At 40.8% G+C, this 57,671-nt stretch carries 40 protein-coding genes (1 of these 40 running past the window's edge); 24 read left to right on the top strand and 16 right to left on the bottom strand.

Annotated features, from left to right (window positions below; translation table 11 throughout):
• Window positions 1-48 carry the 5' portion of a DUF937 domain-containing protein gene (locus ACED20_RS13355; protein WP_378105114.1) on the bottom strand. 1,278 nt of this gene lie to the left of the window's left edge, so only the first 48 of its 1,326 coding nucleotides appear in the window; its start codon is at window positions 46-48; its stop codon lies off the left edge, out of view.
• A gap of 176 nt (window positions 49-224) precedes the next feature.
• The gene (gene proS, locus ACED20_RS13350; protein ID WP_294203696.1) at window positions 225-1,700 is read right to left on the bottom strand and encodes a proline--tRNA ligase; all 1,476 of its coding nucleotides are present in this window, start codon (window positions 1,698-1,700) and stop codon (window positions 225-227) included.
• 147 nt (window positions 1,701-1,847) lie between these two features.
• On the opposite strand from proS, the gene ACED20_RS13345 reads away from it, so the two are divergent.
• Together ACED20_RS13345 and ACED20_RS13340 are read left to right on the top strand one after the other, a co-directional pair.
• On the top strand, window positions 1,848-2,924 hold the full coding sequence (locus ACED20_RS13345) for a prolyl-tRNA synthetase (protein ID WP_378105112.1): 1,077 nt from the start codon (window positions 1,848-1,850) through the stop codon (window positions 2,922-2,924).
• A 53-nt stretch (window positions 2,925-2,977) separates the two neighbouring features.
• Entirely contained in the window at window positions 2,978-4,357 is a 1,380-nt protein-coding gene (locus ACED20_RS13340) for an OmpP1/FadL family transporter (RefSeq protein ID WP_294203698.1), read from the top strand.
• A gap of 210 nt (window positions 4,358-4,567) precedes the next feature.
• Here ACED20_RS13340 and ACED20_RS13335 read toward each other — a convergent pair whose 3' ends face one another.
• Both ACED20_RS13335 and ACED20_RS13330 read right to left on the bottom strand, forming a co-directional pair.
• On the bottom strand, window positions 4,568-5,308 hold the full coding sequence (locus ACED20_RS13335) for a ZIP family metal transporter (protein ID WP_294294749.1): 741 nt from the start codon (window positions 5,306-5,308) through the stop codon (window positions 4,568-4,570).
• Complete coding sequence (locus ACED20_RS13330; RefSeq protein ID WP_363315609.1) at window positions 5,308-6,036, bottom strand: methyltransferase domain-containing protein; 729 nt, start codon at window positions 6,034-6,036, stop codon at window positions 5,308-5,310. The genes ACED20_RS13335 and ACED20_RS13330 overlap by 1 nt, the downstream gene beginning before the upstream one ends.
• A gap of 123 nt (window positions 6,037-6,159) precedes the next feature.
• Between ACED20_RS13330 and ACED20_RS13325 the strand changes: the two genes are divergently transcribed.
• Together ACED20_RS13325 and ACED20_RS13320 are read left to right on the top strand one after the other, a co-directional pair.
• On the top strand, window positions 6,160-7,320 hold the full coding sequence (locus ACED20_RS13325; RefSeq protein WP_294319210.1) for a class I SAM-dependent RNA methyltransferase: 1,161 nt from the start codon (window positions 6,160-6,162) through the stop codon (window positions 7,318-7,320).
• Window positions 7,321-7,378: 58 nt separating this feature from the next.
• The gene (locus ACED20_RS13320) at window positions 7,379-7,687 is read left to right on the top strand and encodes a hypothetical protein (RefSeq protein ID WP_378105108.1); all 309 of its coding nucleotides are present in this window, start codon (window positions 7,379-7,381) and stop codon (window positions 7,685-7,687) included.
• Between the two features lie 1,060 nt (window positions 7,688-8,747).
• Here ACED20_RS13320 and ACED20_RS13315 read toward each other — a convergent pair.
• Complete coding sequence (locus ACED20_RS13315; RefSeq protein WP_294294741.1) at window positions 8,748-9,044, bottom strand: GIY-YIG nuclease family protein; 297 nt, start codon at window positions 9,042-9,044, stop codon at window positions 8,748-8,750.
• A gap of 317 nt (window positions 9,045-9,361) precedes the next feature.
• Here ACED20_RS13315 and ACED20_RS13310 point away from each other — a divergent pair, with 317 nt between their 5' ends.
• Window positions 9,362-10,366, top strand: coding sequence for a glycosyltransferase family 2 protein (locus ACED20_RS13310; RefSeq protein ID WP_294223462.1), 1,005 nt, complete (start codon window positions 9,362-9,364; stop codon window positions 10,364-10,366).
• Between the two features lie 254 nt (window positions 10,367-10,620).
• Here the strand turns inward: ACED20_RS13310 and ACED20_RS13305 are convergent, their stop codons facing one another.
• The gene (locus ACED20_RS13305) at window positions 10,621-11,847 is read right to left on the bottom strand and encodes an aminotransferase class I/II-fold pyridoxal phosphate-dependent enzyme (protein WP_294223459.1); all 1,227 of its coding nucleotides are present in this window, start codon (window positions 11,845-11,847) and stop codon (window positions 10,621-10,623) included.
• 154 nt (window positions 11,848-12,001) lie between these two features.
• On the opposite strand from ACED20_RS13305, the gene ACED20_RS13300 reads away from it, so the two are divergent.
• Entirely contained in the window at window positions 12,002-12,460 is a 459-nt protein-coding gene (locus tag ACED20_RS13300; protein ID WP_294203705.1) for an Lrp/AsnC family transcriptional regulator, read from the top strand.
• Window positions 12,461-12,628: 168 nt separating this feature from the next.
• Here the strand turns inward: ACED20_RS13300 and ACED20_RS13295 are convergent, their stop codons facing one another.
• The 3 genes from ACED20_RS13295 to ACED20_RS13285 form a co-directional block, all read right to left on the bottom strand.
• Entirely contained in the window at window positions 12,629-13,660 is a 1,032-nt protein-coding gene (locus tag ACED20_RS13295) for a bestrophin family protein (RefSeq protein WP_294203707.1), read from the bottom strand.
• Between the two features lie 154 nt (window positions 13,661-13,814).
• Window positions 13,815-15,887 carry a thiamine pyrophosphate-dependent enzyme gene (locus ACED20_RS13290; RefSeq protein WP_378105104.1) on the bottom strand — a complete coding sequence of 691 codons (2,073 nt, stop codon included), beginning with the start codon at window positions 15,885-15,887 and terminating at the stop codon, window positions 13,815-13,817.
• A gap of 82 nt (window positions 15,888-15,969) precedes the next feature.
• A complete protein-coding gene (locus tag ACED20_RS13285; RefSeq protein WP_378105100.1) occupies window positions 15,970-18,081 on the bottom strand; it encodes a S8 family peptidase in 2,112 nt (703 codons plus the stop codon).
• Between the two features lie 311 nt (window positions 18,082-18,392).
• Here ACED20_RS13285 and dnaE point away from each other — a divergent pair, with 311 nt between their 5' ends.
• From dnaE to ACED20_RS13265, 4 genes are all read left to right on the top strand, one after another.
• A complete protein-coding gene (gene dnaE, locus ACED20_RS13280) occupies window positions 18,393-23,063 on the top strand; it encodes a DNA polymerase III subunit alpha (protein ID WP_378105097.1) in 4,671 nt (1,556 codons plus the stop codon).
• 436 nt (window positions 23,064-23,499) lie between these two features.
• A complete protein-coding gene (locus ACED20_RS13275) occupies window positions 23,500-26,673 on the top strand; it encodes a fibronectin type III domain-containing protein (RefSeq protein ID WP_294203715.1) in 3,174 nt (1,057 codons plus the stop codon).
• Window positions 26,674-26,979: 306 nt separating this feature from the next.
• On the top strand, window positions 26,980-29,487 hold the full coding sequence (locus ACED20_RS13270; RefSeq protein ID WP_345767602.1) for a T9SS type A sorting domain-containing protein: 2,508 nt from the start codon (window positions 26,980-26,982) through the stop codon (window positions 29,485-29,487).
• Between the two features lie 136 nt (window positions 29,488-29,623).
• Complete coding sequence (locus tag ACED20_RS13265) at window positions 29,624-31,594, top strand: T9SS type A sorting domain-containing protein (protein WP_294203718.1); 1,971 nt, start codon at window positions 29,624-29,626, stop codon at window positions 31,592-31,594.
• Window positions 31,595-31,670: 76 nt separating this feature from the next.
• Here ACED20_RS13265 and ACED20_RS13260 read toward each other — a convergent pair whose 3' ends face one another.
• Together ACED20_RS13260 and ACED20_RS13255 are read right to left on the bottom strand one after the other, a co-directional pair.
• Window positions 31,671-31,829 carry a hypothetical protein gene (locus ACED20_RS13260; RefSeq protein WP_294203719.1) on the bottom strand — a complete coding sequence of 53 codons (159 nt, stop codon included), beginning with the start codon at window positions 31,827-31,829 and terminating at the stop codon, window positions 31,671-31,673.
• Window positions 31,830-31,868: 39 nt separating this feature from the next.
• A complete protein-coding gene (locus ACED20_RS13255) occupies window positions 31,869-32,699 on the bottom strand; it encodes an ion transporter (RefSeq protein ID WP_294203720.1) in 831 nt (276 codons plus the stop codon).
• A gap of 188 nt (window positions 32,700-32,887) precedes the next feature.
• Between ACED20_RS13255 and ACED20_RS13250 the strand changes: the two genes are divergently transcribed.
• On the top strand, window positions 32,888-33,985 hold the full coding sequence (locus ACED20_RS13250) for a Nif3-like dinuclear metal center hexameric protein (RefSeq protein ID WP_378105088.1): 1,098 nt from the start codon (window positions 32,888-32,890) through the stop codon (window positions 33,983-33,985).
• A gap of 3 nt (window positions 33,986-33,988) precedes the next feature.
• Complete coding sequence (locus tag ACED20_RS13245) at window positions 33,989-34,765, top strand: zinc ribbon domain-containing protein (protein ID WP_294203723.1); 777 nt, start codon at window positions 33,989-33,991, stop codon at window positions 34,763-34,765.
• 229 nt (window positions 34,766-34,994) lie between these two features.
• On the opposite strand, the gene ACED20_RS13240 is transcribed toward ACED20_RS13245, so the two are convergent.
• Window positions 34,995-36,773, bottom strand: a complete 1,779-nt coding sequence (locus tag ACED20_RS13240; RefSeq protein WP_294330689.1) for a long-chain fatty acid--CoA ligase — start codon at window positions 36,771-36,773, stop codon at window positions 34,995-34,997.
• A gap of 242 nt (window positions 36,774-37,015) precedes the next feature.
• Between ACED20_RS13240 and ACED20_RS13235 the strand changes: the two genes are divergently transcribed.
• Window positions 37,016-38,155 carry an acyl-CoA dehydrogenase gene (locus ACED20_RS13235; RefSeq protein WP_294203726.1) on the top strand — a complete coding sequence of 380 codons (1,140 nt, stop codon included), beginning with the start codon at window positions 37,016-37,018 and terminating at the stop codon, window positions 38,153-38,155.
• Between the two features lie 287 nt (window positions 38,156-38,442).
• Here ACED20_RS13235 and ACED20_RS13230 read toward each other — a convergent pair whose 3' ends face one another.
• Window positions 38,443-39,375, bottom strand: coding sequence for a DUF4349 domain-containing protein (locus ACED20_RS13230; RefSeq protein WP_294267626.1), 933 nt, complete (start codon window positions 39,373-39,375; stop codon window positions 38,443-38,445).
• A 606-nt stretch (window positions 39,376-39,981) separates the two neighbouring features.
• Window positions 39,982-40,113, bottom strand: a complete 132-nt coding sequence (locus ACED20_RS13225) for a helix-turn-helix transcriptional regulator (RefSeq protein ID WP_363315497.1) — start codon at window positions 40,111-40,113, stop codon at window positions 39,982-39,984.
• Window positions 40,114-40,256: 143 nt separating this feature from the next.
• Between ACED20_RS13225 and ACED20_RS13220 the strand changes: the two genes are divergently transcribed.
• The 3 genes from ACED20_RS13220 to ACED20_RS13210 are packed head-to-tail and all read left to right on the top strand — an operon-like array spanning window position 40,257 to window position 41,336.
• Window positions 40,257-40,511, top strand: a complete 255-nt coding sequence (locus ACED20_RS13220) for a hypothetical protein (RefSeq protein ID WP_294234862.1) — start codon at window positions 40,257-40,259, stop codon at window positions 40,509-40,511.
• Between the two features lie 58 nt (window positions 40,512-40,569).
• Window positions 40,570-40,815, top strand: coding sequence for a hypothetical protein (locus ACED20_RS13215; RefSeq protein WP_378105082.1), 246 nt, complete (start codon window positions 40,570-40,572; stop codon window positions 40,813-40,815).
• Window positions 40,812-41,336: a GLPGLI family protein gene (locus tag ACED20_RS13210; protein WP_378105079.1), complete on the top strand. Its 525-nt coding sequence runs from the start codon at window positions 40,812-40,814 to the stop codon at window positions 41,334-41,336. The genes ACED20_RS13215 and ACED20_RS13210 overlap by 4 nt, the downstream gene beginning before the upstream one ends.
• Window positions 41,337-41,383: 47 nt before the next feature.
• On the opposite strand, the gene ACED20_RS13205 is transcribed toward ACED20_RS13210, so the two are convergent.
• Entirely contained in the window at window positions 41,384-42,979 is a 1,596-nt protein-coding gene (locus ACED20_RS13205) for a peptide chain release factor 3 (RefSeq protein ID WP_378105077.1), read from the bottom strand.
• Window positions 42,980-43,295: 316 nt separating this feature from the next.
• Complete coding sequence (locus ACED20_RS13200; protein WP_294238324.1) at window positions 43,296-44,477, bottom strand: MFS transporter; 1,182 nt, start codon at window positions 44,475-44,477, stop codon at window positions 43,296-43,298.
• Between the two features lie 157 nt (window positions 44,478-44,634).
• Between ACED20_RS13200 and ACED20_RS13195 the strand changes: the two genes are divergently transcribed.
• The 8 genes from ACED20_RS13195 to ACED20_RS13160 all read left to right on the top strand — a co-directional run bounded on the left by ACED20_RS13195 (window position 44,635) and on the right by ACED20_RS13160 (window position 57,544).
• Window positions 44,635-45,462, top strand: coding sequence for a CPBP family intramembrane glutamic endopeptidase (locus ACED20_RS13195; protein ID WP_378105074.1), 828 nt, complete (start codon window positions 44,635-44,637; stop codon window positions 45,460-45,462).
• A 115-nt stretch (window positions 45,463-45,577) separates the two neighbouring features.
• Window positions 45,578-46,153 carry an RdgB/HAM1 family non-canonical purine NTP pyrophosphatase gene (rdgB, locus tag ACED20_RS13190; protein ID WP_294238318.1) on the top strand — a complete coding sequence of 192 codons (576 nt, stop codon included), beginning with the start codon at window positions 45,578-45,580 and terminating at the stop codon, window positions 46,151-46,153.
• 103 nt (window positions 46,154-46,256) lie between these two features.
• Window positions 46,257-47,171, top strand: coding sequence for a ribonuclease Z (locus ACED20_RS13185; RefSeq protein WP_294219764.1), 915 nt, complete (start codon window positions 46,257-46,259; stop codon window positions 47,169-47,171).
• Between the two features lie 6 nt (window positions 47,172-47,177).
• A complete protein-coding gene (locus ACED20_RS13180) occupies window positions 47,178-47,948 on the top strand; it encodes a TIGR02757 family protein (protein ID WP_378105069.1) in 771 nt (256 codons plus the stop codon).
• A gap of 12 nt (window positions 47,949-47,960) precedes the next feature.
• Entirely contained in the window at window positions 47,961-48,491 is a 531-nt protein-coding gene (locus ACED20_RS13175; protein ID WP_294203738.1) for a DUF1003 domain-containing protein, read from the top strand.
• 183 nt (window positions 48,492-48,674) lie between these two features.
• Complete coding sequence (locus ACED20_RS13170; protein ID WP_294290929.1) at window positions 48,675-51,290, top strand: choice-of-anchor L domain-containing protein; 2,616 nt, start codon at window positions 48,675-48,677, stop codon at window positions 51,288-51,290.
• Between the two features lie 190 nt (window positions 51,291-51,480).
• Window positions 51,481-55,056, top strand: coding sequence for a choice-of-anchor L domain-containing protein (locus tag ACED20_RS13165; RefSeq protein WP_294267630.1), 3,576 nt, complete (start codon window positions 51,481-51,483; stop codon window positions 55,054-55,056).
• A gap of 118 nt (window positions 55,057-55,174) precedes the next feature.
• Window positions 55,175-57,544 (top strand): choice-of-anchor L domain-containing protein, encoded by a 2,370-nt coding sequence (locus ACED20_RS13160; RefSeq protein ID WP_294234082.1) that lies wholly within the window; start codon window positions 55,175-55,177, stop codon window positions 57,542-57,544.
• The last annotated feature ends 127 nt before the right edge of the window (window positions 57,545-57,671 follow it).

Raw genomic sequence — 57,671 nt, 5'->3', positions numbered from 1 at the left:
GGCTGGGCCCAACTGCCCTTTAATTAAATCAATAACGTGTAATGACATAATAAAATATTTTGAGATTAATGTTGGAATAAAAAGTAACAAAAAATAGTCCAAATACCTCCCACAAAAAAATCTGCAGAAATTTCGGGAACTTCTGCAGATTTATAATTTTAGGATAAGCAGCTAAAGAATTTAGCCTTTCATCTGTTTAATCAGATCAAATGTCAAATATTGTTCTAGTACGCTTTTGCAAATAAAACCCTTCTTTGAGAAGGTTTTCCTGAAACCATTGAAACACCTTCTTCGATATCATCATCTAAAGGAATACAACGGATCGTTGCTTTGGTTTCATCTTTAATTTGCTCTTCTTCCTCAGCAGTTCCATCCCAATGGGCATAAATGAAACCTCCTTTTTCCTCCAGCACTTTTTTGAATTCTTCGTATGTGTCAACTTTCGTGATGTTGTTCTTTCTGAATTCAAATGCTTTCGTATAGATATCTTTCTGAATGGTTTTGAGCAACTCTTCAATATAAGAATCAATACCTTCGATCGCGCGCACTTCTTTTGTTAAATTATCCCTTCTGGCAACTTCAACAGAATTGTTTTCCAGGTCTCTAGGGCCCATGGCAATTCTTACCGGAACCCCTTTTAGCTCATATTCGGCAAATTTCCAGCCCGGTTTATTCTGCGTATCGTTATCGAATTTTACGGAAATTCCTTTTGCTCTTAGTTTAGCCTGGATATCCATTGCCACTTCGCTGATCTGTGCCAACTGTTCTTCTCCTTTAAATATCGGAACAATTACGACCTGAATCGGAGCCAGTGTCGGAGGAAGCACCAGTCCGAAATCATCGGAATGGGTCATGATCAAAGCACCCATCAGACGGGTTGAAGTTCCCCATGAAGTCGCCCAGGCGTGCTCTATTTTTCCTTCTTTATTTGTGAACTTAACGTCGAAAGCCTTGGCGAAATTCTGTCCCAGGAAGTGGGAAGTTCCTGCCTGTAAAGCTTTCCCGTCCTGCATTAAAGCTTCGATACAGTAGGTTTCGTCAGCCCCCGCAAATCGTTCGGAAGGCGTCTTCAGTCCCTGGATTACCGGAATGGCCATAAAGTTTTCGGCAAAATCGGCATATACTTTATTCATTTTCTCCGCTTCTTCTACGGCTTCTTCTTTCGTAGCATGCGCCGTGTGGCCTTCCTGCCACAAGAATTCAGCTGTTCTCAGGAAAAGACGCGTCCGCATTTCCCAACGTACCACATTGGCCCACTGGTTAATTAATATTGGCAGATCCCTGTAGGATTGGATCCAGTTTTTATAGGTGTTCCAGATAATCGCTTCTGAAGTCGGGCGTACGATTAGTTCTTCTTCCAGTTTGGCATCCGGATCCACGATTAATTTAGATGGATTATTTGGATCCGTTTTTAAACGGTAATGGGTAACCACGGCACATTCTTTAGCAAAACCTTCTGCATTTTTTTCTTCAGCCTCAAACAAGCTTTTGGGCACAAACAGCGGGAAATAAGCATTTACGTGACCTGTTTCTTTGAACTTTCTGTCCATTTCATCACGCATTTTCTCCCAGATCGCATAGCCGTACGGTTTAATTACCATACATCCTCGTACTCCTGAGTTCTCAGCTAAGTCGGCTTTCACCACCAACTCATTATACCATTTGCTGTAATCTTCGCTTCTTGAGGTTAATTTTGCCATTAATTTTTTTTTAATATTTTTAACTTATTCCAATTATTGTTATCTAAAAATAAAAATCTATTTTTGATAGATTTTTGTACCGGTGCTGATGGTACATTTTTGGTACAGACTGCAAATATAATTTAAATAAAAAATTTTTACGTTATCATGAAAAAAAATATACATAAAAATTTGCTTGGCGTGCTAAAATCCAAAGGGATTCTAACCATAGCAGGCGGATTGATCTTGATGTCCTGCGGTGCCCAGATGGGTGGCTACAGCGAGACCGACGGCGTTTATTACGACCCGAATAAAGATACGCTTCCTGAAGGCGTAATTATCAATGACAGAGGAAACAGGGTAGGGGAAGATTATAATTACTATCAGGACGATTCAAACGTTGTTCAGAATGCAGAAATGAATTCCAGAGAAGGGAAATACGACTCATGGAACAATTACTCATGGAACAATACCGCAACCGATTCAGACTGGGGCAGCTATGCCGGAAGCCAGACCAATTACTACGATAATTCCTGGGGCTGGGGAGGTCCTTGGGGTTGGGGGATGTATGGCGGCTACAATCCTTACTGGGGATGGGGTGGCTATGGCGGTTACGGCTGGAGTCTCGGACTTTCATGGGGAGGCTCATGGGGCTGGGGCGGTTACGGTGGCTGGAATATGGGCTGGGGCTATCCTTATGGTGGCTGGTACGGCGCTTACAATCCATACTGGGGATGGGGTTACCCATACGGTTGGGGGTATGGCGGCGGATACTGGGGCGGCGGTTATTATGCTCCTTACAGAAGAAGTAGCGCAAACGGCAGAGGGTTTAACAGTTACAACGGCAGTTTTGGCAATAAATATGGCGTAACATCCGGAGGAATGCGAAGAAGCAACACCAATACCGGCGGATTCAGAAATTCCGATTCCAATCCGAATTACGGAGGCTTCCGGGGAACAAACGGAGGTTTCCGACAAGGAAATACCAGCGGTGGATTCAGAAGCGGCCAGAACGGGGTAAGAGCACAGGGCGGTTTCCGTAATCAGGGTCAGCCAAGACAGAACTATAACTATCAGCAACCATCGCAGCCAAGATATGATGGTGGATTTAGAAATAACGGCGGTGGATTCAATAATTCCAGCGGCGGCGGTTTCCGCTCAGGGGGCGGCGGCTTTGGCGGCGGAAGCGGCGGCGGCTTCAGATCCGGCGGCGGCGGAGGCGGAGGCTTCCGAGGTGGCAGATAATGTAAACATAATAACTATTTAAAAAAATAATGTTAAAAAAATCTTTAGCAATAATGAGTATTTCTGCTGCATTTTTTGCGCAGGCTCAAGATGTTTCCGTGATTAGAAATACCATAGACGTTTATTCTAATGCACCGAATATAGGTTCTGCTAAGTTTAATGCAATGGGAGGTTCCAACGGAGCCCTGGGAGGAGATGCGAATTCGCTGCTTACCAACCCGGCAGGTCTTGGGGTAGCTATTTCCGGAGAAATTTCAGGAACATTATCCGTTACCAATAATAAGAACACTTCATCTTATGCAGGTTCGTCTTACGGATACAGCATTAATAAGGGGGATTTAGGAAATTTAGGGGCGGTAATGACTTTTCAGCTGATGACGGAAAGTGCATGGAAGTTCATTAACATCGGAGTGAACTATTCCAACCAGTCGGTTGAAAATTATATTGAGACCCCGGGAAATAACAATCTGGTTTATGATTTCCCTGATGCAACCAGTTCATCATTCGGAAGGCATGCTTATGACCGGTACGGGTATTTATCGAAGACAAGTTTCGGAGTAGGAGCAAATTACAATAACAGCTTGTACCTTGGAGCCGGATTGAATTTCCTGAATGCATCGATTGACCAGTCGGATACGGCAATTTTTAATTCTCTGTCCAACGGAAACGCTGAATATTTCAGTAAGCAGAATACGCCATTTACTGAAAAGGCAAACGGTTTCTCCGCTTCATTAGGGGTTATCGGAAAACTGAGCCCGAACTTCAGATTAGGAGCGGCTTTGGAAACACCGACTTTCTGGAATATGGACAGAGGGTATAATTATTACAATGATCCCATTTCAGGAGACGATTTTGCTAGTGAAAACAGAAGGCTGACAACGCCAATGAAAGCTACGGTAAGTGCCGCATTTATTGCCAGTAAAAGCTTTGCTTTAAACGTTGATTATACATTGGGCATTACAAAGCCTAAGTATAAAGTATACGGAGATGCGGAAAGTGAACTGAACGACTTCTTCAAGGAAAATTATAAAAACCTGTCGGAATTAAAAATAGGTGCGGAGTACAGAATCAAGCAGTTCAGACTGAGAGGTGGATATTCTTATGCTTCAAGCCCTATTGACGCACTTACAATCAGTAAATATAATAATGACGGAAGTATTACCGATAATCAATCATACAGCAACCTGATTTTAAATAACAGAAATGCTTTATCGTTCGGTTTGGGATATGATTTCAGATCTTTCTATATCGATGCGTCGTATCAGAACATTTCTTCAAATTACAGCAATCCATTCTTATATGGTAAGGTAGACAGTAATTATGAAGCGGGATATTATTCTCCGAACCGTCTGATCTCAAGCGATGCTTACGCAGTATCGGATGTAAAGAATATCAGAAATAATTTCTTCCTTACTTTCGGATGGAAATTCTAATTTGCAGAAAATTCTGGATATATAAAAAAGGCTTTGAGTAGATTCAAAGCCTTTTTTGTACTATATCGTTAAGTAAATTAATGTGATTTGACAATGTTTATTTTATTTGAGTAAGCTAATAAATAAGAAAAGGTATTATTTTATATTACAGATCATCAAAAGTAAAATAGACAGGAAAAATTCCGGCTCCAGCTTCCTTTTTTCCAGTCTTTACAATAAATTAAGTCCGGTGTGTCCCATATGAGAATGGCCGTGAAACAGGTGCATTACCAATGCCAGGGAAATGCCTAAAATAACCAATCCGATCTTTGTCCAGTCGATGTTATGGTTTTTATTGCTTTCAAAAATAATTACGGATGAAATATGCAGGAAAATTCCTCCGACAATCGCCAGGAAATAAGGCTGCAGGTCAGGGTTAAAATAATTTCCCAACAACATTCCCATCGGTGAAGCCAGCGCAAATAAAGCAACAATCAGCAGGGAAGGATAGGATGGAGCCGATTTGGATTCTTCGGTTCTGTTAAATAAAAAAGCTCCCAGAATAAATGAGATAGGAAGATTGTGAAATACGATTCCCAAAAGGTAAGGTGAAAAATCATGCTCTTCGTTCGCTAAAGGAATCCCCTCGATGAAAGCATGAATAAAAAGCCCCACCATTAAGGCAACAGGCAAAATGTTATGCTCGCTGTGATGATGAAAATGGCCATGCTCGAAACCTTTGGTTAAAGCTTCAAGGATCATCTGTAATAAAACACCGCCAATTACAAAAATTCCGAGATTACTGCCTGTTCCGGAAGTATAAACCTCAGGGAAGACTTCATTAAGACAGATCGTGATCAGAAATCCGGCACTTAAAATGAGTAAATTTTTAGCCAGTTTTTCTTTTTTACCGAAATGCTTTCCAAGGAATACCCCTGCCATTACACTGGCGATCAGTAAAATTACCGTAATCATGATTTTTTTCTGAATAGATTAATGCACCGGGTTGAGGTTTCTTTATCAAAATCGTTGAGCTGATAATCGCCCCATATTTTTATTCTCTCAAAACCACATTCCGTTGCATAGGAATTGATGGCCTCCAGGGTGTGGAGTTTTACTTTTTCAAAAAAATGAAAAGGCTTTCCGTCCGCTTCGAATCTGATGTCTTTAACGATATGGCGTCCTTCTATTTTCTTCATGATTTTAAATTCGATATTTCCTCTCGTTACAGTGGATTCCGGGACAATATTCCTCCTTACGAATTCTTCATTCAGGTAATCGAGAACAAAATATCCGTCCGGCTTCAGCACATTGTATACCGATTGAAATACTTTCTTATCATCATTTTCATTATCGAAATACCCGAAACTGGTAAAAAGATTGAAAACCGCATCCATAGGATCGGCATCGATTGGGTTTCTCATATCATGAACGTCGAAAAGCAGGGTCTGGTTTTCAAACTGTTTGTCATATTCTATGCTTTGTCTCGAAAGATCAAGGCCCAAAACATCATAGCCGAGCTTATTGAGGAAAACAGAATGCCGTCCTTTACCACACGCCAGATCAATGATCCTGGAGTTTTTAGGAAGCTCAAGCTCTTCCGTAAGTTTTGTAATGAAGTTTTCTGCTTCCGTATAGTCTCTGTTGCTATACAGTAAATGATAATAAGGGGTATCAAACCAAGATTCAAACCATTCCATCCTGCAAAAATAGTGTTTTTTGACCGACTGTCCGCAGCGGTTACCCCATGGTTTTCAAAGGTCGCAGCGATTTCTCTTGCCGGCAGGCTGATAACCAACCACTAAAAATCGTATTTTTGCATTATGAATACAGAAAATATACAGATCCAGATAAAAACATTCTTCGGATTGGAGCAGATTCTTGCGGAAGAGATTAAAAAGCTGGGCGGACGAAAGGTTGAAGTGAAAAACCGTGCCGTAAACTGTGAAGGTGATTTAGGCTTTTTATATAAGATTAACTATTCTGCCAGAACCGCTCTGAAAATTTTGGTGCCGATCCACGAATTTAAGGCTTTCAACCAGCATCAGTTCTATGACCGGCTTTTTAAGTTTAACTGGGAAGATTTTATGGATGTGGACCAGTCGTTTGCCATTGATTCGACGGTGAATTCTGAAACCTTCAAGCACTCGCAGTTTGTGACGTTAAAAATGAAGGATGCGATCGTGGATTATTTTCAGGATAAATTCAAAAAACGTCCGAATGTGGAAACACGAAACCCGGATATTAAGTTTCACCTTCACATCGACCGTGAACTGATTACCATTTCTCTGGATTCCTCAGGCGATCCATTATTCAAAAGAGGATATCGCAGAGAGCAGGGGGAAGCACCGATCAATGAAGTATTGGCCAGCGGAATGCTTCAGCTCGCAGGCTGGGACGGAAAAGGAAATTTTCTAGACCCGATGTGCGGTTCCGGAACACTTCTTATCGAAGCCGCAATGATTGCCCTGGACCTTCCTGCACAGATTTTCAGAAGAGGCTTTGCTTTCCAGAACTGGAAAAATTATGATGCCGATCTGTTTAAAAAAATCAAGGAATTCCGGATCAACCGGGTGAAAGAATTTACCGGGAAAATTGTTGGTTACGACATCGATGCCCGTATGCTGAATGCCGCCAGAATCAATATCGAAGCTGCTGAAATGGAAGATGTGATTGAAGTGAAAAAACAGAATTTCTTCGATTCCAAAAAAGAACTTTTCCCATTGCTGATGGTGTTTAATCCGCCATATGATGAGAGAATCTCTATTAATGATGATGATTTCTATAAGAAAATAGGGGATACTTTTAAAACACATTACCCGAATACATTAGCCTGGCTGATCTCATCCGATCTGGAAGCCGTAAAGAAAATCGGTCTCCGCCCGTCAAGAAAAATCAAGCTTTTCAACGGGAAGCTCGAAACACGTTTTCTTCAGTATGAAATGTATGAGGGAACAAAAAAAGTGCATAAGCTGGAAAATTAATAGCTACAGAAACCTTTCGCATTGCGGAAGGTTTTTTATTTTTGTCAAAACGTAAATCATGAATTGGGATTTCCTTGATTTTTTTGATATACTCACAGATGTTCTGGATTTACTGGGGAATACATCAACCTCACCGGAAACAAACTACCACCAAAAGGTGCCGGTGAAAAAGAAAACAAAATACCTTACTGAAAAGATAAGTGCTGTACTCCTATTTTTTTCTTCCGTTCTGCTGTTCTTCGTTTTTAAAAATCCTCCATCTGCTGAAAATTATGTTGCATACTCTGATTGTCTGTTCACTGATCGGATTTTCCATCTCGCTGGTCTTTTTCTTTATTCTGTATTCTTTGGAGAAGTACTATTTTAAAAATGTTTTTCAGTGGATTTTCTTTAGTGTATCGGTCATCTCATTTTTTATTTCATTGGTTTTCTGTATTTATTTTAAATCCGGACTATTTATTTAAACGGAATATAATTCCGGTTAGTATTAGCGTTGTGTCATCCTGAGGTTCTCGAAGGATTTCATACGTCACAAGTATCATTAATCATGATTTCTTTATGCAGTACTTTGTCGTAAAGTGGCTTCGAGAGCCTCAGCCTGACAGTGCGTACATGCAGTTTGGTTTGAAGTAAATAACGGTAGATTTCTATGAAGCATAATTCAGGTAGTATTAGCGTTGTGTCATCCTGAGGTTCTCGAAGGATTTCATACGTCACAAGTATCATTAATCATGATTTCTTTATGCAGTACTTTGTAGTAAAGTGGCTTCGAGAGCCTCAGCCTGACAGTGCGTACATGCAGTTTGGTTTGAAGTAAATAACTGTATATTTGTATGAAACATAATTCAAGTAGTATTAGCGTTGTGTCATCCTGAGGTTCTCGAAGGAATTTCATACGTCGCCAATATTATTGATTATGATTTCTTTCTTTCAAAGGGCTTCGAGAGCCTCAGCCTGACAGTGCGTACATGCAGTTTGGTTTGAATTAAATAACTGTATATTTTTATGAAACATAATTCAGGTAGTATTAGCGTTGTGTCATCCTGAGGTTCTCGAAGGAATTTCATACGTCGCCAATATTATTGATTATGATTTCTTTATTTAAAAGGGCTTCGAGAGCCTCAGCCTGACAGTGCGTACATGCAGTTTGGTTTGAATTAAATAACTGTCTATTTTTATGAAACATAATTCAAGTAGTATTAGCGTTGTGTCATCCTGAGGTTCTCGAAGGAATTTCATACGTCGCCAATATTATTGATTATGATTTCTTTATTTAAAAGGGCTTCGAGAGCCTCAGCTTGACAGTGCGTACATGTAGTTTGGTTTGAATAGAAATGGCTGTTTATTTAAATGGAATATAATTTCGGTTAGTATTAGCGTCATGTCATCCTGAGGTTCTCGAAGGATTTTTCACACACTGCCAACTATTATGTATTTGGTTTTCTTCTTTTTGATAAGTTAGGAAGTTTTTCCCATTCATCATTAATGATCGCTTCTTTCTTTTTTCTGCTCCATCCTTTTACCTGCTTTTCAAAGGCAATGGCTTGGTTCACGTCTTTAAATTCTGTGTGAAAAACCAATTCAACAGGTCTTCTTGAATAAGTGTATGAATTAGGATTGATACCTTCTATATGGTATTGTATTCTCTTTTCAATATCATTTGTAACACCGGTATAATAGGAATTGTCAGAACATTTGAGAATGTAAACGTAGTATCTTTTCATATTGTATTTTTATTTAATTAAAGATATGAATATTTGCGGAAAGGCTTCGAGAGCCTCAGCCTGACAGTGCGTACATGCAGTTTGGTTTGAATTAAAAGGCTGTATATTTTTACGGGACATAATTCAGGTTAGTATTAGCGTTGTGTCATCCTTAGGCTCTCGAATGAATTTATACGTCGCCAGTATTATTGATTATGGTACATATATGTAGATTGTTTTGAGTTAAATTACGATCTGAAGAAATTTTCAGTTTATAAATTATCATAAATGCTTTGCGCATTCCTCCATGAATAAGTAATTTTGAAAAATTTTCAGATTTGAAGCCTACCATTTCCATTGTTGTTGCCATTTTTAACCGCCGAGACGAACTTTTTGAGCTCCTAAATTCTCTTACTGCACAGACGGACAGAGCGTTTGAGGTCATTATTGTAGATGACGGTTCCATGATCGATCTGAAACCTACCGTTGAGAATTTTACCGAATTCTTGAAGATTAAATATTTCCGTAAAGATAATTCCGGACCCGGTTTATCGAGAAATTACGGTGCCAGGAGAGCTGAAAACGAATGGCTGGTTTTTGTAGACAGCGATGTGATTGTCGAAAAGGACTATATCGAAAATATCAAAAAAAATATTCTTGAAATTCCGTGCGATGCTTTCGGAGGGGCGGATAAGGCGCATAAAGGATTCAACCTGATGCAGAAAGCCATTTCTTATTCCATGACCTCCGTTTTTACTACGGGCGGAATACGGGGAAGTAAAAAAGCGGTTTCCAAGTTTCAGCCGAGAAGCTTTAATATGGGCGTGAAAAAAGAAGTTTTTGAAAGAGTAGGAGGCTTTTCCGAAATGCGGATCGGTGAAGATCCGGACTTATCTATGACCCTTTGGGAAAACGGTTTTACAACAGCATTTTTCGATAATATTGCGGTGTATCATAAGCGCAGGGTAGACTTCGGGAAATTTTCAAGACAGGTATATCAGTTTGGTTGTGCCCGTCCGATCCTTAATCAGCGGCATCCTGATTTTGTGAAAATTTCATTTGCTTTTCCTACTTTATTTCTGATCGGCTACCTCATGGGTTTTCTGGAATATTTCATTCTCGGAAAAGGAATTATTCTGGCCTTTTACGGATTATATACTTTCATGGTGCTTTTCCACGCCCTGCTGGTTACCAAAAATATAAGCATTACCGGAATGGCTGTCATTGCCACTTATATTCAGATGTTTTCATACGGTTACGGATTCTTAAAATCCTGGGTGCTGTTGAATATTTTCAGAATGAAACCCGAAGAAGCCTTCCCGAATCATTTCCATAAAAATTAACCGGTATTTTGTGTTCATAAATCTCGATTTACAGAAGTATTCTCGATGGACTACTATTATTAAACAGTTTTATGGACTTAAAAATAGTCAGTTTCCAAAAAACTTAGATGAATTTTCGACATTAAACATCTCGGTGATCTTTTACAAGTGAAACGGTTTTGCGAAACTTAAATACAGTTAGTAGTGAAAAAACTTCGTGTTTAATATCTATCAAATAAAAAAGCTGTCGAATCAACAACAGCTTTCTACAATAATTAGGGTATGGAGATGGTTTCATGGCTGAGAACACCTGTTTTTATCATGCATTCTCTCATCTTTTCGTAGGTTCGTTCGATGTCATGATCCAGTCCTATGGAAAACCGGATCAGTCCGTCGGAAATTCCCATGGCCGCGCGTTCTTCTTCCGGGATTTCGGAGGAGGTGGAGCTTCCGGAGCATGAGAATAAAGTTTTGTAAAAGCCAAGGCTTACCGCGAGATAGCCAAGGTTTTCCTGCTGCATCAATTCCATCAGTTCATTGGCCTTTTCTGTGGTTCCGGCATCTAAAGTCAGTAAACCGCCGAATCCGTATTCTTCATGCATCATGCTTTTCATGAGTTCGTGGTTTTTGTGGGATTTCAGGCCGGGATAAACAACCCTTAATCCGTCTTCTTCAAATTTCCGGGCCAGATACATGGCGTTATGGCTATGCTGCTTTATCCGGATATGAAGCGTTCTGAGGTTTTTTAAAACACTTGCAGAACGCAGGCTATCCATGGTCGGGCCCAGCAGCATGCAGGCTCCGGTATTTACATTTTTGGTGTCGTTAATAAATTCCTGGGATCCACAATAAACACCGCCTACCGTATCGCTGCTTCCGTTTATAAACTTCGTCAGGGAGTGGATCACGATGTCTGCACCCAGTAACCGTGGAGAAATGGAAAGTGGTGAGAAGGTGTTGTCTACAATCATTTTCAGGTTATGCCTTTTGCAGATTTCAGACAACTTTTTCAGGTCGGCAACTTCCAGAAGCGGATTGCTTACACTTTCGCAATATATGATTTTGGTATTTTCGGTGATGGCATTTTCGATCGACTCAAAATTACTGATGTCTACAAAGGTTGTATTGATGTGAAAAGAGGGAAGGAAATTCTTCATAAAGGCATACGTTCCTCCGTAGATCGTCCGGCTGGAAATAATATGGTCGCCGCTCTTGCAGACCTGCATCAGTACGGAAGTGATGGCCCCCATCCCTGAAGCGGTTACGTTGGCTGCTTCGGTGTTTTCAAGTTTTGCCAATGCCTGGGAAAGATACAGGTTCATCGGGGAAGAATGACGGGAATAAAGATAGCATCCTTCTGCATTTCCTTCAAATGTATCAAACATCGTTTTAGCAGACAGGAAAGTATAGGTGGAGCTGTCTGAAATCGAAGGATTTACTCCTCCGAATTCTCCAAAATACTGTAAATCCTGAATTTCGTTGGCTGCATTAAAGTCTTTCATATCACACATTATTTTATGCGGTAAATATGATTAACTTTCCGAATTATTACAATGGAATTTTAAATTGTTAGAATATAAATCTATTATTTTTAAAATAAGAAGAAAAAAAGTTTATTATATTTGAATAAAGTAAAATTTTAACAAAAAATTGTCTATGAATTTCGATGAAACGGACCAAAAACTGCTGCTTTTTTTGCAGGAAGATTCCAAGCAGACCACCAAAGAACTCTCCCATAAGCTAGGATTATCGGTTACGGCTGTATACGAACGCATCCGGAAAATGGAAAATACAGGAGTGATCTCAAAGTATGTAGCCCTGCTGGACAGGAAAAAGATCAACAGGAATTTCATTGTGCTCTGCCATATCAAACTCGCACAGCATAAAAAGGAATATGTTCTTCAGTTTGAAAGAGAAGTCATGAACCTGCAGGAAGTCACCGAATGTTTCCATGTAAGCGGTGATTACGATTATATTTTAAAGATCGGCGTAAAGGATATGGAAGATTACCGAAACTTCATGCTTTCAAAGCTTACGACCTTACAGCATATTGCAAGTACCCACAGTTCGTTTATGATTTCTGAAGTAAAGAATACTACAGCGATTGTTATATAATTTTTAAGAGTATATTTCCCGCGGATTTGCACAGCTTTTAGCGAATATAAATAGATTGTATTTGTTTATTCCGTCGGGATCTAATTGTGTATTAGCCTATCGCCTGAAAATATTGAATTATCTTCTTACTGGTTTCTCATTTTAACTTCCAGCTAAATATTAAAAGTTTTAAATTAAAACTCCATTTTTAGAAGCAATCGGATCCGGCAGGTCTGTTTCGCCTGTCATCTGCAGCAGGTCAATTTCAATGGTCCGGCAGATGGAAAGCATTGGGATGTCAAACATCAGTCCTTCAAAAGGATTTTCGGAATAATCGCCAACCAGTTCCATAATTATATAGATCCATCCAATCGTTATACAAAACGGAATGGAAGCCCAGATTCCCCAGTCTCCCAACTTGGCAAATTCACTCACAAGCCCTAAAGGAAGCAGCATAATGAAAATAATATTAAAAACAAACGCCGTACTTGCGAACTGTCTGGGAAGCGGAAACTTTTTAATTCTTTCGGCCTGTCCCTGCAGGGCATAAAATTCATTTAAACAATCCTGCAGCTGTTTCTGATTAAAATCTGAAATGGCATTCATGTTTTTCAGTTCGTTCACATCCTTTGATTGTTGGGCAATAAGGTAGGTTGCAAAATTTTTGTAACGGGATTGTAAACTTACTTCTTCCTCAGATAAATATTTATTAAGGAAAATAGGTGTTCTGCCATAATCGGGAAATCCTGCTTTAATCAGGCGGTTTCTTTTATGGTCGATATTTTTAAACTGGTCTTCTTCTACTTTAATGTGCTCCCATTCGGTGGGAATCAGAAGCTGCTCGCGCAATTGATACAGCCATGCAATATGACGGCATACTATTTTTTTCCGGCGGTCTTCAAGATCAGATTTTTCCATCTGTTCCTGTTCGGTATGGAAGGCATAGACCATTGATCCCAACATTCTGCTTGAATTCACGATTCCGCCCCAGATTTTTCTGGCTTCCCATAATCGGTCGTACGCCTGGTTATTTTTAAAACCCACCAAAAAAGCTTCTGCGGTACCGATCAGTGCTACGGGAACCCATGGGATAATCATCCAGTCCCAGTGGAAAAAGTGAAAAAGCACCGCAATTAACGTACACCAGATGGAGATAAGAATCACATGGAATCCCGATAGATTGAAAATTTGTTTGTAATTGACGTATTTTGTTGTAATCATGCGCTTTATAAACTTAATGAAGTCAGCGAAAAAGTAAGCAAAATAAATACCATGTTTTTGTGGTAGCTGTCAGGTTACAGAGTACGGATGGATATTTTGAACAAGGCACAAAAAAAACCTCCGAATTCCGGAGGTTAATTATTTTGTATCTGAATTAATAGTTCAGCATTTCTTCGATTTTTGCACCCAGTTTTTCTGCATTCGGCAGCATTTCCTTTTCGAGGATGAGATTAATCGGAACTGCCGGAACATCCAGAGCTCCCATGGTTTCCACCGGAGCATCCAGGTACCGGAAACAGTTTTTGGAAATCCTGTGGGCAAAGGCTTCTGCAAAGGAATTGTTCAGCTGTTCTTCCGTCAGGACGATACATTTTCCATGGGCTTTCACTCTTTCGAAAACCAATTCTTCATCAAGAGGAATCAAAGTTCTCAGATCAATAACTTCAACCCTTCCGCTGAAGTTCTTTGCAGCTTCCTTAGCCCAGTATATACCCATTCCATAGGTCACAATTAATAAGGTTCTCCCTTTTTCGGTTTCGTCCTGATCTGCTTCGATAATCACTTTTCCTTTTCCGAAAGGTAGAATATAATCTTCAGCCGGCTCGATGGTTTTGGCATCTTCCGTTCCCGGAACCTTGCTCCAGTAAAGGCCTTTGTGCTCCAGCATGATTACCGGGTTCGGGTCATAATAGGCAGCCTTCAGCAAACCTTTAAAATCTGCCGCATTGCTCGGGTAAGCAATTTTAATCCCTTTGATATTGGCCAGGATACTTTCCACGCTTCCGCTGTGGTAAGGTCCGCCGCCGCCGTATGCACCGATCGGGACACGGATGATATTGCTGACCGGGAATTTTCCCTGGCTTAAATAGCTTGATTTTGAAATTTCCGTAATCAGCTGGTTGATTCCCGGATAAATATAATCGGCAAACTGTACTTCAACGATTGGTTTTAGCCCAACTGCACTCATTCCCGTCGTAGAACCGATAATATAAGCTTCCTGAATTGCAGTGTTGAATACCCTTTTACTTCCGAATTTCTTTCCTAACGTCACCGTTTCACGGAAGACCCCGCCGATTCTTTCACCCACATCCTGGCCGTATAATAAGGCTTCCGGATGCTTCCACATCAGTTCCTGGATTGCGTGAATCGCGGCATCTACCATCACAATCTTTTCTCCGCCATGAGGTTCCCGGGATCCGGTTTCTTCAATAATCGGTGTCGGTGCAAAAACATGCTGCATCACCGTTTCAGGTTTCGGATCTTCAGCGTTTTTAGCCTTCTCGAAAGCTTCTTCCGCCTCAAGACGCGCTTTTTTCGTAATGTGTTTTAATAATTCTTCGTCAACACCGGATTCCAGCAAATGGTTTCTGAGGATTTCTCCCGGATCTTTTGCCCGGTGCTTGGTCAGGTCTTCTTCATCTCTGTAAAATTCCCTTCTTACTCCGGAAGTATGATGTCCGATCAGAACAGTTTTTGCACATACGACCAAAGGTTTTCTTTCGGTACGTACAAAATCCACCGCCTTCTTCATAACCTCGAAGCTTTCAACAAAATCGGTTCCGTCTACCCTCATTCTGCTCAATCCTGTAAAGCCTGCTACAAATTCGTAGGCATCGCATGTCCTTGCTTCCTCTTTGGTTACGGAAATTCCCCATTCGTTATCCTGAACCAGGAAAATAATAGGAAGCTGGTGCAGGGCGGAAAACTGAAGCGCTTCACTCACTTCACCTTCCGTTACCGAATTGTCACCAAGGCTGCAGACAACCACCGGATTGTTCTCAAACTGCTGTAAGTTAAAATCCTGGATGTATTTGATTCCCTGCGCAACACCTGCTGTCGGAATGGTCTGCATTCCCGTAGCCGAACTCTGATGAATGATTTTCGGCTTGTCTTCATCGCGGCTGGAAGGGTGGGAATAATACGATCTCCCTCCCGAAAAAGGATCATCAGCCTTTGCTAACAGCTGCAGCATCAATTGGTAGGGTTGGAAACCGATACCTAAAAGAATGCTTTCGTCTCTGTAATAAGGAGAAACCCAGTCTTCTTTTTTCAGCTGATAAGCTGTTGCCAGCTGGATCGCTTCATGTCCTCTTGATGTACTGTGAACATATTTGGTAATATTTCGGTTTTCTTCATAAATGTCTGCCATTGCCTTGGCAAGCATCATATGGTTGTAAGCCTTTAGCAGAATATCCTGAGAAACTTTTTCGTGAAGTGTATTTTCCATAGAAGGCAAAGATAAACAAAAAAATAAAACACTAACAACTGTTAGTGTTTTATAGGTTGTAATGTAGTAAATAATTGATTTTCTATTCTTTAATTATTTTTTTTGAAATGATATTGTTACCGGTTTTAACTTCTACAATGTATATTCCTTTAATGTAGGAAGAAAGGTCAAGGCTTTGTTCGTTGCCTTGCACGGTACCTGACTGCAGTTTTTTTCCGGATAGGTCATAAACTGAAAATATGGACCGCGCAGGAGCTTTGAATACTTTTACATAATCTTTGGTAATGGTAGGAGCAATGATGATCCCGCTGTCTTTCGTTACGTCACTTGTCCCTAAAACGGATGCTTGGTTAATACCTGTTGCCATAATGGAATAATTCTGGGGCGCAGGATTGCCGGAATCGTCAACTAATGTTCCTTTATTGCTGATTTCAACCCTGTATACTCTTCCGGCTACCGGGTTATCAAGTACCACCTGCTCTACGTTGTCGACGGTGTTGTCGGCTTTTGTTGCAGGGGTCATCGGGTTATTGGCATCCAGTTTCCATGGATAATATATGGTATTGTTCGTCGTATCAATAATCCTCACATCAAGATCGTTGATCAGTTTGGAAGTTCTGTTATTATAAACATCCGATACGAACTGATAATTAGGTTCATATTCAGGGTCAATCCAGCTGACGGTCACTTTCAAAGGCTCACTTCCGGATGCGGTAATCAATTTATTGTTTTTCACACCGCTGATCAGTGTTTCATCATTAAAAATAACGGTATTGTTCGCTTTTCCGACCAATAATTCTGCTCCCTTCTTTGCATTGATGAATCCCCAGCCGAACCACGGATCCGGACCTGCATTTCCTGCCTCGGAAGCCGAATGTACGGTAAGGACTTTTGCAGACGCCGCATTAAATACTGCATTGTTAAACAGCTGCTTGTAAATCTGTGTCCACAGCCCGATGATCCCCGTTACAACCGGTGCTGAAAAGGAAGTTCCGCTGCCACCTGCCCAGGCGTTGCTTCCTGTAGCAGAAGTGGAAGCATAATATACATCAGTACCTACAGTGGAAATATCGGGTTTTATACCGCCGTCATCTCTCGGGCCTGCACTGCTGTAATCGGAATGTACTACATCGGATGCGCTGGTATATCGGTAATTGTTGGCACCGATAATGTCGGTAGCGCCCACCACGATAATATTTTTTGCCAGGGATCCGGGGCCGATGCAGTCGTACCCGAGTGAGCAGTTATTAGCAGGAACGGTATCGCTGGAACTGAATGGGGCCTGTCCGCTGGAAGTTTTGTAGTATTTGGGAACAGTGGAACCGGTTCCATTAGGGCCCATGCCGAAAGAATTTCCGGCAGATTTCACGATAACAAAAGACGGGTTGTTGTAAACCAGCGCATCATAATTGTAGTCGTTTGAATCATAAGTCCCCTGAAAATCGTAAAACGTACCTCCGCTTTTGGAACCGTTGTAGATATATGAAGAAATATTTCCGCTGCTGTCGTAATTTTCATTCCATCCGGAATTAATTCCATAGGAGTGGTTCGAAATATTGGGTTGGGACGTTTGTATTTTCTGAAACACCGTACTTGTTGAGGTATCTCCGGGCAGAGTAGTGGTGCTGAACATATAGCTGTCCATGGTGGAATTAATGGCCACTCCTTTTGCGTTTCCTACCGAAACGCCGCTGCTGTTTGTAAGCGGAGCGTTTTTTCCTCCGATAAAGCTTCCTACTCCCGTAGAATGATCGGAATAGCTCTGCGAACTGTCCTCTTTGTTCGTAACCCTTCCTGGTGCATTGTTAAAAGCCGTATGGGATCCATAGATCCTTCCGCCGTCAAAAATGGTATATTTGATATTTTCTCCGTTGAATGAACCTGAAAGTCCTGAAATATTTCCGGGCGTATTCAGCAGATCCGAGTTGGCGTTCATCAGCTGCCGGGTATCCTGTTCCTGCAGGAAGTAAGGCACACCGAAATGAAAGCCGCCCAACCGGGATTTTAAGGAATCTATTTTTTTCTGTGTCGCACTGTCCGGGCTTTTCCCGTAAATTTTTTCAGCATAAGCATCGAACTGTTTTTCATTTTCTATTTTCTGCTTTTCGAATTCTCTTTTCAGCTGATCATTGCCTTTTTGTGCATACATGGAAAGGCAGAATAAAGTCCCTGCCAGAATTAGATGTTTTTTCATGCCGTTAATGATTAAGTAAATATTTCATAACAAATGTAGACAAGATTCAGGATTATCGATAACGAATAAGCTTTCAGATAATGAATCTTAATTAAATTTTAATGAATCTTAAATATTTTAAGTTAAAATTTAAACAATGTTATGATTTTTGCCTTCAAGAAGATTTCTAATTGAGACAAACCATAAAGTTTACTGTTTTTCAATGGAGCAAGTGTCGGTAAATCATGTAAAAAGACCCTTGTTTTAACGGTAGGATAAAAAAAATGAAGTAACTTTACATTCTCTTTTTTTAATAAAAGCTGAAATAATACATGTATTTAGTTTTTGACACAGAAACCACAGGTTTACCAAAGAATTTCAACGCTCCGCTATCAGACTCAGACAACTGGCCAAGAATGGTACAGATTGCGTGGCAGTTGCATCATGATGACGGGACACTTATTGAAAATCAGGATTATATCATAAAGCCTGAAGGATACGATATCCCCTTCAACGCGGCAAGGATTCACGGGATTACCACAAAAATTGCCAATGACGAAGGGCGTGATCTCCAAGAAGTACTGCATGAGTTTTCAGAGGTATTGAACAGGGTGCGGGTGGTTTCCGGACATAATGTTGAGTTCGATTACAACATCGTAGGAGCCGAATTTTACAGGAAAAATATAAAAGACAATCTTCAGGAAAAACCCAAGGCTGATACCATGGTTCTGGGTACCGACTTCTGTCAGTTAGGCGGCGGAAAAGGCGGAAGATACAAGTCTCCGAAACTGGAAGAGCTATACGAAAAATTATACGGGCATAAATTTGACGAAGCCCACAATGCCGCGGCCGACGTAAATGCCACCGCGCAGGTTTTCTTCGAAATGATGCGGATCGGGATTATTCCGGCCGAAGTCCTGAAAATTTCTGAAGACCAGCTTACCTATTTCAAAACGCTGCATCCGGATCCGATTAAGCCTTTTAATATCGTTATCAGAAGGCAGGTCGCGGATTTCAATAACAAGAAAAAGCAGCAGGATTTCGGAAGTATTGATGAGATCGATCTCGGAAAATATTTCAATTTCGATAACCACAGTGTGTTCTCTACGCTTACTGCAACGTCAAGCATTAACGATTTAATTAAAAAAGCAACCGATAATAATTTCCCGGCCGTCGGTATGGTGGATCTCGGAAATATGATGGGAGCCTTCAAATTTGTTTCGGCGGTGGAAGGAGCCAATGGAGACCGTACGAAAAAACATAAGGAATATTTAGCCAAAAAGCAGGAAGCCGAAGAAAACGGAACGGAATTCAACGAGCCGGAGCCGGTTTCCGAACCTCTGATTCCTGTCGTGGGCTGCGAGTTCTATATTTCAGACCGATACGAACAGAAGCAGTTTACCAAGGATGATCCCGACCGCAGGACACAGGTGGTCCTGCTGGCCAAGGATTTTAACGGATATAAAAATTTAGCCAAACTTTCAAGTATCGGTTTCCTGAAAGGGTTTTATTTTGGTGTACCGAGGGTAAGCAGAGATCTTATCGCTCAATATAAAGAAGGAGTTATTGCCTTAACTTCCGGAATTTACGGGGATATTCCCGATGCGATTTTAAATACCGGGGAACAGAAAGGAGAGGAGCTTTTCAGATGGTGGAAAGATACTTTCGGAGATGATTTCTACGTTCAGCTCCAGAATCACAAGCTGCCAGAAGAAGAACATTTGAATGATGTTCTGCTGCATTTTGCCGACAAATACAATGTAAAAATTTTAGCCCAGAATGAAACATTCTACACAGATAAAGGCGATTCTAATATTCAGGATATTGTAAGCTGCATCAAAGACGGTGAAAAGCTTTCAACGCCTGTCGGAAAAGGTTTTGGTAAAAGAAGAGGACTGGCTACGGAAGAATATTATATTAAAAATTCGGAGGAAATCAAGGAGGCTTTTCTGGCTTATCCTGATGCTTTCGATGCGTATGAGGAATTTTTTGCGAAATTCAGCCCTTATACTTTAAAAAGGGATGTTCTGCTTCCGAAATTTGATATTCCACAGGAGTTCATTCATCCCGAAGATGAGGTGGACGGCGGAAAACGAGGGGAAATGGCTTATTTGACCTATCTAACTTATGAAGGTGCAAAAAAACGATATGCCGAGATTACCGATGAAATTAAAGAACGTCTCGACTTCGAACTGGAAGTTATTGCCAACACGGGATATCCCGGTTACTTCCTGATCGTACAGGATTTCTGTAATGAAGCCCGGAATATGGGCGTTTGGGTAGGGCCGGGCCGTGGTTCTGCAGCGGGTTCTGCCGTGGCCTACTGTATCGGAATTACCAATGTAGACCCGATTAAGTACGACCTCCTTTTTGAGAGGTTCCTGAATCCGGAAAGGGTTTCCATGCCCGATATCGATATCGACTTTGATGATGAAGGGCGTGATAAGATTATCAAATGGGTAATCGACAAATACGGACAGAATCAGGTGGCACAGATCATTACCTATTCGGTTCTGGGAGGTAAATCGGCGATTAAGGATGCCGGAAGGGTACTGGATCTGCCGATTCCGGATACCAATAATATTGCCAAACTGATCCCGTCCGTACCGGGGATGAATATCGCGAAAGCATTATCCAAATATGATAAATTAAGGCCGGAGGACCAGATGCTGGTTGATGAAATGAGAGCCGTGTTGGATAGTTCTTCAGATCCGCGGCACAATGTTCTTGCCAGTGCAAAAAAAATGGAAGGCTGTATCCGGAATACCGGAATCCACGCCTGCGGGGTAATTATTACGCCTGAAGATGTGAGTAACTTGGTACCGGTGACCATCGCAGCAAAAGATGCTGATATTTTGGTTTCTCAGTTTGACAACTCGGTAGCGGAAAGTGCAGGCCTTCTGAAAATGGACTTCCTGGGATTAAGGACACTGACGATTATCAAAGATGCCCTGAAACTGGTAAAAGCGAGATATGGTTTGGATATTAATCCGGATGAGATTCCGCTGGATGATGCGAAAACCTATCAGCTGTTTAAGGAAGGGCGAACCATCGGCATCTTCCAGTATGAAAGCCCCGGAATGCAAAAATACATGCGGGAGCTGAAGCCTACGGTTTTTGCCGACCTTATCGCCATGAATGCTCTGTACCGTCCGGGTCCGATCAAGTACATTCCGAATTTCATCAACCGGAAGCACGGCATTGAGGAAATTGTGTACGATTTACCGGAAACTGAAGAGTATTTAAAGGAAACCTACGGGATTACCGTATATCAGGAGCAGGTAATGCTGCTGTCCCAAAAGTTGGCCAACTTTACCAAAGGTGAGGCCGATACGCTGAGAAAAGCTATGGGTAAAAAGCAGATCGATGTTCTGAATAAAATGTACCCCAAATTCATTGAAGGCGGAAGAAAAAATAACCTTGATGAAGGAAGGCTGGAAAAAATCTGGAACGACTGGAAAGCGTTTGCGGAATATGCCTTTAACAAATCCCACTCAACCTGTTATGCGTTTGTGGCGTATCAGACCGCTTTTCTGAAAGCCAATTATCCTGCGGAATATATGGCGAGTGTGATGAGCAATAACATCAACAACACCGAATCCATCACTATGTTCATGGAAGACTGTAAAAGTATGGGTGTTGATGTATTAGGCCCGGATGTTAACGAATCGCAGTATAAATTCTCGGTAAACGAAAAAGGGCAGATCAGATTCGGGCTGGGTGCCATCAAAGGAATCGGGGAGGGCCCTAGTGAAGCCATTACAAGAGAAAGACAGAACGGAAGATTTAAAAATATTTATGATTTCTTTGAAAGGATCCTGCCTTCCCAGATGAACAAGCGGGTGGCGGAAAGCCTGGTGCTTGCAGGAGCTTTTGATGAACTCGATACCTTCCACCGCGGACAGTATTTCGACATCGATATGGCAGGAAAAACCAATCTGGAAAGACTGATCCGGTACGGACAGAGTTTCCAGGAAAGCAAAAATGAAATGGAACATTCCCTTTTTGCTGATTTTGCGGAGGAGGTCCAGATCGAACAGCCGAAGCTCGCTCCATGTCCGGAATGGCCAAATATGCACAAGCTGAACAAAGAAAAAGAAACCATCGGATTTTATCTGTCTGCACATCCGCTGGACGAATTTAAGTTTCAGTTCCAGTTTATGCAGGGGCAGCTTTCCAAAAAGGCAGTCCTTGAAAAAGATGAAGAAGTGAAACTGGTTGTGGATGAGGTTCCTATCCTCGAGCAGGATGTTCCTGAAGATGTTGCGGACCTTGTGGAAATTGTATCTGATGAATTGCTCACAGGCGAGGAGGAAATCATAGAAGAGGTTACTAAAAAAGCTGAGCCGAAAGGGGTTTTCCATTTTTTGAATCTGGACGAGGTGGATGCTTATAAAGAGCAGGCTTTTGCCAATAAGCAGGAAGAACTGTTTGAAGAAAAAAAGAAAGACTGGAAAACGTTACAGAAAGAAAGGGAAAATGGCGGCGCCGGCAAAGAGTATACGGTAGCCGGTCTTATTACGGAATACCGAGTGCAGGACGGTTTCAGAAGCGGTGAAAAAGTGGCTTTTGTGACACTGGAGGATTATTCGGGATCCTATTCTTTCCGTTTGGGAGACCGCGATTATATGAAACTGAAAGAAAAGCTGGAAGTTCAGCGGTTTGTGATTTTTAAAATTAAATTTGCCCAGGTAAAAGATGGTCGGGTTTTCGTGAACGTAAATGAAGTTATTGAGCTGCAGGAAGCCTTTGAGCGTTTTGCCAAAAGCATTTCGCTGGTGATGGATGTTATGGATTTCCGGCCGGAAGACCTCAATTTTTTCAGAAGTGTGCTGGAAAAGAATCAGGGAAGCCAGAAATTGAAATTCTACATTAAAAGTGTTGAGGAAGATGCCAAAGCAGAGCATCTTGAAGTACAGTCTATGAAACATTCGGTAAATCTCAGCGGTGAACTGATTAAGGAAATTCAGTTGCTGAATAAGTATGAATTTTATCTGAATTAAAAAAAAATAAGTATAAAACTAAGGCTGTTTCGATCTGAGACAGCCTTTTAATTTTAATGCCATTTCATTTTTTTTATCTTACAGAAAAATAAGTAAATGTATAAAGTTTGTTGATATTTTTTATTTTTTGTTAATTTTTTAAAATAATTTTAATTTTTTTTTAAGTAAAAGGTAACAATAAAATAGAAGTAATTTATGAGCTTAATTAAATCCGTTTAAGAATTCAATAATTTGTGAGTATTTTATATTTGATTGATAGTCAGATTACTGCTATTTTTAATAAAATTATATTTTTATCAATAAAATCAAATGATTGTTTGTTTTTTAAGTAAAAAATTCTTCAATAATTGGTGAATTTGTGGATTATTGTGATTATTTATGAATGAATTGTTAATATTATTTATATCTTAGTGGTCCTAATTTTAATTTACTTATAATGAAAAAACTTTTACTGGCGTGCTTATTTGCCTCAGGGGTGGGGTTGTCTGCTCAAACCAATATTGCTAATTATTCTTTTAGTAAAACGACGGGTGTTTCTTATACTCCCATTACTGGAGGTACTAAAGTATTACCTTCCGGAACCAATACCACATATGACAGTGATATGTCAGCTGCGATAACATTACCAACTCCTTTTCCATTTGGAGGAGCAAATGTTTCCAGTGTATATATTAGTAGTAATGGGTTTATAACTTTTGGTTCTGCTCTTCAGACATATGATTATGCTCCGCTTTCAACTTCTGGAGGTACAGGTGCTATTGCAGCTTTTGCTCAGGACGGAGCATCATCCACCGCTACCGGAGCTGTGTCTGAAGTTAGATATCAGGATCTTGGAACCGAATTCGTAATTCAGTATAGCGATCATGCTAATTACTACAATAGAAGTACTGAAAAGTTAAATTTTCAGATACGTTTAGTATATGCAACAGGTGAGATAAAAATTGTATATGGAAATTGTACTGATCCTGGAACAACTAGCACTTCCGGAATAACACCTCAAGTTGGAATAAGAGGTAATAGTACGACGTATTCTACAAATGTGAGTCCTCTCATGATTGGTAATATCCCGGCAGGAACAACTTGTGATTGGTCAAAGGCAGTTACAGGCGATGCTAATTCAAGTACAATGCTTTTTTCAGGAACAACCAATGCGAATGTGAAAATTCCTACAGGTTTACAGTACTCGTGGACACCGGGGACACAGGCGCCTGTAAGAACTTTTGCTGCAACAACTGCAGTTACTACCAGTGGGGCTACTCTAAACTGGACTGCTCCGACGGGCGCAACAGCTTATAATGTACAATATAGGGCATTAGGAGCTTGTGACTGGACCGATTTTAGTGGAAACCCTGTTTCAACAACAACTTCGGCACTTTCAAATTTAGCACAAAATACCACTTACCATGTACGGGTTCAGGCTACAAATGGCTCAGCACAATCAATCTATTCCCATATTCCGAATACGGCAGGAACCGGTAATGGATATACTGCAACAGGAACCTTTACAACACTTGCCAATTGTACGGCAACAGTTTCCGGACTTGCTTCTTCAGCAATTACTCCGGATGCGGCAACAATTACTTGGACGGCCTCTGCAACTGCTCCGGGAAATGGATACGAATATTATTATAGCACATCTTCCTCTACGCCTATTTCATCGGTGAATCCTTCCGGATCCGTTTCGGCTGGTGTAACAACAGCTAATTTATCTTTGCTGAATCCTTCGACCACTTACTATTATTGGGTACGAGCCAATTGCAATGGAACAGATAAAGGAGTATGGTCCAGTTCTGCAAGTTTTACAACATTGAGTCTTTGTCCAACGGTTACAGCACCTACCGACAATCAAACTGACACAAGCACAACCCCAACAATTACTTGGACGGCTATTTCTGGTGCTACTGGTTATAGAGTAAGAATAGGAACAACATCCGGAGCTAATAATGTTGTTGATGCAAATGTAACTTCTGGTACCAGCTATAGTGTGTCTCCTGCATTAAATAATTCTACGCAATACTACTATTCAGTAACAGCATATACGGCAAATACTTCTGCTCCTCCTACACCTTGTACGGTAAGATCTTTTGTAACAGCTTGTACACCGCTTTCTACATTACCTCTGGTAGAAAACTTTGATAGTACGCCTACAGGTAGCAGCACCAATACTAATGCTCCTATTTGCTGGAGATATCTGGAGCCTGCATCTTGGTCAGGTTATGGATACGTTACTTCAACATATTATACTTCTGCACCTAGAGGATATTATATTTATAATAATGATGCTACGACGGCAGGTGGCATGCTGGTTTCTCCTCAGATTACCATCCTATCGAATGGGAACAACAGAGTTCGTTTTATGGCAAGGGGTGGTTCGGCAGGATACACAGTTCAGGTAGGAACTTTAAGCAATCCTGCAGATGCCTCTACTTTTACTCAAATAAGTTCTGTTACTTTGACCGGATCAATGGCTCAATATACCGTGAATATCCCTAGTGGAAGTAACCAGTACCTTGCATTCAGACATGGAGTTGGTGGTACTTACAGATCTATTTATTTAGATGATATTAATATACAGGTAAGTCCTACATGTTTGGAGCCAACAGCTCTTACAGCATCTAATATTACTACAACAACTGCGGATGTAGCTTGGACTGCTTCTACAACTGTTCCGGCAAATGGCTATGAAATATATTACAGTACAACAAATACAGCTCCTGGTACAACGACTCAAGCATCAACAACAAGTACTACAACTTCAAAAAGTTTGTCTCAACTTTCACCATCAACAACTTATTATGTTTGGGTACGTTCTGCATGTAGTACAACTGACAAAAGCGAGTGGTCTCTATCTGCTTCATTTACGACATTATGCGTAGGTGTGGCAAACTTCTCTGAAAACTTTGATTCCACCTCGTCAAGCGGTAGTATTTTACCAAATTGCTGGAGTAAATTAGTAACTGGTACCTCATCAAACTCTTATGTTCAAGCGAGTACAGTAATGAGTGCTCCTAACAATTTATATATCTACGCAAACAGCGCAACAGAACCTGTTATTGTAAAATTGCCGAATATCTCTACACTAAGCACTGGTAATTACGCAATTAAATTCAAAGGAAGAGCCAATTACACTGTTGGAGGAAAAATTGATATTGGATACATGACAGATCCTGCAGTTGCTTCCACTTTCGTGACCTTAGGGACTTACACCACGACAAGTACTACAACAGTGGATGATTATTATTTAGCGATTACTGGAGTTCCGGCTGGGGTTACGACATTAGCTTTAAGAAACGCAGGTACACCGGCTTACAGTGTTTTAATAGATGATGTTATGTATAATTTAGCGTCTACATTGAGTACAAACAATATCGCATCTCCAGTTAAAGAGAACATTAAAGTTTATCCAAACCCTTTCACTGACATCCTGAATATTACCGATATTTCCAATGTTAAAAATGTTCTGGTAACGGACGTTGCGGGAAGACTGGTAAAAACCATTAGCAATCCTTCCTCTGAGCTTCATCTCGGTGAATTGAAGCAGGGAATGTATCTTGTAATTCTCGAAATGAAAGACGGATCCAAACAAATGATTAAAACCATTAAAAAATAATTTTTCAGATAGATTATTGCAATCATCAGAATAGCGGCAATTTTGCCGCTATTTTTTTGACTTATTTGTTTGTTTAAATATATATAGCTGTAAATCAATTACTTATTATTTATTTTTAAATAACTGATTATCAGTATTTTAATTATTTCATTTAATTATGATATATTTGTCAAATAGAATTATTTTATGTATTTATTTTATTTTTTAGTCTTAAAATTTTATTAAAATGTAAAAATTTGTTTGTTGTCTTGTATTTAATTAAATGTTATTTAATAATTTTATAGTACTAATTTAATTTTTACCAAAATGAAGAAATTTTTACTCACATGTATGATGTCCTTTGGATTGGGACTTATGGCGCAGACGACAGTGACCATTGGGGCAGGAGCAACAGCAAGTGATGCCTATGATAATGGTAATCCGATTTATCGTTCAAGTGGTACGAGTACTTATCACTATTCCAAATCTGTACAGCTGCTTACTGCTGCCGATCTGTCGGGAGCGACAGTACCTTCGGGATCTACTATCAATTCAATTGCTTATTATAAAGCAAGTGCGTTCAATGTTTCCGGATCCAATGCCTGGACCCTGAATGTGTATTTAAAGAACAGTAGTGCAACGGCTCTGGCAAGCGGAACTTCATGGGATACTATGACGGCAGGTGCTACTTTGTTCTATACAGCCACCATCAATAGCAGTAATAATTTCCCAGCGGCAGCAGGATGGGTAACTCTTACCAACAATACGAGCAATACTTTCAATTACGCAGGAAATGCAATTGAAGTGTATATCGATTGGGTACCTTCAGGTACGCTTACAAGCCCTTACACAGGCGGAGAATTTACATGGCAGTATGACTCGTCATCGACTGCACAGGCAATGGGAACCAGTAATTCTTCAGCGATACCGGGAAGCACAACATCGTTTTCCACCCTTTCAAGAAGGTATCAGACGCAGCTGAAGTTTACTTCCACACCATGTACGGGAACTCCTAACCCGGGTAACACGCTCTCTTCCGGATCGGCAGCGTGTGCAGGACCTTATAATACAACTCTGAGTTTACAGAATAGTGTAGCAGGAAGCGGCATAACTTATCAATGGTATCTTAATGGATCTCCGGTATCAGGAGCTACTTCGCCGACACTTAATGCAACAATTACAGCGGCCAGTACTTATTATTGTGCAGTAACCTGTACAGGAAGTGGAATGACTGCAAATTCAACTCCTGTAAATCTGGTTGCACCAAGCAATGGAATTTCTTCCTTCCCATGGAATGAGAATTTTGACAGTATGTCATCTGTAGGAACTAATATTCTGCCTTCCTGCTGGCTGTCGGTAGGGGGTGGAAGTTCTAATACGGAACAGTATACTACGGCTACAAGTGCTGGAAATTCTTATAACGATCCTAGATCAGCTCCCAATTATGTGACGATCTATTATCCGTATTCAAATGCTGCAACACTTTGGACACCTAAATTTTATTTAACGGCAGGGCAGTCTTATGATTTCTCCTTTTACTATGTAGGAGACGGACTTTCCGGATGGCAGGGTGATGTCTTGGTTAATAATAATCAGAATGCTACGGGAGCTACAGGCTTAAATACATTTGTAACATCTACCCAAACAACAACCGGAGGTTCTAACAGTACAAACTACACAAAAGTAAAAGTAACCTATGTGCCTACTACAACAGGAAATTATACTTTTGGTGTAAAAACATTAGCCGTTACCAGTGCGCCATATTATATGGGGTTTGATGATTTTAATGTGATGATTACGCCTTCCTGTACGGAGCCTAATGCTATATCGGTAAGCAACATTACTAGTGCGGGAGCTTTGGTTTCATGGACAGCTCCTTCAAATGCTCCGGCAGGCGGATACGATTTGTACTACAGCACAAGCAATACAGCTCCAACAACACCTAACTTTACCGGACTTACAGGAATTTCCAAGCAATTGAGTAATCTTACTGCTGCTTCTACTTATTATGTGTGGGTGAGATCGAGATGCAGTACAACAACACAGAGTATCTGGTCTGGTCCTGCTACCTTCAGTACACTTTGTACTGCTGCTTCATTACCTTATGTTCAGGACTTTGAATCGGTAACAACACCGGCACTTCCAAATTGTACTCAGGTTCAGAATGCAGGAAACGGAAATGTCTGGACCACTGCCGATGCACCTACGGACAGTCCTGGATTTACAACAAAAGTTCTGAAATATGCTTATAATTCTTCCAGCGCAGCAAATACCTGGTTCTATACACAGGGATTGAATCTTACAGGAGGTGTTCAATATACCATTACTTATAAGTATGGAAATAATTCGACTACTTATGTTGAAAAATTAAAAGTGGCCTATGGTACTTCACCTTTAGCTTCTGCAATGACGAATACGATAGCCGATTATCCATCCATTAATGATAAAACGGCACATTCGGTAAGTGTTAATTTTACGCCTGCAACTTCCGGAATTTATTATTTTGGTTTCAATGCTTACTCGGATGCAGACCAGTATTATTTGTATGTGGATGATATCAGCATCAATACAGCTTCTGCTTTGGCTGTTTCCGAAATTTCCGGCACTAAAAACACAATTAAAGTATATCCAAATCCTTTCTCAGAGGTATTGAATATCTCCGATGCTTCTGATGTGAAAAACGTTCTGATAACAGACGTCGCAGGAAGACTGGTTAAAACCATTAGCAATCCTTCTTCCGAACTTCATTTGGGAGAATTGAAACAAGGAATGTATCTGGTGACACTGGAAATGAAAGACGGATCCAAGCAAACGATAAAAACCATTAAAAAATAGTTTTTAATAGAAACTTTAAATTAAAGAATAGCGGCTGTTCCCAGTCGCTATTTTTTTTGATAATTAATGAAAAAATTATCTTCATATTGAATTATTATTGTTAATTTAGTATTCAACACGAGATAATATATAGTTTATGACAAAATTTCTACTTTCATGCTTATTGTTTTTAAGTATGAGTCTTCCGGCCCAGATAAGCCTTGGAGCCGGAAGCACCAGTGTCGGAGTCGCTCCGATAAGTACCTATTACGGATATTCTTACGTACAGCAGATCTTTACCAAACAGGAAATCAACGCTAATGCGGCTGGAAACATCACGGGACTGAAATTCTATCTTGATCCGTCTGCCTCGATTGCCAACTCATCGCAATGGACGGTTTATCTGGGATTGACAACAAAATCTTCTTTTGTAACAGATTCAGACTGGATTCCTTCCTCCCAGCTTACCCAGGTATTTTCCGGAAATGTAACAAATGCAAATGGTGTAATCAGTATTACTTTCCCAACACCTTTTGCATATAATAATGTTTCCAACCTGATTGTGGCGGCAGAAGAAAATTCTCCGGGCTATGATTCGAATAATTTTGATGAATCCATGTACGTATATCCTGGACCTCAGAACTCTACTCTTTGGAACAGAGACGATTATATCGATCCCAATCCTGCTTCTCCGCCATCATCAGCTACCAGAAAGGCTTATAAATCTGTAATTACCATCGACGGTCTGGTTCCAAGCCCGGTTCCTGCCTGTCCTTATGTAATATATCCCGCTAATAATGCTAATTTTGTCCCCCTTAATTCAACTATAACGTGGGGTAATATTTCCGGCGCCACAAGCTACAAAGTCTCTATGGGAACTACTCCAGGAGGAACCAATATAGCCAATCAAGTATCAGTAACAACCAACAGTTATACACCTGCATCGCCTTTGGCTACCGGAACGACCTATTATCTTAAAGTAACGGCAGTTGGTTCAGCCGGAGAATCCGCAGGATGTAACCAGGTGATGTTTACAACGATACCACCGCCACCGGCTAACGACGAATGTGCTACGGCAGTTGCACTCACGGTAAATCCGGACCTCAACTGTGGTACAGTAACGGCAGGATACACTTTGGGTGCAACGGATTCCAATACTGATCCGGCTCCTTGTTACGGTACACCGGATGATGACGTATGGTATAAATTTACCGCGACTGCTACCAGACATAAAATTTCCCTTTTAAATGTAGTTTCCGCCGGAACCGTAAACAGTACGGATACCTATTTCCAGGTATTCAGCGGAGGCTGCGGTGCTTTGTCGAATGTTCTTTGTTCGGATCCGGCTTCCGGCACGGTGTCCGGGCTTACGGTAGGAGAAACCTATTGGGTTAGGGTATACAGTTATGGCGGAGCAGGTAATAATCTCGGCTTCAATATCTGTGTAGGAACATATCCTCCGCCTCCTGCAAATGACAACTGTTCGGGAGCAATTACAGCAACTGCCTTTCCGTATACCTATGTACAGAGTGATGGTGCAGGAGCTACCAATGACGGGGGATTTGTTACGGCGTGCAGCCTTCCGATGAATGACGGGACCTGGTTTAAATTCACAGGAGATGGTGATACATTCAATATTTCTGTAACAATGCCTTCCGGAAGTGATTTCGATCCTAAAATAGGTGTTTTCAGCGGAAGCTGCTCATCACTGGTCTGCGAAGGTTCTATGGATCTCGGAGGCGCAGGAACTGCTGAAGTAATTTCCATTCCTACATTAGCGGGAAATACTTATTATATAAACGTAGGGCATTACAGCGGCTATTCGGATGAGCCTGAAGGCGCTTTTACCATCAATATTTCTAAAGGTACACTGGGAACTTCCGACGTAAAATCGAATTCCAAAAATACGATCAGGCTTTACCCGAATCCTTTCACGGAAGTACTGAATATTTCCGATGTTGCCAATGTGAGGACCGTTTCGGTTTCTGATATTTCAGGAAGATTGGTGAGAACAATCGATAATCCTTCTTCAGAACTTCATCTGGGAGATTTAAAACAGGGCATTTACATGGTAACCTTTTCTATGAAAGACGGTTCCAAGCAAACCATTAAAGCCATTAAAAAGTAACTAAGATTACTGATAATATATAAAGGCGGTCTTTAATAAGGCCGCCTTTAATTTTTCAGATAATTAATACTTAAATTTATTTATCGGGAACAGGCTGGATATCACCGGTATTAAGCCCTGAGAAAACAGCAGGGAAGAAGGTGACAAGGACAAAGTAGATAACAATCATTAACACAATTGCTGAAAAAAGTATAATGACCAGCATATTCGGCTTATTTTTCTTTTTAGGTTCCATGATTCCGTAGTATTTTAATTGATAGATTACTAATAATTGTTACAAAGCTAATTTCTTGCCACACTGTTTGCAATACCGTGCATCATCATCAATATCTTCATTCCCGCACCGGTCGCATACTTTTTCAAGATTCTGTCTTTTATTACGCATTTCTGCTGTTACGATTCCCGTAGGTACGGCAATAATCGAATAACCGGCCAACATTAAAACCACAGCAAAGAATTTTCCCATGGGCGTGATAGGAGAGACATCGCCATATCCTACGGTTGTTACCGTAACTACCGCCCAGTAGATCGATTGTGGAATCGTCTCAAATCCCGGCCTTCCACCTTCTACCATAAACATCAGGGAACCTACGATAACGGAAAATATAATCAGGAATAAGAGAAAGATATATATTTTCCGGGAACTGTTTCTTAAAGCCCGTACAATAACGGATCCGTCGTTCATAAAATCCAGCAGGTTAAAAACCCGGAATACCCTCAGCATTCTGAGCATTCTGAAAATCAGGAAATATTTCGTTACCGGAAACAGAAAGCTCAGGTAAAACGGTACAAGTGCGAAAAAATCGATGATTCCGAAAAAGCTGAAGATATAACAGCTTTTGTTTTTCACCACGGCGATCCGTGAAAAGTATTCTGCGGAAAAAAAGATGGAAATGATCCATTCCAGGATAATAAATGTATAATGGAATCTTTTATCCAGCTTTGGAATGCTTTCCATCATGATAATGGAAGTACTGACGAGAATCAGTATAAGCAATATAATATCGAACAGCTTTCCTAATTTGGTGTCGGATCTGTAAATGATTCTGTACAGGTGTCTTTTCCAGAGCTGATCTCCCGGAATCAGCTGATGCTCCCTTTCCATTGAATTATTGTTTATACTGACTAAGGTAATCATTTTCAGATTGAACTTTATGAATATTCAGGCTTTAATTTTTTATTCCGGATTATTTGCGCTTTTCCATACGTGACTTTTGCCTGCTGTTTGGTTGTTTGAAAACCGAAATTAATCGATAAAAATTAATATCTTCGTCCTGATTACAAATTTTACGTATGAAACTGAGAACGGTAATTTCAAAAATTGAGGAACGGATCAAGATAAGCCAGGCAGAAGATTTTGATAACGTAGGCCTGCTGTGCGGATCGTGGGACCGGGACGTAAGCGGGATTCTGGTCTGTCACGATGCTCTGGAAAATGTGGTGGATGAGGCGATCCGTAAAAACTGCAACCTGATTGTCTGCTTTCATCCGATTATTTTTTCGGGATTAAAATCGCTTACCGGGAAAAACTATGTGGAAAAGGCAGTTATCAAAGCCATTGAAAACAAAATAGCCATTTATGCGGTACATACCGCTTTCGACAATGATTTCTTCGGTGTCAACCGGGGAATCTGTGATCAGCTCGGATTAACAAACCTGAAAATTTTACAGCCTAAAAAAAATAATCTCAAACAGCTTACGGTTTTCGTTCCGAAAGAATATTCGGGCAAAGTACGAGAGGCACTTTTCAATGCGGGAGCAGGAAACATCGGTTTCTATGACGAATGCAGTTTTACCATCAATGGGAACGGGACATTCAGGCCTATCCAAGGCTCCAACCCTTTTTCGGGACAGCAGGATATACGGGAAAACACCGATGAAGATATGGTTTCCGTTATTTTCGAAGATTACAAACAGGGACAGATCGTGAATGCCATGAAAACTGCCCATCCTTATGAAGAAGTGGCGCACCAGATTTACAGCCTGGACAATACCAACCAGTATTCCGGACTTGGGATGTACGGCGATTTTGAGGAGCCAATGGAAGAAGTAGATTTCCTGAAATTCGTCAAGGAAAAATTCGGCCTTGAAATGATCCGCCATTCCGATTTCAATAACAAGAAAATAAAAAGGGTCGGTGTATTGGTCGGCTCCGGGGCCAGCGGAATCCGCTCTGCAATTTCCAAAAAATGTGATGCTTATATTACGGGAGACGTAAAATACCATGATTTTTTCCTCGCCGAATCTAAAATGCTGATTTGCGATATCGGACATTTTGAATCAGAACAATTTGTAACTCAACAATTATTTGAAATTTTATCACAAAAATTTAGTACATTTGCAATCTCAAAATCTATTGAGAAAACAAACCCGGTAAATTATTTCATTTAGAATATGGCAAAAACCAACGATATTTCAGTTGAAGAGAAATTAAGAGCTTTATACGATTTGCAGATCATTGATTCAAGATTGGACGAAATCCGAAATACCAGAGGAGAATTGCCAATCGAAGTAGAGGATCTTGAGATTGAAATCGAAGGTCTTGAAAAAAGAGCTGAAAAATTTCATGCAGACATCAAAGATCAGGACGATCAGATCAAGACGAAGCATGAAGTGATCAACCATGCAAAGACTTTAATTGAAAAATACAAATCTCAGCAGGACAGCGTAAGAAACAATAAAGAATTTGAAGCGTTGAGCAAGGAGATGGAATATCAGGAACTTGAGATCCAGCTTGCTGAAAAAAGAATCAAGGAATTCGGTGCTAAAATTGCTCACAAGAACGAAACTTTGGATGAATTGAATTCAAAGATCGACGATCTGAAGAATCACCTGAAGTTCAAAAAAGAAGAGCTTGAAGGCCTTATCGCCGAAACCCAGAAAGAAGAGGAATATCTGATCGAGCAGTCTAAAGAATATGCGGCAAAAATCGACGAAAGATTACTCGCTTCTTACAACAGGATCAGAACCAACTCTCCAAACGGTCTTGCGGTAGTAGGTTTGGAAAGAGGAGCTCCCAAGGGATCTTTCTTCACTATTCCGCCTCAGAAGCAGATGGAAATCGCTCAGAGAAAGAAAATTATCATCGATGAGCATTCCGGTAAAATCCTTGTGGATGACGAACTGGTAATGGAAGAAAACGAAAGAATGAATGCGGTGATTAAATTCTAATTTAATTACGATTTAAAAAAAATATAAAAGCTGTTTCAACTGAAGCAGCTTTTTTGTTTGTAGAATATTAAAACCCAATGGCAGGATTAATTCACAGTATGATTATCCGTATTCATTGTCATTCCGGTTGGAATCCAGATCTAGATCTTTCCATACGGATATGTTTTTCAACCTAAAATTTAGATTTCTTCCGACCCAAAAAAGCCGCTTCAAAAGAAGCGGCTTTACTTTATTCATGATGTTCATACATCTTATTGTAAAGACTGATGAACTTTTCTTTAATGGCTTTTCTCTTCAGCTTTAGCGTAGGCGTTAAAAGTCCTGTATCAACGGCCCATATTTCCGGGGTAAGCTCGATTTTTTTGATCTGTTCCCAGTTTCCGAGATGTTCGTTGATGCTGTCAATCTCTTTCTTGATCCTGTCTTTCAGTTCGGCGCTATTGGCAATTTCCTGTGGGGTAGTCCCTATGTTGAGATTGTTTCTCATAGCCCAGCTTTTGGCAAATTCAAAATCAGGCTGGATCAGGGCACACGGCATCTTTTCACCGTCGCCTACCACCATGATCTGTTCAATAAATTTGGAAGCTTTTGCTTGGTTTTCAATCGTCTGGGGAGCAATATATTTTCCGCCGGATGTTTTGAACATTTCCTTTTTACGGTCGGTAATCTGCAGAAATCCGTCGCTGTCGATGTGGCCGATATCCCCGGTTCTGAAGTAGCCTTCATCGGTAAACGCTTCCTTAGACATTTCCTCGTTTTTGAAATATCCTTTGAAAATAGAAGGTCCTTTTACCGTAATTTCTCCATCCTCCTGAATTTTAACATCCAGATTATCAAGTGGAAGCCCCACGGTTCCTATTTTCATCTTCTCGAAGCTGTTCACCGAAATCACCGGTGAGGTTTCGGTAAGTCCGTAACCCTCAAGAATCGGAATTCCTGCATTCTGGAACATCAGGTTGAGTCTTGTCGATAAAGCTGCCGATCCTGAAACCAACGTGATGATCTCACCGCCAAGGCCTTCCCTCCACTTTTTAAATACCAGCTTGTCCGCAATTATTTCTTTTAATCCCGAAGGCTTGGAAACTATTTTCTTTTTGGAGATCAGGCCCAGTGCCCAGAAGAATATTTTCTGCTTCAGTCCTCCGGCAGAAGAACCGGTTGCATAGATTTTATCATATACCTTTTCAACCAGTCTGGGAACCACACTCATGTAATGAGGCTTTACTTCTTTCACATTTTCGCCCATTTTATCGATGCTTTCCGCAAAATAAATTGAAAAACCGTTGTACTGGAAAAGGTAGAACAGCATTCTTTCAAAAATATGGCAGATCGGCAGGAAGCTCAGTACCCTTGTGTCTTTATAATCCAGGCTTTTTTTCTTGGGTATTCTCGGAATGGAACCCAACACATTGGATACGATGTTATGATGGGTAAGCATTACGCCTTTAGGCTTCCCGGTAGTTCCCGAAGTATAAATAATTGTCGCCAGATCCTCGGCGTTAATGGTATTCGACAGATCTTCCACTTCAATCTGGGTAGAATCATCCTCACCGAGATCAATAATCTCTTTCCAGTTGGCAGCTCCGGTAATATTATCGAATGTAAAAACTCCCTGTAAAGAAGGGATGTTGTGTTTTACTTTTACCACTTTATTTAAAAGTTCCTTATCGGAAACGAAGCAGTACTTTATTTCCGCATTATTAAAAATAAACTCATAATCTTCCGGGGAAATATTCGGATATACGGGAACTGAAACCACACCGATCTGCGACAAGCCCAAATCCATAATGGCCCATTCCGTACGGGAATTGGTTGTGATCAGGGCGATTTTATCTCCGGGTTTGATCCCGAGTTTCAGCAATCCTCGTGAAATTTTGTTGGCCTGGTTGATAAATTCCTGCGTTGATGTTTTTTTCCATTCTCCCTGGTACTTCGTCACAAACATATCCTGCTTCGGATATTTATCTAAGGCATAGTGTGGTATATCGAATAATCTTTTGATTGTCATGATCGTTGAGGTATGATTTTAATAAATTTAAATATAAGAATTTTTTTTAATTGAGAAAATCTTAAGTGTTAATTAGAAATTAATAAAATGTGTGTCATAACATATTTAATAATTCAAACTTCCTTTATATATGATGAATATTTAAAAATGAATCTTTTTATTTGCCATACTCTAATTTATCATTCTATTTTCAGATTTGCTCAAAAAGTGTAAATTAGCGACCATCTAATTATTATTTTTTTATGGACTTTAATTTATCAGAAGAACAGCTGATGATTCAGCAGGCAGCAAGGGATTTTGCTCAGAACGAACTATTACCGGGGGTAATCGAGAGAGACCGCGACCAGAAGTTTCCTGCAGAACAGGTAAAGAAAATGGGGGAAATGGGTCTTTTGGGAATGATGGTGGATCCTAAATACGGAGGTGCCGGAATGGACAGTGTTTCCTACGTTTTGGCTATGGAGGAGATCGCCAAGATCGATGCTTCTGCCGCTGTGGTAATGTCCGTAAATAATTCATTGGTTTGTGCCGGTCTTGAAAAATTCGCTTCTGAAGAGCAGAAGGTAAAATACCTTACGCCACTTGCCAGCGGACAGGTTATCGGGGCATTTGCCTTATCGGAGCCTGAAGCAGGATCTGATGCCACTTCACAGAAAACAACCGCTGAGGATAAAGGAGATTATTATTTGTTAAACGGAATCAAAAACTGGATTACCAACGGGGGAACGGCTACGTACTATATCGTGATCGCTCAGACGGATCCTGAGAAAAAGCATAAAGGAATCAACGCTTTCATCGTGGAAAGAGGATGGGAAGGTTTCGAGATCGGTCTGAAAGAAGACAAGCTGGGAATCAGAGGAAGCGATACGCATTCTTTGATCTTCAACAACGTAAAAGTACCGAAAGAAAACAGAATCGGAGAGGACGGGTTCGGATTCAATTTTGCGATGGCTGTTTTGAACGGCGGCAGAATCGGGATCGCATCCCAGGCCTTGGGAATTGCTTCGGGAGCTTACGAACTGGCGTTGAAATATGCGAAGACTAGAAAAGCCTTCAGAACAGAGATCATCAACCACCAGGCGATTGCTTTCAAACTGGCGGATATGGCTACACAGATTACGGCTGCCAGAATGCTGTGTTACAAAGCGGCGGTAGAAAAAGATGCAGGTAAAGACATTTCCGAAAGCGGGGCTATGGCTAAATTATACGCTTCTCAGGTGGCTATGGATACAACAATTGAGGCCGTACAGATCCACGGAGGATACGGGTATGTGAAAGAATACCATGTGGAAAGGATGATGAGGGATGCAAAAATCACCCAGATCTATGAAGGAACTTCCGAAATCCAAAAGATCGTTATTTCAAGAAGCATTGCAAAGTAATTGCTTAATTATACAGAAATAGTAAAAGGCTCTCAGATTTGAGAGCCTTTTTACATCCACACGAACCACAAAATATTAATAATATATATCTTTTATTTTAAAATCAAATATGATTGCCTTTATCTATTGGATATTGATTTTTGCCGAAAGTTAAATTTTAATTGGATTATTCGACTTCCATCCGTCTGATAACAAAGTAAAATTAAGCATAAGAATTTTTCATAAAACGGATTTTTGATTAAAATATTATTAAAATCCATCTTCTTTTCAGGAAAAGGCTTTCAAAATTAATGAGGTTCATGGTGATTTGTGTTTTTACCTCTCTTTTTATAAAAATAATAACCGATGGCTCCGAGTAAAAATAAAGGCCAGAGCGGAAGGATGAACAGGAAGATCGAAGTGATCACATTCCAGCCTGATGAAACGGCCGCAAAAGATTTTTCGCCAAAAGTTTCCGGATTTTTGTTTTCGTTGTAGCTGCCTTCTTTCCCATACAGGGTAATTTCAAGTTCGCACATGGTATTTTCCACGACTTCCTGTCCGGTAACATTAATGCTTTTGTCTTTCACTTCCCCCAGATTGTAATTCAGGTCGCTCATCAGATAGTCAAACTTCTGAAGCGGAACTTTTACTTTCAGATAGGCAATCGTCTTATCGTCGCTGCTTACCGAAATATTTTCACTTCTGATAAATCCGTCATACTTGGCCACTTCTTCCTTTACGATTTCCTTGGCGGTTTCGGCATCATTTACGTTGATTTCCAGTGTTCCGGTTTTCACCAGCCTGTTTTTGGGCACAATCAATTCATCTTTTTCTTTTTTAAGCTTCTCTCTATACACCACTTTGGTTTCGCGGATTACTTTCGGCGCCGGAACATTAACCACGATTTTCTGATCTTTTTTTACGGAATCCTTCTTCTCCGTTTTGGATTCCAAGGCTACATTAGAAATTTTTTCCGACAGGGAATCCACCATCTTTGAAGTATTTTCGATTTTATCCTTTACCTCATTTTTGGCATTTTCAAAATCTTTGATCTTCACATTCGCGGAATCTAAGGCGGCGTTGGCCTTATCGCCGATATCATTCAGCTTTTCGGAAGTAGCAGAAACAGTGCTGTCCGCCGACTGAAGGGTATTTTCCAGATCCGAAGCAGTGGCTTCTCCTTTTTTACACATAATGAACGTGCCTGATACCGCAACGAGTAAAATGAATTTTTTCATAAGATTAATTTTTTCGATGAAGTAAAATTAGAGTCAGAACGGTTGCAAAGATTGTAAATGGGATGTATGAATATAGTAAAATTTTATATGGTTAAAAATCAATTAATTGTAAATGTTTTACAAAAAGTTTTACAAGATTTTTTTTGTTTAAAGATATAGGTGATCATATGGTTGGAAAACGCAAAGCCACTATATTTTATAAAAAGGCGGCTTTTTATGGTGCAAAGAATTTGACGGTGTCAAATTTTTATGCTGCTCATCCTAATCTTTATCATTTTATTCTTTCTGAAATCAGCGGTGTACCATTTTATAAAAGATAAAATCTTTGCGTCTTCGCGTATTCCAACAACAAGAAATCCGCAGAAATTTTTCCGCGGATTAAATTAAAAAAATAATTATTTAATTATTTTCAAGTTTATTTTTAATAGCATTCACCAAGTCCTCAACGCTATTTTTGTCAGTAATAATAAGGATTGCACCATTTAAGATAGATGTTTCTTTACCTTCGTTGTGATTATTTTGAATAATTTCAATTTTGGGATCCGAATCATGAAACAAATCTTTTATTTCAACTTTAAAAATAGAGGCGAGTTTTGGAATGTATTCTTATTTTATATCATTTTGATCATTTTCCCAATTGACATAAGTTTTCCTGTCAATATTTAGTAAATCAGCAATTTCCTGTTGAGATTTATTTTGACGTGTTCTTAGTTTTCTAATAGTAGATCCTACGCTCATATTTGTTAATTTTCGTCAAAAGTAATAAATATGTACGAAAAGTTCCACAAAATTTGTAGAACTAATTGTATATTAACCTACTAGATAGATAGCTATATTTGTAATGTTTAACATTAAAAATAAATACAGTAAAAAAATTATTATTGTTTTCAGCATTTATGATTGCTGGAATTATTTCTGCTAAGGAAATTGCTTTATGTAATTCCCATTCTAATGAACAAATTAAAAAAGATTTTGTTTTTAAACAATATAGAATTACCATCAAGACTGTATGTGGAACAACTTATCAGACAATTTTTGATGACCAGTTTGATTCTATAGATTGTCTTTATAATGAATGGGAAATGTATAACAATCAGGATTGTGGACATTCCAGCTATGAAAATCCGATGACTTAACAAAAAATAATAGGCTGTTTAAAAAGACAGCCTATTTAATGATATATTTTAAATATTTATGAAACTGCTTTTAAGAATTTTTCTTTCATTTATTTGTATAAATTATGCAAGGAGTCAAGTTAAAAAAGATTCTTCTGAAATTGAGGTAAAATATAATTACATTCTTGTGCAGGATACTTTAAACAGATTATCATCAATATATGAGCCGATGGTATTGCTTACTAACGGAAAGAAATCTATTTATTATAGTGAAAATTATAAGGAAGCTGTTGATGGTTTTGGAAAAAACTGGAGGATGCCATGAAAACAGGGAATGTTTTAGATCCAGGTGCTCTTCCTAGGTCTAAGGTGAAACATAACGTATATAAAGATGAAATTAAAACTTATATATCAAATTATTTAGGAAAAAATTATTATACATACGAAAGCCCTGACAAACTTAATTGGAAAATAGATAATAATAGTATTTCTACTATTGGTGGTTATAAATGCTATAAGGCAATTGTTGAAGCGGGAGGAAAGAAATTTGTAGCATGGTTTACTTATGATATTCCGATCAGCGATGGCCCTTATAAATTTAGAGGTCTCCCTGGTCTTATTTTAAAACTTAATGAAATAAATAATTATATAAATTTTGAGTTGATCTCTGTCAATAAAAAAAGTTTGCCGATAGAACAGAAGAAAGGAATAACAGTTACAAAAGATCAATATTTATTAAAAAGAAAAGAGTATGTAAATGATCCGTATCAGGGAAAAGTTAATAATCCTGAATACCGGAAAATGGTTGAAGAAAACAAAAGAAAATATAATAACTCTTTAGAATAAGTAATTTAATTTAGAGACCGTTCAAAAGCAAACGGTCTCTAAATTAATTAAGCATTTTTAAACTCACTGATGAAATGCAGCTTTACATTCGGGAATTTTTCCTGCGTCATGTGGATCGTAAATGAAGAATCGGCCAGGAAAACCAACTGGTTATATTTATCTCTGGCCAAAAAACGCTGTTTTAACCTTGCAAATTCTTTGAATTCCTCGGACTTTTCATCCGCTTCCACCCAGCAGGCTTTGTGCATCGAAAGCGGCTCATATGTACATTTTGCTCCGTATTCATGCTCCAGACGGTACTGGATCACTTCATACTGAAGCGCGCCTACCGTTCCGATGATCTTACGGCCGTTCATTTCCAGTGTAAAGAGCTGTGCAACCCCTTCATCCATCAGCTGATCAATTCCTTTGGCCAATTGTTTCGCTTTAAGCGGATCATTATTATTAATATACCTGAAATGTTCCGGAGAAAAGCTCGGAATTCCTTTGAAGCTCAGTTTTTCACCACCGGTTAACGTATCACCGATCCTGAAGCTCCCGGTATCGTGGAGGCCTACGATATCTCCTGGGAAACTTTCGTCCACCACTTCTTTTTTATCGGCGAAGAAAGCGTTCGGCGAAGAAAACTTCATTTTTTTGCCTTCTCTTACCAGCAGGTAATTTTCATTTCTTTTAAAGGTCCCGGAAACGATCTTTACGAAAGCCAGACGGTCCCTGTGCTTCGGATCCATATTTGCGTGGATCTTGAAAACAAATCCGGTGAAGGTATTCTCCTCAGGTTTTACTATCCGTGTATCGCTTTCCTTTGGTTGTGGCATCGGTGCAATATCGATAAAGGCATCCAATAATTCACGCACCCCGAAATTATTTAAGGCCGAACCGAAGAAAACAGGCTGCAGATCCCCTTTCATATAATCTTCGCGGTTGAATTCCGGATACACGGATTGTACTAAATCCAGCTCTTCCCGTAAATTCTTAGCTGCTTTTTCACCGATTACTTCGTCGATGGAAGAATCATTGATGTCGTCAAACTTAATCGCTTCACCTACCTTCTGCTTCTTCTCCTCCAAAAATAACTGAATGTTGTTTTCCCAGATGTTGTAAATTCCCTGGAAATCGCTTCCCATTCCGATTGGCAGAGAAAGCGGACAAACCGTAAGTCCCAGTTTCTGTTCCACCTCATCCAGCAGATCGAAGGCATCTTTACCCTCACGGTCCAGCTTATTGATGAAAACCAGCATCGGGATATTCCGCATCCGGCATACCTGAACCAGTTTTTCCGTCTGCTCCTCAACCCCTTTCGCTACGTCGATCACGACAATTACGGAATCTACAGCGGTTAAAGTTCTGTAGGTATCTTCTGCAAAATCCTTGTGACCCGGCGTATCCAGAATGTTAATTTTATGGTCCTTGTATTCGAAAGCCAGTACGGAAGTCGCTACGGAGATCCCTCTCTGCCTTTCGATTTCCATAAAGTCGGAGGTCGCTCCTTTTTTTATCTTGTTGGATTTTACCGCACCCGCTTCCTGGATCGCACCCCCGAAAAGCAGCAGCTTCTCCGTGAGAGTCGTCTTCCCGGCATCGGGGTGGGAAATAATTCCGAAGGTTTTTCTTTTCTCTATTTCTTTGATTAAGTCTGACATATCGTATTTTGAAGTTGCAAAAATCGTGAATTTTGTCGAATCCTGAAAATCGATTTTTCTTTAACCGCAAAAGTGGCAAAAGATTTAAATGCGCATATTAGTATGAATCCAAAATAGTAATAATGTCAGTAAGCTGGAAGTTTTTTGAATTATGCCGCTTCATTTTATTATAAAACGTAACAGGTGTTCACAAGATTTAAAAAATTTAAATAAAAAATCTTTGATTTTTCTTTCTTATGTGTTCTGAATATTTTCAACGCTGTAGTCTAAAAACTGATGTGTCTAATGTGTTTAAAAGAAATCTGTTAAAGCTAACTCACGAATCTGATTTTCTCTTCAGTAAATACGCCAGTCCCAGGCCAATAAAAACCATCCCGGCACTGAACGGGAAAATATACGTCATCCCGTAAACATCCGCCACTCCTCCGATCAAAGGTCCGGCAACGCCTAGTGAAAGATCAATGAAAAGTCCGTATCCTGCCAAAGCGGAGCCCTGGTTGGAAGCCGGGACACTTTTTATTGCCACGACACCCAAAGCCGGAAAGATCAAAGAAAAGCCAAGGCCTGTAACGCCGGCTCCAACCAAAGCGATTTCAGGATTGTTTCCGAAAGCAATAATCAGAAGACCGGTGGTTTCTACGAGAAGACATATCATTGCTACCCTGATTCCGCCATAGTTTTTAATCACATTGCTGAAAACGAGTCTCCCCAATACGAAAAGCCCGCCGAATACACTAAGGCACAAAGCGCCGTTATTCCAGTGAAAATAATTATAATACAGCGTAATGAAAGTCGATATGCTGGCAAAACCGAGGCCGCCCAATGCCAGGCAGACCCCGAAGGGGGCAACCTTTCCCAGAACCTTCCAGAAAGACTGGGCTTCCTGTGTGTTGGGGTTGGTTTTGTTTTCCTTGGTCCGTGCATATAAAAATCCTGCGATTCCCATAATGATGGAAAGGATCCCGATCCCGTACAGGCTATAATCCTTTTCGATGGTAATCCCCAGAGAAGCCCCGATAGCCAGGGCACCATAAGAAGCAACGCCGTTGTAAGAAATGATTTTTGCCGTGTGTTCTTCCCCGACAGCCATCATCGCCCAGTTGATGGGGCTTGCCCCGATAAGCCCTTCCGCACAGCCGGTAAGCAGTCGCGTGATGATCAGGAATGCCAGACTTAAAAAAGGCGAAAACCTAAAATAATACGCCAGGATCAGGAAAATTCCGGTGAGGGAAAATCCCAGCATGCTGAACAGAACGGCAGGCTTCGGACCTTTTCCGTCGATGATCTTGCCCGAATATGCTCTCAGAAAAAAAGTAGAAACATACTGGAGGCTGATTACCAATCCGGCAATCAACAGGCTGAACCCTAGATTTTTATTGATGAAAATGGGAAGGACAGAAAGTGATAATCCTATGATGAAATATCCCAGAAAAGTAAAACAGACATAGGTAAGCAAGGACAAATTAACATTTTCCGGCCGCTTCATTGCTTTATCCATATTAAAAAATTAAAAGGCAAAGTTACTTGATACAAAACAGATCCCATGATAAGGCATTATAAAATATATCAGGTTTTACAGGCAATTCCTTTGCCGGAATGCACTTTTCCCATAATTTGATTTATCTTTGTTTGAATTTAAAAATCATCGATGCTCTATGGAAGACAGATATCCGAAGTATACCTTTACATGGGTCGGAGGACTTGTATTGTTGGCGGGATTATTTGCCGGGACCATGGTTACCTCTTTTTTTAATGTCTTCTGGATGTTTACCTTTAAGGAAAACCTGCAGTACCGGGATTGGTTCTTTATGCTTACTAATGCGGCAGGATTTGTTTCTGCTATTGCATTTTTCGATTTTTTTATCGTCCGCAGGACGACGGGTAGAAAACTTAATTTCAACTTTTCACCCACAAACTTCTACACGTATCTCCTTATCTTTCCGATGATGGTCGGGATGATGTTCATTGCAGAATTCATTACCTCGCAGATTCCCACCACCGGGCCGTTCTTCGGGAAATACTATGAATTCTTTACCCAGCTGATGGATAAGCTGACGAATGATCCGGTAGTCATGATTATTACAGCCGTGATCTGTGCGCCGATCTTTGAGGAAATCATTTTTAGAGGAATTATCCAGAAAGGATTAATGAATAAAGGAATGGTACCCTGGAAAGCGATTATCTCCGCTTCTGTTATTTTCGGGCTCGTTCATGGAAATCCTTGGCAGTTTGTGGGAGCGGTGCTGTTGGGGTGCATTTTGGGCCTGGTTTATTACAAAACCAAATCACTGCTTTTACCGATGTTGCTGCATGGTTTTAATAATTTATGTTCGACATTGCTTATGATGTACACCAAAAACGAAAGTTTCGCGGATGCTTTTAAAATACCGGAATGGATGATATTGGGAATGGGAATCGTTCTCTTTTCCCTGTTCTCTTATCTTTTTATGAAAAAGTATAAAGTTCATTATTCCGAGATGTAGATCTGCTATTATTAAATTTTGCTGCATTTTTCACCAGCGATAAAATTCGTGTTCCCGTGAAAATTATATGTGCATTTCGTGTTTAAAGACAATATAAATTAAAATGAAAACGGATATGGAATTACTGGTTGCTACACACAACATCCATAAAAAAGAGGAGATCCAACAGATCTTAGGCGATCATTTCATAGTCAAAAGCCTGACGGATTATGATATTCACGACGAAATTGTAGAAGACGGGGACTCCTTCAATGCCAATGCGCTGATTAAAGCCAAACACTGCTTTGAAAAAACAGGAATTCCGAGTTTGGGAGACGACAGCGGACTGGTCGTAGAATTATTGGACGGAAGGCCCGGGATTTTTTCCGCAAGGTATGCAGGCGATCACGATTTTGCCAAAAATATAGAAAAGGTACTGAGTGAAATGGAAGGGATTAAAAACCGGAAAGCCTACTTTATCACCGTTCTCTGCTACTATGACGAAAACGGAGCAAAGTACTTCGACGGAAGGGCTCACGGTAATTTGCTGGAACAAAACAAGGGTTTCAAAGGCTTCGGTTACGATCCGATTTTTGTTCCGGAAGGCTATGAAATGACCTTTGCTGAAATGGAACCTCAGGATAAAAATAAAATCAGCCACCGAAAACAGGCACTGGATTTGTTTCTTGAGTTTCTGAAAGGGAAAGGCTAAATAAAGTTTGAGGTGATAGGTATCCGGCTTTCAATCTGACTTTCAGCTTTTGCCTTAACTTTAATCTTAATCCGTACCTTTGTGTATATAATAAACTATTGATTTGAGTACTTATCTTACCATATTAGGCTTCAATTCGGCAATTCCTACGGTTAATTCTTCGCCCACCGCGCAGTTCCTGGAAATGGAGGAACGGTCTTTCCTGATCGACTGCGGGGAAGGTACGCAGGTGCAGCTGAGAAAAGCCAAAGCCAAATTTTCAAAAATCAACCATATTTTTATCTCCCATCTTCATGGCGACCACTGTTTTGGTCTGCCCGGTCTTATTGCATCTTTCAGGCTGTTGGGAAGGGAAACGCCGCTGCATGTTTACGGCCCGCTGGGAATTAAGAAAATGCTCGAAACCATTTTTACCATTACGGAAACCCACCGCGGTTTTGAAGTGGTATATCATGAGCTGGATAAAAACTATTCGGAAAAAATTTATGAAGACAACAGGGTAGAGGTTTATACCATTCCTCTGGACCACAGGATCTACTGCAACGGCTATCTTTTCAGGGAAAAACCTAAAGACCGCCACCTCAATATGAAGGAAATTGCCAAGTACAGCGAGATTGAAACCTGTGATTACCATAACATCAAAGCAGGAAAGGATTTTGTGTTAAGTGATGGTTACGTGCTGAAAAACGAAATCCTTACCGTTGATCCCGCGCCATCGGTATCTTATGCTTTCTGCAGCGACACCCGCTATCTGGAAAGTGTGATTCCGGTTATAAAGAATGCCACGGTATTGTATCACGAGTCTACCTTTCTGCATGATCTTAAAGAAATGGCCGATTACACCGGTCATACCACCGCCAGGGAAGCGGCGGTTATTGCACAGAAAGCTGAGGTAGGTAAACTTATTTTGGGGCATTTTTCCAATAGATATGGCGATTTGACGGTGTTTACGGATGAAGCGAGAACGATTTTTCCGAACACTTTTCTGCCGAAAGCACTGGAGCCGGTAAAAATTTAAAATTGTATGTTGAAGTTTGAAGAATTGAAAATCTTCTTAGATGAAAAGGCGGATCAGTACAACCATCCGGAATTTATAGAGAATGATCCTATCCGGATCCCGCACCGTTTTTCTTTACAGCAGGACATTGAGATTGCAGGATTTCTGGCTGCTACGATCTCGTGGGGAAACCGGAAAGCTATCATAAAATCGGCGGATAAGATGCTTGAGGTCATGGGAAACTCACCGTATGATTTTGTACTGAACCATTCTGAAAAAGATCTGAAAGAGATTCAGGATAAAAGCATCCACAGAACTTTTAACGGAGAGGATTTTATATATTTTATCAATCAGTTTAAAAGGATTTATTCCCAACATGAAAGCCTGGAAGATTTATTCACCGTCCATAATCCGGAAACGAATTTCGGTCATGCCATAGAACGTTTCAGAACACAATTTCTGGGAACTGAAAAACACAGGAGCCATAAACATGTGAGTTCGCCTTATAAGAATTCATCTACAAAAAGAATTATTATGTTCCTGCGCTGGATGGTCCGTAAAGACAAACGCGGAGTGGATTTCGGAATTTGGGAAAATATTGATCCTAAATATCTTTCGATCCCGCTGGATGTGCATACGGGGAATATTTCCCGGAAGCTGGGACTGATTTCGCGGACACAGAACGACTGGAAAACCGTGGAAGAACTTGATCTTGTTATCAGGACATTTGATGATAAGGACCCTGCAAAATACGATTTTGCTCTTTTCGGACTGGGAGTTACTAAAGAATTGCTATAAAAACAGCACACAATGAAAAAGTACGAAGAAAAAACGGAAGTTTTAGAAAAAATTGCAAACGGTATTACCTGGTGGATCGGTTCGATTCCTTCGCTGATTGCGCATACCTTATTTTTTATCATTTCTTTTCTTTTGCCCTTGCTGCATCTGGTGGAATTTGATAAAATGCTTCTGATTCTTACCACGGTAGTTTCGCTCGAGGCTATCTATCTTGCTATTTTTATCCAGATGTCCGTTAATAAAAGCCATGAGAAAATCGAGGATATCCAGGAGGATATTGAAGATATTCAGGAAGACATTGAGGAAATCAGCGAGGATATCGAAGAGATCAGCGAGGACATCGAAGAAATTAACGAAGATATTGAAGACATCCAGGAAGATATCGAAGAAATTAATGAAGAGGAAGATGAAGAAGATCATAGCGAGAGAGCTAAAAATGTCATGCTTAAAAGCAATGTAAGTTCTAATAAAAACGAAATAAAGGCTTTAAAGGACAAAATAGAAGAACTGCAGAATATGATCGACGCTCTCAAAAAGGAATAGGCTTAACTGTGATATTAATGATAAACTGAATGACTGATAATTTTATCAGTCTTTTTCTATTTAAACAGATATAATATCTCTTTTTATGTATTTTTATAGAAAATTAAATTTTCGATAAAAGTGGGTGTTTTTTTAGAGGAATTTTAATGAAAAAATCATTATTTTTGAACAAACAATATCAAAATGTTAAATTATAGACTAAAAAGCTACTATTTTATCTTAATGTTTCTAACGGTCTCAGCATCTTTGCTGGGACAGAGAAAACCGCCCAAAAATATTGTAACTTCAGCCAACAACAAAGCAGGTGTTTTTATAGATGTGAACGCTGCCGGTTATACCCCATCCACTTACACCCCTGAACAGCTTGTAAAAAATATTCTGATCAACGGTGGATCTACCTGCTCGGTTCCTAACGTATCAAATGTAACGGTAACTCCAAACCAACCCGCTACGGATAATGACCGGTTTTGGGGATATTTCCATAAAGGAACAACCAATTTCCCTTTTACGGACGGGATTGTTTTGACAACGGGTTATGCAAGACAGGCCGGAAATGTTGCCTCCAGTGTAAGTACGGCAGTAACAGGGGCGGGCCAGGATGATCCCGATCTTCTGGCAGCAGTGCCTAACCCCAATCCCAACGACCATTATAAGGATAATGTCATGCTGGAATTTGATTTCGTACCAAATTCCTCGCAGGTTAAATTCAATTACATCTTTGCTTCTGAAGAATATACGGGCTCATATCCTTGTCAATATTCTGATGCTTTTGCATTGTTGATCAAGCCTACTGCAGGAGGACCGTATGTAAATGTGGCTGTTCTGCCGGGAGGGGCAGGGCCTGTATCAATGACCAATATTCATCCGGCCATTTCAGGAGTATGCCCTGCCATTAATGAAACTTATTTTGCAGGATATAATTCTGCTTCTAATATTGTAACGAATTACGAAGGGAGAACCATTCCTTTAACGGCAACTGCCACAGTAACACCGGGAGTATCCTATCATTTCAAGATGGTGCTTTCCGATTACAGAGACACCGCGTTTGATTCTGCCGTATTTATAGAAGGAGGATCTTTCGATATAGGAATTCAGCTTGTAGACGGAACCGGAGCCGTATTGCCGAGTACGCTTAACATGTGTGACAATACCCCTCAGACTTTGGTAGCACAGGTTTCTAATGTAACGGGGCTAACTTACCAGTGGTACCTCAATGGCGTGGCTATTAACGGAGCCACCAGCGGAACGTATGTTGCCACCGCACCGGGGGTATATCAGGTCCAGGTACAGGTTCCCGGGAATACCTGTCCGGCTTCCGCAACGGTTACCATTGTCGGTGGTACAAGCCCTGTGGTTCAGAATGCCACACTCACTGCCTGTTATGCTACGGGAAATGCCACTTTCAACCTTACCCAGGCAGAACCGTATTTAACGACAACGACAGGCGTAACCTTTAAATATTATCTCAATCAGGCAGATGCCGTTGCCGGAAATAATTCTAATATTACCACTCCTACCAATTTTTCAAGTGCAGGAGGGCAGACTATTTATGTAAATGTAGCAAAAGGATTCTGTTCAAAAGTGGCTCAGCTTCAGTTGGTAAAAGCGCCGCAAATGACGGCTTCCATCGCGACTCCACAAAAGATTACCTGTGCTGTCCCACAGATTACGCTGAATGCCGGAGCATCGGTATATCCGTCAGGAGCAACCTTTAATTGGGTGGCTTCAGGAGGCGGTAATATCGTTTCAGGGGCTACCACATCAAGTCCGGTCGTTAATAAAGGCGGAACTTATACCTTAACAATTACAAAAGTATATCAGCCCGGCGCAACCTGTACGGCCACTACTTCAGTAACCGTAGCTGAGGATCTTGTAAAGCCTGTCGTGGCTTTAACTGCGCCGAGATATAAAATCTGTCAGGGCGAATCGGTGGTACTTACTGCTACAGGCGCGCTTACTTATGTATGGTCTGGTCTTTCAGGAAACGGAAATGTAAAGACCGTCACACCGAATACAACGACAACCTATACGGTAAACGGAATTGCTGCAAACGGTTGCCAGTCTGCTACCCCCGCAACGATTACAATAGAAGTGGTACCTGCTATTGTTTCTAACGTGAAAGGCGGTTATATCTGCCAGGGCGATAAAATTACACTCGATGCCGGAGCAGGTCCCAATTACACATACCTTTGGAATACGGGTGCAACTACCCAGACCATTTCAGTCGGAACGCCGGGTGCATATGCCGTGACCATCAATAATGGAGTATGTTCAAAAGTGTTTACGGTACAGGTAATTCAGGCTGTTATTCCTGAAATAATTAATGTAAACTATAACGAGAACGGAACCATGATCCTTACAGCAAGCAATCCAAGCAACGGAACACTTGAATATTCCATAGATAATGGACTGACATGGCAAAGCTCAAATACTTTCACCAATGTTCCCCGAAATAAGGTGATTTCCATTAGGGTCAGAGTAAAAAATACAAGTTGTGTAGGTTTCCTTGAATACTTTACCTTTGTTATACAGAATGTGATCACACCGAACGGAGATAATATCAACGATATTATCGATTTCCGGGGCGTAAATGAAAATAAGGATTTCAAAGCTTCCATCTTCGACCGTTATGGAAAAGAAGTATACAGGGAAAGTAAACTGCAGCCATACTGGGACGGCTATTTCCAGGGCAAACGCCTTAATACCGCTTCATACTGGTACCAGGTAAGTTTTGAAGATCCCGCCAGTAAAAAACCTGTCGTAAAAACAGGATGGATTTTACTGAAGAATTTTGAATAAGATTTAAGAAAGGCCGACAATTTGTTGGCCTTTTTTCCGTTTTAAAAAGAATGAAAATTAATCTTTTTAAAATTAAATTAATTGTATTTACGGCAACGCAATTTGCCAGGGATTGAAATTCAATTAAAAAAAATAGTATTTTTGTTTAAAATAATTTAAAATGTTAGATAGGAGGACAAAAAATTTATTTTTGGCTTTGTTTTTAGTTTTTGCAGCAGGCTTTCTTTCTGCCCAGAACAGGGATGCAAAAGGAGTAGCCATTAAAAAAACTGCGGAAAATATGAAGGCCGGCGCTTTTATAGATGTAAATACCGCCGCATATCCTGAATCCGGATTCAGTATTACCCAGTTGGTAAAAGATGTACTGATCAGCGGTGGGTCTACCTGTTCTGCAGCAAACGTTACGAATGTTGCCGTTTCTCCGAATTTAGCAGTGACCAACCAGAACAGAAGCTGGGGATATTTTAATAAAGCGACGACCAACTTTCCTTTTGCCAAAGGAATCGTGCTTACAACAGGATATGCGAGAAAAGCTGGAAATGACTTACAGGGAACACTGAGTGATCCTCTCGGAACGGGAGGAGATGCAGATCTGGCAGCAGCATTAGGGGTTCCAAACAGCCAGCTGAATGATGCCACTTATATTGAATTTGATTTCGTTCCGGCATCTACAAAAGTTACTTTCAGATACCTGTTTGCTTCTAAAGAATATCAGACCAACTTTCCCTGCACCATCAGTGACGGCTTTGCGCTGTTACTGAAAAAAGTAGGAGATCCTTATACTAACCTTGCGGTTCTTCCGGGAGGAGCAGGACCGGTAAGCGTAACAAATATCCACCCGGCCACACAATATCAGAGCGGAGCACCATTATCCTGCGGGGCAGCTAATGTCGCCTATTTCGGAGGATACAATATCCCTCAGGTAGAAACCAATTTCAACGGGCGAACGGTACCTTTAACGGCAACGGCTACCGTAATTCCAGGACAGACCTATCACTTTAAAATGGTATTGGCAGATTACCAGGATTCCAACTTTGATTCTGCAGTTTTTCTGGAGGCCGGATCTTTTGATATAGGCGTTCAGCTGCTGAATCCGGCAGGGGTAGCACTTCCTTCATCGATCAATGTATGTGATAATGCTCCGCAGACCTTTACGGCTTCGGTTCAGGGGGGCGGTGCCACCTACCAGTGGTATCTGGGATCGAATCCTATTCCCGGCGCCAATCAGCCTTCTTACACAGCTACACAACCCGGTACATATAGTGTTCAGGTATTTTTACCGGGAAATACATGTCCGGGAACGGCTTCTGTTACCATAGTCGGGGGAACATCACCCACTGTACAGAATGCTACGCTTACTGCCTGTTATACACAGGGGAATGCAGTATTTAATTTGACCTCGGCTCAAAATTCGATCAGTACAACACCCGGGGCTACTTTCTCGTACTATATAAATCAGTCCGATGCATTGGCAGGAAACGGAAATACAATTACTACACCTACCGCTTTTCCAAGTGCCGGGCAGACCGTATATGTTTTGGTTAAAAACGGTTTCTGCTCAAAAGTTGCCGAACTGCAACTGGTAAAAGCCGCTCAGATAACTGCTTCCATTGCGACACCGGGGGTTCTGACGTGTTCAAATCCACAGGTGACCCTTAATGCTTCCGGTTCAACGTATCCTTCCGGGGCTACCTTCAACTGGACAACGACCAACGGAAATATCATTTCGGGAGCAAATACTTTAAATCCGGTGGTGAATGCTGCAGGTACCTATACCTTAACTATTTCCAATACCTATCAACCCGGGAATTTAACCTGTACCAATACCGCGAGTGTAACGGTTACGGGAGACAGTGCGCCTCCTACGACGGGGCTTACGGCTTCCAGCACCCTGATCTGTGCCGGCCAGTCTGTAACCTTAACCGCTTCGGGAGGTGCTACATACAACTGGACGGGGCTTACCGGAAACGGTGCCACCCAAACCGTATCTCCGACTACAACAACAACGTATACCGTAAATGCAGTAGGCGCGAACGGTTGTGTGTCCCAGACACCGGCAACGATTACCATACAGGTTACACAGCCGATCACTGTAAACAATGCCACTTTGCTGAAATGCTATCAGCAGGGCGGAATTAATTATAATTTAACCGAGGCCCAGCCTCAGATCACAACGGCTTCAGGCGTTACATTCTCTTACTACCTGAATGCAGCCGATGCCAATGCAGCTAATGGCAATACGATTGCCAATCCTGCATCATTTAACAGTGCAGGAGGTCAGACCATGTATGTTCTGGTAGTAAACGGCGGATGTAAATACGTGGTTACGCTACAGCTTCAGACAACGCCACAGACGACATTAACCATCAACCCGACGCAGCAGATTACCTGTACAACGCCTCAGATTACGCTGAATGCCTCCTCTTCTGTAATTCCTTCAGGTTCCACGATTGCATGGACGGCAGCCGGCGGAGGAAATATTGTTTCCGGAGGAAATACTCTGGCTCCTGTTGTAAATGCTGGAGGCGTATATACTTTAACGGTAACCAATGTTAATCAGCCGGGTAACCTAAACTGCAGCTATACGGCCAGTGTAACGGTAACCCAGAATACAACAGCTCCGGTGGCGGCATTAACTTCCACAGCGACACAGATCTGCCCGGGAGAATCGGTTACCCTAACCGCTTCGGGAGGGGTTACTTATAACTGGGGTGGAGGTCTTCCAGGAAATGGAAATACGCAGGTGGTTTCCCCGTCCGGCACCACGACTTATACGGTATTTGCAGTAGGAGCCAATGGCTGTATTTCTACAAATCAGGCGACGATTACGATAACTGTGGGTCCTCCGGTAGCTGTACTTGCCGCTTCAAAGTCTAAAATATGTGCCGGGGAATCCGTTACCTTAACCGCAACCGGTGGTGTAACTTACGAGTGGGTGGGATTACCTGGAAACGGAAGTACCCAGATTGTTTCCCCTACCGCTACAACAACATATTCTGTATATGCATTGGGAGGAAATGGCTGTAAAGTGGCTACACCAACTTCCATTACCATACAAGTAGTGCCGGCTATCGTTTCTACACTGCAGGATGTGTATGCCTGTGCAGGAGACAATGCCATTCTGGATGCCGGATCGGGGCCGAATTATACCTATATTTGGAATACGGGGGCAACCACACAGACTATTTCTGCAAATACCCCGGGAATATATTCGGTAACAATCAGCAACGGAACCTGTTCCAAAGTATTCTCGGCTCAGCTGATCAACCCTGCGCTGCCGCAGTTTACGAATGTGACGTATGAAAAAAATATACTTACCCTGACTGCAACGAATCCTACCAATGGGACGTTAGAATATTCCATCAACGGAGGAGTCAACTGGCAGGCTTCCAATGTTTTTTACAATGTGCTGGACAATACAAACTATACTTTGCTTGTAAGGGTAAAAGATGCTAAATGTTACACTTCTCTTGCCTTTTTCACTTTTGTAGTAACCAATGCCATAACTCCGAATTCCGACGGTAGAAATGATACGGTTGACTTTACCGGAATAAGCACCTACAATAATTTCGCAGCATCTATCTTCGACAGATACGGGCAGGAAGTATTCAAAGCAGGTAAAAACAATACGGTATGGAACGGAATGCTCAGAGGAAGCCTTGTTCTTCCGACAGCCACGTACTGGTACCGGGTACAATGGGAAAATCCGGCAAGTAAAAAACTTGAGCTTCGTAGCGGATGGATTTTGCTGAAAAACAGAAATTAAAAGATATTTAAATTAGAACCTCTCACTTTGAGAGGTTTTTTTATTGTTATGCATAAAAAAGCTATTTATATATGCGATTTTAACAGAAAAAAATTAAATTTGTTGAAACAAAAATATTATGAAGAGATATCTCCTGTTGTTTTCCTTTTTAGCTTCCTCATCAGGTCTACTGTATTCACAAAAAACTTTAAACAGAAAGCCTCAGCAGGAAAAGGCTTCTGCTTTAACGATGAAGGCGGGTGCGTTTATTGATGTAAATGCCCCTACTTATCCTGCATCAGCATATACACCCCTGCAGCTGGTAAAGGATGTCCTGATTTCTTCAGGTACAAATTCATGCGTTACACCCAATGTATCTAATGTTCAGGTAAGTCCGAACCTTACTGCAGCCGACGCCAACAGATCATGGGGATATTTTAACAGAGGGACTACCAGTTTTCCTTTTAAAGATGGCATTGTCTTATCCACCGGATATGCTCAAAAAGCGGGTAACGCTTATATAAGTACAACTTTAGGAGATGACCTGCCTACAGGCAGCGATCCTGATCTTGTAGCGGCTACAAGCCCTTCCGTAACACTCAATGATGCGGTTGTTTTAGAGTTTGACTTTGTTCCGACTTCAAGCCAGGTAAAATTCAATTATCTTTTTGCATCTGAAGAATATACAGGATCTTTCCCTTGCAGTTTCTCAGATGCATTTGCTTTATTGTTAAAACCCGTAGCTGGCGGACCGTATGTCAACATGGCTATATTGCCTGCTCCTGGAACCGGACCGGTAAGTGTAACCAATATTCACCCACAGAACAGTTTTTCGGGAACAAATATGGGATGTGGTGCACCAAATGTTGCTTTTTTTGGAGGTTATAATACGACCAATATCGAGACGAATTTCAACGGAAGAACAATCCCGTTGCAGGCAACGGCAACGGTAGTTCCGGGACAGTCTTATCATTTCAAAATGGTTTTAGCGGATGCTATTGACAGCAGTTATGATTCTGCAGTATTTTTAGATGGAGGATCTTTTAATATCGGGGTGGAATTACATGATCCTTCTGGGGCCACACTGCCTGAAGAAATTAACGTCTGTGACAATACCCCGCAGGTGATTACGGCTTCTGTAAGTGATCCCAATATGAATTACCAATGGTTCTTCAACGGTGTAGCAATACCGGGAGCAACATCCCCTACGATCACGGCGACACAACCTGGGAACTACGAAATTCAGGTAACGTTTCCGGGAAGTCCTTGTCCGGGAAAAGCCAGTATTAAAATTAATGGAGGAACCACACCGGCAGCAGCGGATGCTACTTTACAGCTGTGTTCCACGCCGGACATTACATGGTTCGATCTAACGGATGCCATGCCTTCGATCAGTACAACTCCCGGAGCAGTATTCCATTTTTATGTGAACCAGGCAGATGCCATTGCCCAGAACAATAATTATATTACTGATATTCTTCATTATAACGGTACCGATGGCCAGATTTTGTATGTCGTGGTTTCTAACGGAGGCTTCTGCAGCAAGACTGTAAAATTAACATTATCAAAAGAAGCAAGACCTACGGCTACTCTTGTGGCTTCAGATATCAAAGTGTGCCCGGGAACAACGGTAAACTTTACCGCAAGCGGAGGAGTGACGTATGAGTGGGCAAATTTCTCAGGAACAGGAAACACACAATCGGCAACCGTTTATAATACCACTACTTTCCAGGTATATGCGATAGGAGCGAAAGGCTGTAAGTCTTTATTGCCTGCTAAAATTACCGTTGAGGTGGTGCCTGAGATCGTTTCTTCTTTACGTGATGTGGAAATATGTGCGGGAGACCGGGTAACGCTTGATGCCGGAGCGGGACCTAACTATACTTATCTTTGGAGTACCGGTGCCGTTACCAGAACCATCGATGTAGACCAGTGGGGAATTTATTCCGTAAAAATCAAAAACGGATTCTGTGAAAGAACTTTCACGGCAAAGGTAATGGCGGCAGCATCTCCTTATGTAACGAATCTTGAGTACAGCAATAATACGCTGACGATTTCTGCAGAAGTTCCAATGATCAATAATATCCCTCAGACGGCGGAATATTCTGTAGATGGCGGTATTACATGGCAGGCTTCCAATGTATTCCCAGGACTTATCAACAATGCGAATTACAATATTCAGGTGAGAACAGTGGGAACGCATTGTGTAGGAGCATTGGAGTTCTTTACTTTTAATATTTCCAATATCATCACACCGAATCAGGATGGTGTTAACGATACGCTGGATCTTACAGCACTCGGCTCATTCAATAACTTTACGGGATCTGTTTATGACCGATATGGTTCTGAACTGTTCAGGTTCTCAAAGCAAAATCCTGTCTGGGACGGAACGCTTGGAGGAAAAAGATTGCCGACAGCGACATACTGGTATAAATTCAATTTCCAGTATCCGAAATCAAAAGCCAATATGAACCATTCCGGCTGGATTCTACTGAAAAACAGGGAATAAATAATCAATCAATCGATAATGCAAATATTAAAGGGCTGTCCACAATGGGCAGCCTTTTTCGTAACCGCCAAAAACGGAACAACTTTCCGGATTAATACCAATTATATTTAAAAAAAAGTCTATTTTA

The sequence above is a fragment of the Chryseobacterium sp. sg2396 genome, assembly GCF_042610505.1.
In the GTDB taxonomy this organism is placed as follows: Bacteria; Bacteroidota; Bacteroidia; order Flavobacteriales; family Weeksellaceae; genus Chryseobacterium.
This window is presented reverse-complemented; position numbering and strand designations above follow the sequence as displayed.

What these genes read in the sequence shown, in the direction of transcription:
- proS (WP_294203696.1), bottom strand. Translation starts at nt 1,700, where the DNA reads ATGGCAAAATTAACCTCAAGAAGCGAAGATTACAGCAAATGGTATAAT.
- ACED20_RS13345 (WP_378105112.1), top strand. Translation starts at nt 1,848, where the DNA reads ATGAAAAAAAATATACATAAAAATTTGCTTGGCGTGCTAAAATCCAAA.
- ACED20_RS13340 (WP_294203698.1), top strand. Translation starts at nt 2,978, where the DNA reads ATGAGTATTTCTGCTGCATTTTTTGCGCAGGCTCAAGATGTTTCCGTG.
- ACED20_RS13330 (WP_363315609.1), bottom strand. Translation starts at nt 6,036, where the DNA reads ATGGAATGGTTTGAATCTTGGTTTGATACCCCTTATTATCATTTACTG.
- ACED20_RS13325 (WP_294319210.1), top strand. Translation starts at nt 6,160, where the DNA reads ATGAATACAGAAAATATACAGATCCAGATAAAAACATTCTTCGGATTG.
- ACED20_RS13320 (WP_378105108.1), top strand. Translation starts at nt 7,379, where the DNA reads ATGAATTGGGATTTCCTTGATTTTTTTGATATACTCACAGATGTTCTG.
- ACED20_RS13315 (WP_294294741.1), bottom strand. Translation starts at nt 9,044, where the DNA reads ATGAAAAGATACTACGTTTACATTCTCAAATGTTCTGACAATTCCTAT.
- ACED20_RS13305 (WP_294223459.1), bottom strand. Translation starts at nt 11,847, where the DNA reads ATGAAAGACTTTAATGCAGCCAACGAAATTCAGGATTTACAGTATTTT.
- ACED20_RS13300 (WP_294203705.1), top strand. Translation starts at nt 12,002, where the DNA reads ATGAATTTCGATGAAACGGACCAAAAACTGCTGCTTTTTTTGCAGGAA.
- ACED20_RS13295 (WP_294203707.1), bottom strand. Translation starts at nt 13,660, where the DNA reads ATGATTACAACAAAATACGTCAATTACAAACAAATTTTCAATCTATCG.
- ACED20_RS13290 (WP_378105104.1), bottom strand. Translation starts at nt 15,887, where the DNA reads ATGGAAAATACACTTCACGAAAAAGTTTCTCAGGATATTCTGCTAAAG.
- ACED20_RS13285 (WP_378105100.1), bottom strand. Translation starts at nt 18,081, where the DNA reads ATGAAAAAACATCTAATTCTGGCAGGGACTTTATTCTGCCTTTCCATG.
- dnaE (WP_378105097.1), top strand. Translation starts at nt 18,393, where the DNA reads ATGTATTTAGTTTTTGACACAGAAACCACAGGTTTACCAAAGAATTTC.
- ACED20_RS13275 (WP_294203715.1), top strand. Translation starts at nt 23,500, where the DNA reads ATGAAAAAACTTTTACTGGCGTGCTTATTTGCCTCAGGGGTGGGGTTG.
- ACED20_RS13270 (WP_345767602.1), top strand. Translation starts at nt 26,980, where the DNA reads ATGAAGAAATTTTTACTCACATGTATGATGTCCTTTGGATTGGGACTT.
- ACED20_RS13265 (WP_294203718.1), top strand. Translation starts at nt 29,624, where the DNA reads ATGACAAAATTTCTACTTTCATGCTTATTGTTTTTAAGTATGAGTCTT.
- ACED20_RS13260 (WP_294203719.1), bottom strand. Translation starts at nt 31,829, where the DNA reads ATGGAACCTAAAAAGAAAAATAAGCCGAATATGCTGGTCATTATACTT.
- ACED20_RS13255 (WP_294203720.1), bottom strand. Translation starts at nt 32,699, where the DNA reads ATGGAAAGGGAGCATCAGCTGATTCCGGGAGATCAGCTCTGGAAAAGA.
- ACED20_RS13250 (WP_378105088.1), top strand. Translation starts at nt 32,888, where the DNA reads ATGAAACTGAGAACGGTAATTTCAAAAATTGAGGAACGGATCAAGATA.
- ACED20_RS13245 (WP_294203723.1), top strand. Translation starts at nt 33,989, where the DNA reads ATGGCAAAAACCAACGATATTTCAGTTGAAGAGAAATTAAGAGCTTTA.
- ACED20_RS13240 (WP_294330689.1), bottom strand. Translation starts at nt 36,773, where the DNA reads ATGACAATCAAAAGATTATTCGATATACCACACTATGCCTTAGATAAA.
- ACED20_RS13235 (WP_294203726.1), top strand. Translation starts at nt 37,016, where the DNA reads ATGGACTTTAATTTATCAGAAGAACAGCTGATGATTCAGCAGGCAGCA.
- ACED20_RS13230 (WP_294267626.1), bottom strand. Translation starts at nt 39,375, where the DNA reads ATGAAAAAATTCATTTTACTCGTTGCGGTATCAGGCACGTTCATTATG.
- ACED20_RS13225 (WP_363315497.1), bottom strand. Translation starts at nt 40,113, where the DNA reads ATGAGCGTAGGATCTACTATTAGAAAACTAAGAACACGTCAAAATAAA.
- ACED20_RS13215 (WP_378105082.1), top strand. Translation starts at nt 40,570, where the DNA reads ATGAAACTGCTTTTAAGAATTTTTCTTTCATTTATTTGTATAAATTAT.
- ACED20_RS13210 (WP_378105079.1), top strand. Translation starts at nt 40,812, where the DNA reads ATGAAAACAGGGAATGTTTTAGATCCAGGTGCTCTTCCTAGGTCTAAG.
- ACED20_RS13205 (WP_378105077.1), bottom strand. Translation starts at nt 42,979, where the DNA reads ATGTCAGACTTAATCAAAGAAATAGAGAAAAGAAAAACCTTCGGAATT.
- ACED20_RS13200 (WP_294238324.1), bottom strand. Translation starts at nt 44,477, where the DNA reads ATGGATAAAGCAATGAAGCGGCCGGAAAATGTTAATTTGTCCTTGCTT.
- ACED20_RS13195 (WP_378105074.1), top strand. Translation starts at nt 44,635, where the DNA reads ATGGAAGACAGATATCCGAAGTATACCTTTACATGGGTCGGAGGACTT.
- rdgB (WP_294238318.1), top strand. Translation starts at nt 45,578, where the DNA reads ATGGAATTACTGGTTGCTACACACAACATCCATAAAAAAGAGGAGATC.
- ACED20_RS13180 (WP_378105069.1), top strand. Translation starts at nt 47,178, where the DNA reads ATGTTGAAGTTTGAAGAATTGAAAATCTTCTTAGATGAAAAGGCGGAT.
- ACED20_RS13175 (WP_294203738.1), top strand. Translation starts at nt 47,961, where the DNA reads ATGAAAAAGTACGAAGAAAAAACGGAAGTTTTAGAAAAAATTGCAAAC.
- ACED20_RS13170 (WP_294290929.1), top strand. Translation starts at nt 48,675, where the DNA reads ATGTTAAATTATAGACTAAAAAGCTACTATTTTATCTTAATGTTTCTA.
- ACED20_RS13160 (WP_294234082.1), top strand. Translation starts at nt 55,175, where the DNA reads ATGAAGAGATATCTCCTGTTGTTTTCCTTTTTAGCTTCCTCATCAGGT.